Consider the following 57,671-nt stretch of genomic DNA (forward strand, 5'->3'; position numbering starts at 1 on the left):
GGCCTACCCTGGGGTGGGCCGTCACTTTATCGGGATGGCCTGCGCGCCGCCGCCGCCGGCGGGGGCCGGCGACGTATCCGCCGCGCCATTCCCGGTCTCGATGGGCGCCCGTGGCGTCCCCGTCGTATTCGCCGGCGCCGACGCCGCGCCGCTGGAGCCGCCCGACAACCGGACCGCTTCCTCGCGGCTGATGATGTCGAACAGTTTAACCACCTTGGCCACCCCGCTGACGCCGGCGGCGGCGTTGGCCGCATATTCTCCTTCGGCCTGGGTTACTTTCCCCTGAAGATAGACCACGCCCTTGTCGACCGTGATCGAAATCGACCCCGACGGCACGTACTTGGTATTGATCAGCTCGGTCCGGACCTTGGACGCCAGCCAGGTGTCATTGGACCGCACGCTGAAGCTGGCGGCCGGACCGACGGTCAGCTGGTTGACCACCTTCTTGACCTTCTCCACCCGCGCCAGCTGGCTGGCCTCCGCCTTGATGGCATCGTTGGGCACTTCGCCGGTCAACAGCACCACGCCTTCGTAAGTGCTGGCATTCACCCGGGCCGCATCTCCCGCTTTCTCGGAAATATTGTGCTCGGCCTTGAGGCTGATGCTTTGGTCGTCCAGCTGCGTGCCCGACGTGCGGCGGTCCGTCGCCACCACGGCGCCGCCGGCGGCGGCGGCGCCCACCACCACCGGCGCGCAGGCCGACAGGGTCAGGACCGACGCGGTCAGCGCGGCGGCCAGGACGATGGCGGGAAATCGGGTCTTGAATGTCATTCGCTGTCTCCCAGCAGTAAGGCGTCGATACCGTCGCACAGGGCGTGCAGCAGCACGATGTGCGCTTCCTGGATACGCATGGTGCGATCGTTCGGCACGCACAGATGGACGTCGTGTGCCGTCATGAGTTCCCCGGTGACGCCGCCTTCCTTGCCGGTCAGCGCGATCACGTGCATGTCGCGTTGCTGCGCGGCCTGTACGGCCCGCACCACGTTGGGCGAATTGCCGCTGGTGGAAATCGCCACCAGCACGTCGCCCGGCTGGCCCAGGGCGTTGACCTGGCGCTCGAAGACGTCGTCGAAGCCGTAGTCGTTCCCCACGGCCGTCAGGATGGATGTGTCGGTATTCAAGGCCAGCGCCGCCAGCGGGAGCCGTTCGCGTTCGAAGCGGCCGACCAGTTCGGCGACAAAGTGCTGCGCGTCGGCGGCCGAACCGCCATTGCCGCAGGCCAGCACCTTGCCATTATTCGTGAGCGCGTGGAACAGCACGTCCACTGCCACGCCTAGCGTATCGGCCAGCGCGTCGCGGCTGGCCTGGAGTGTGGCGATCGCATTATTGAAGTGCGACACCATGCGAGTCGTCATATCGATCATGGCGCGGATTATCTCATGGCGACATCGAAGGCGTGACGCAGCCAGAGTGGCGTTTCGCCTTCAAACGCGATTACGTCGAAACGCACCGCCGGCTGGCGGCCGCTCCAGCCGCGGGTCGCCAGCGTGGGCAGCAGGGTCCAGGCGGCGCGGACCAGCCGCGCCTGCTTGTCCGGCCCCACGCTGGCCGCCGCGCCGCCGTAGCGGCCGTCGCCGCGGGCTCGCACTTCGACCAGCACCAGCGTATTGCCGTCGCGCAGCGCCAGGTCGATTTCGCCCGCGCGGCAACGCAGGTTGCGCGCCAGCGGTTGCAGGCCGGCGCGCCGGAGCAATGCCAGCGCCTGATCTTCATAATCACCGCCGATGTGCTGCGTGGGCGACAGGCGCCCGGCCATACCGCCGGACATGCCCGATATGCCCGATGCATCGGATTCATCGGGTGCGCCGTCGTCTATCCACGTAATGGCGATGGCGTCATGGTTCCGGTCGACGTTTCGCGCCTGCTCCCGCCGCCGGCGGCGCAGGCGCAGGCCCTGGGCGCGGCGGGCCGATTCGAACCGCGGCTCTGTGTGGTCATCGGACATGGTGCGCGTCGGGCATGCGATTCCCGCGTGATTCGATGGCGAAGGATTAAGCCACTACACTGGCACGGTTTGCCCGGTATTCCTCCCGCAATGAACGAAAACCTCCCTCCGCCGGCAGGCGCCGACGCCTGGCGCCGCGTCGCCGAACGCGTGGCCGCCCAGCAGTGGCCCGGCGGCACCCTGTACGTGGTGGCCACCCCCATCGGCAATCTGGGCGACCTCGGCCTGCGGGCCTGGGAAGCCCTGGTGCGCGCCGACGTCATCGCCGCCGAGGACACGCGCGAAAGCCGCACATTGATGGATGCCTGGGGCATCGCCACGCCGCTGATGGCCGCGCATCGCCACAACGAGGCGGCCGCCGCCCAAGCCATCTGCGAGCGCCTGGCGCAGGGCCAGCGCGTGGCGCTGGTGTCCGATGCCGGCGCGCCCGCCGTCAGCGATCCGGGCGCGCGCATCGTACGCGCCGTGCGGCAGGCCGGCCATGCCGTTGTGCCGATACCGGGGCCCAGCGCCGTCATCGCGGCCTTGATGGCCAGCGGCGTGACCTCCGATGAAAATCCCGCCTTTGTCTTCGCCGGCTTTCCGCCCGCCAAATCGGCCGCCCGCCAGCGCTGGCTTGCACTATGGTGCGGCGTGCCCGCGCCGGTCGTGATGTTCGAATCGCCGCACCGCGTGGCCGCCACGCTCGCGGATATGCTTGCAACCCTGGGCCCAGGCCGCGAAGTCACCGTCGCGCGCGAGCTGACCAAGCGCTTCGAAGAAGTCGCCACCATGGCGCTGGACCAGGCCGGCGACTGGCTGCGGGCGCAGCCGCACCGCGGCCAGGGTGAATTCGTGCTGATCGCGCATGCCGCGCCGGCGCCGGACCCGGCCGCCGCCGCCGTCGATCCCTCCACGGATACGCTGCTCGACGCCCTGCTGGAATCCCTATCCGTCCGCGACGCCGCCCGCATCGCCGCCCGCGTCAGCGGCCTCCCCCGCGACGTACTCTACGCCCGGGCGCTGGCCCGCAAGCCGGCATGAGCGCGCCGGGCCGTCCCAAGCGCGAATCCTCCCCTGGGGAGGAAGTCGCGCAGCGACAGGAGGGCCCATCCTCCGCGCCGGGCCGTCCCGGGCGCGCATCCTCCCCTGGGGAGGAAGTCGCGCAGCGACGCATCGTCGATACTCCGCTGGGCGCGATGCTGCTGCAGGCGGAAGGCGGTGCGCTGACCGGCGCCTGGTTCGTTGGCCAGCGCGACTGCCCGCCTGCCGCCGGCACCACGCTGACCGTTCCCGCGCATGCCGCGCATTCCATGCTCGATCATGCCGAACGCGAGCTGGCCGACTATTTCGCCGGCCGCAGGCGGGAATTCTCGCTGCCGCTGGCGCCGCGCGGCACGCCGTTCCAGCGACGCGTCTGGGACGCGCTGCGGGACATTCCGTTCGGCGGCCTGGAAAGCTATGGCGCCTTATCGACCCGCTGCGCCCAGGCCGCCGCGGTACGCGCCGTCGCGCAGGCAGTCGGACGCAATCCGATATCGATCTTCATCCCGTGCCATCGCATCATCGGCGGCGACGGCACATTGACCGGCTTCGGCGGCGGCCTGCCTCGCAAGCAGGCGCTGCTGAAACTGGAAGGGCACCGCTACGCCAGCGCTTCCCGCGACTCGAAGCGCATAGCCGAAGACCCCCGCCAGGGCCGTCTCTGGTGACCGCCCGCCAGTGGCCAGCCCCATCCGGCCAGCCCCATCCGGCCANCCCCATCCGGCCAGCCNCATCCNGTATGACTACCGCGTCGCGATCGTCGGCAGGATTCCCGTACTGCTGGACACTGTCTCCACCACCGACATCGCCGCATTGCGGTCGGCATACGGGCCGACGCGCACGCGGTACAGCTGTCCGGCCTGTTCCACCGTCGCGGGCGGCAGGCCCGCGGCCGTCAGCGGCCCATTCACCCGCGCCGCCAGCGACTGCGCATTGGCGGGCTGGCTGAACGCCCCCAACTGCAGATAAACCGAACCCGAGCCAGCCGGCGCCTGCGCCGCGGCCGGCGCCGCGATCGCCGGCGCGGCAGCCGTGGCCGCGGGAGGCAAGGGCGTAGGTCCGGACGCCACCCCGCCGCGTGCCGGCGGCAGGCTACTCATCGCCGTACCGCCGATCGGCGCGGAAGGCGCCGGTGTCAAAGGCATCGCGGCAGGTGTTTCGCCGGCCGACAGCACCACCGGAACCGGCTCGGACACGTCGGATGCCGCCAAGCCTCCAGACTCCGAACCCGCCCCGCCGACCGCCACGGCCGCCGCCGCGCCCGCGCGCCGGCCGCTTTCGCGTTCCGCCACCATGCGCCGCACTTCATCCGGCAGGATCCGCTGCACCGTGACCTCGCCGCTGCCTGGCCCGATGATGCCCAGCTTGTAAGCCGCCACGTAGGAAAGATCCATGATCCGATTGTCATGGAACGGCCCCCTATCGTTGACGCGCACGATAATGGTTTTCCCATTGATCGCACTGGTGACGCGCGCATAGCTGGGGAGCGGCAGCGTCGGATGGGCCGCCGTCATGGCATACATATCGTAGGGCTCGCCTATCGACGTCGAATTGCCATGGAATTTCTTGCCGTACCACGACGCGATGCCACGCTGCGTGTACGGCTGATCGCCCGTCATCGGCACATAGCGCTTGCCGAACACCACGTAAGGCCGGTTGGCGCCGCCCGCCAGCGGCTCGATGCGCGGCTCGGCGTCCGGCACGGCGGCCAGATTGGCGGGCGGATTGGCGTCGGGACCATCGTTCTGGTAATAGCCGCCGCGCTTGCGGCCTCCGGTACTGGAACAACCCGCCACCACCGCAGCCAGCAAAGCGATGACGAATAGATTGCGCAGGTGCCGGAAACTCATGCGTGTTCTTCGGGAAGTTGTGTGCGGTGTCGAACCAGCAAGGGACGGTGATCGGCGAAACGCTGCGCCAGCTGTTCGACGACATAAACGGAGCGGTGCTGCCCGCCGGTGCAACCGATCGCCACCGTCAGATAGCTGCGCGTGTCTTCCATATAGCGCGGCAGCCATTTGCGGATGAAATCCGTGATGTCGTCGGTCATCTGCCGCACCGTATCGAAGCTCGCCAGATAGGCGGCCACCGCGGCATCGCGCCCCGTCAGCGGACGCAGCGCGGGATCGTAGTAGGGATTGGGCAGGCAGCGCACGTCGAATACCAGGTCGGCATCGCGCGGCACCCCGCGCTTGAACGCGAAGGATTCGAAGGTCAGCACCACCGCCTGGCGGTCGGCCTGCACCAGGTCGCGGATCCACGCGCGCAGTTGGCCCGGCGTCAGTTCGGATGTGTCGATCACGTGTTCCTGGTCGCGCAACGGCGCCAGCATCTCGCGCTCCACACGTATGCAATCGAGCAGCGAAGCCGCCTTGCCGCCGCGCTGCAGCCGGTCCGTCAAGGGATGGCGGCGGCGCGATTCCGAGTAGCGCTGCACCAGCGTACTGGTGTCTGCGTCCAGGAACACGACGCGGATGCGCGTGCCCACGGCGCGCAGCGCGGCGATGGTGGTCGGCAGTTCCGCCAGCTCGCCCGGCGACCGCACATCGATCGCGACGGCGACGCGCGCCATGGCGTCATCGCGCGCGCTGGCGATGAAGTCCGACAGAAACCGCACGGGCAAATTGTCGACGCAGGTGTACCCAGAGTCCTCCAGCAGCCGCAGGGCGACCGATTTGCCGGAGCCGGATATCCCGGTGATAAGGACGACGCTGAACATGGGCATGATTGTGGCACGATTTGTGTTGCCGGACGTGCGGCGGCATCCGTGTCGCGGCGGCCGCGTTGCGGGATCGCGCGTGCGCGGCGGCGGCCGCTTGCCCACGGGTGGGGCGGTATCGCGGCGGGCCGGACGCATCTGTAACTGATATGGCCGTAAACTGCGCGACTTGCCCCTGTTCCATTTCTCCGCATGCCGGCCTAATTCGCTATCCATACAACAAGGCGCGATCGATGGGAGTTTCCAGGCTTTGCCGTGCCGCCTCGCAGGTGGCGTCATCCTTGGCGCGCGCCATCGTGGCGGGCCAGGTTTTCCGGTCGGCGGCTCATGCCACGGCCCGCCGGATAGCGGTCGTTTCAGGGGCATGCGGTATTGTGCTGGCATCGGCCGCCCATGCCCAGGCATCCGACAAAGCGCCGCTGGAACCCGGCAGCATGCGCGCCCGCGTGGCGGCCTGTACCGCCTGCCACGGCGAACAGGGCCGGGCCGGCCCGGACGGCTATTACCCCCGCCTGGCCGGCAAGCCGCGCGATTATCTTTATCACCAGCTGCAGAATTTCCGCGATGGCCGGCGCCAATATGCCCCGATGGCGCACCTGCTGCGCAATCTGCCCGACGACTACCTGCGCGACATCGCCGCCTATTTCGCCGACCAGCACGTCGCCTATCCCGCGCCGGTGCCGGCCGACGTCGGTCCCGCCATGTTGGAGCGCGGCCGCGTGTTGACGACGGCCGGCGACAAGGGCCGCGGCGTGCCTGCCTGCACGGCTTGCCATGGCGCCAGCCTGGGCGGCGCGGCGCCGGCCATCCCGGGCCTGCTCGGCCTGCCGCGCGATTACCTGCTGGCCCAGATCGGCAGTTGGCGCAGCGGCACCCGCCGCGCCGCCGCGCCGGATTGCATGGCCCACGTGGCCCGCCAAATGAATCCCGAAGACATCGCCGCCGTTGCGGCGTGGCTGTCGTCGCAGCCGGTGCCGGCCACGTATCAGCCCGAGCCGGCGGGGACCATTACGCTGCCGGTGTCGTGCGGCAGCCAGGAATAGCGTTTTCGTCATGACTTCACATCAGCCAGATTCCAAGCGCGGCACGGCGGGTGCCGCGCCTCGTCCCTCCGGCCGCGGCATCGCGCGTCGTGCCGGTCGTATCGCCGTGGCGCTATTGCTGCTCGTGGTGGCGGGCGTGGCGGTGCTTGCGTGGCGCGGCTATCGCGACGATAGCTCCACGGGACCGGCCCAGGCCATCGCGGATCCCGCCCAACGCGTCGCCTATGGCGCCTACCTGGCCAGGGTAGGCGACTGCATGGCCTGCCATACGGTGCCTGGCGGCCAACCGTACGCCGGCGGAGCCGCCATCCCGACGGCCTTCGGCACGTTCTACGGGCCGAACATCACGCCGGATTCCGCGAATGGCATCGGCGCCTGGACGGCGGACGATTTCTGGCGCGCCCTGCACCAGGGCAAGTCGCCCTCCGGACACCTGCTCTACCCAGCCTTCCCGTACACCGAGTACACGCGCATCAGCCGCGCGGACGCAGACGCGATCTATGCCTACCTGCGCACCGTCCCGCCCGCCGCGCAGCCCAGCCGGCCGCACCAACTGGATTTTCCCTATGGCTGGCGCCCCTTGCTGGCGCTGTGGCGGGGCCTGTATTTCCGGCCGGGCGTGCATGCCGACGCAGATGCCGGTCCCGGTCCCAGCGCCGCCCTCGCGCGCGGCCGCTACCTGGTGGACGGCCTGGGACATTGCATCGCCTGCCATGCCCCTCGCAACGCGCTGGGCGCCATCAGCGGCAGCCGATTGTCGGGTGGCGTCATCGACGGCCTGGGCTGGTACGCGCCCGCGCTGGACGGAGATCCCGTCAACGGCATGGGCCGCTGGTCGCAAGACGATATTGCCGCTCTGCTGCAAACCGGGCTTAGTCCTCATGGCACCGCGTCCGGCCCCATGGGCGAGGTCGTCAGCGGCAGCACACAGTTCCTGACGGACCCCGATGCGCGCGCCATCGCGGCATATCTCAAGTCCTTGCCATCCGGCCCCGCGACGGCGCAAGCCAGCGTTCGGGAGGCGGTCGGCCTGCGGCGCGGCGGCGCGATCTATGAGCAGCACTGCGTCCAATGCCACGCCGCCGATGGCCGCGGCAAGGGAAAAGACTGGCCGGCGCTGGCGGGCAACATCAGCGTCACCGCGCCGTATCCCGGCAACGTCGTCCATATGGTGCTTGAAGGGGGCTTCGCCCCCGCGACGGGCGCCAATCCACGGCCGCACGGCATGCCGCCCTTCGGCCAGACGCTCAGCGACGATGACGTCGCGGCGGTCGTGACCTATGTGCGCAACAGCTGGGGTAATGCGGCGGGCGGCGTCACGTCGCTACAGGTCAAGCAGGCGCGCGCCGCCGGCGGATAAAAGAAGCGCGCTTGCTATTTGCTGTTCTGCAGGATCGCCATGGCCTGGCGCTCCATGAACTCGCCCAGCGTATCGATGCCGCGCAGTTTCAGGATGGTATTGCGCACCGCCGCCTCCACCAGCACCGCCAGGTTGCGCCCGGCGGCAACCTGCAGCATCACCTTGCGGATCGGCAAGCCCAGCATGTCCTGCGTGATGTCCTGCAAAGGCAGCCGCTCGAACTTGTCCTGCGCCGTCGCGCGTACCAGATGCACGATCAGCTTCAGCCGCATCTTGCGGCGCACCGAGGTCTCGCCGAAGATGGTGCGGATATCCAGCAAGCCCAACCCCCGCACCTCCAGCAGGTTCTGCAGCAGCGAAGGGCAATGTCCTTCGATCATGTTCGGCGCGGTGCGTGACAATTCCACCGCATCGTCGGCCACCAGCCCGTGCCCGCGCGAAATCAGCTCCAGCGCCAGTTCGCTCTTGCCCAGGCCGGACTCGCCCGTAATCAGCACGCCCAGACCCAGTACGTCGAGGAATACCCCATGTACGGTGGTGGTGGGCGCCAGTTTTTTGCCCAGATAAATGCGCAGCAGATCGATCAGCTGTGCCGCGGCCACCGGCGTGCTCAGCAGCGGCACCTGGTGCTGTTCGCATTGATCGATCAGATCCTGCGGCGCCGTCAACCCATCGGCCAGCAGTATCGCCGGCACCCCGCCGATCAGCAGCTCATCCATGTGGTGCATGCGGCGGCGCAGGTCGAAACGGGTGTAGTACGCCAATTCTTCCTGCCCGAACACCTGTATGCGCGACGGGTGGATCAGGTTGAGGTGGCCGACCAGATCAGCGGCGGCCATGCCGTCGTCCGGAATCACCCGGTCCGCCGCGCCTTGTCCCGCGATCCAGTTGAAGGGGATTTTGTCGGCGTTATCGTCGACCAGTTCCTGGACGGTAAGCATGGCGATGGAAAGATCAAAGGGTGCCGGTTGTCAGCATGCGGTGGACGGCCACTGGATCGGTTTCGGTGGCCAGGGCTTCACGCAGCGGCTTATTGGACATCAATTGCGCAAGCTCGGCGAGTATATCCAGGTGCTGCTGGGTCGCGTTCTCCGGTACCAGCAGGAACAACAGCATACTGACCGGCTGGTTGTCCGGGGCGTCGAAAGGCACGGGGCGGGACAGGCGGAAGAAGGCGGCGACCGCCTCGGTCAGGCTCTTGACGCGGCCATGTGGAACCGCCACGCCCTGGCCCAATCCTGTGGAACCCAGCCGCTCCCGGGCAAAAAGGCTGTCGAACACGGTGGAGCGCGCAAGGCCGTGATGATTTTCGAAGAGCAGGCCGGCCTGTTCGAATGCCCGCTTTTTACTGGTGGCCAGCAGGTCAAGCACGACATTCCCTGCAGGCAGGATGCGGGGCAAGTGATTCATGATTGGATTATATGTTCATAGGCCGCAACGCAAAAAAACAGTTGTGGCGGCGAGGTGACGTTTCATGCAGGGCGGACCGCCCGAATGCACGGGAGCGGCGGCCGACAAGGCTGGTATTCGCTATGGGGACAGATGGTGGGCGCCTGGGCGGCTAGCCCTGGCTGGTCCGATACGACCTAGCGGGGGGCGGGAGTGCGCGGGGGGAGGACTGCGGAATTCAGCATGACCGATGCCCCGGAACATTCGCGGATCTGCGGGACATCGGTGCCTGGAGGTAGTTGCGCGTGTGGCGCGAACTTATCGCCCGTCAACGAGCGTTCGTGAGGCGCGGTGCGGCGTCAGGCCGCTGCGGGTAGTCGCTTCACGGACTCGGTAGCGTGGCTCTGGACCTTATCCTTGTGCTTGATGACCTGACGGTCGATCTTATCGGCAAGCAAGTCGATGGCGGCGTATAGGTTCTCATCCTGCGCTTCGCAGTGGATATCCTTGCCTCGTAATCTCATGGTGACCTCGGCGGCATGCCGCAGCGGTTCCACCGATAGCATGACTTGCACATCGATGATGTGATCGAAATGCCGTAAAGCTCGCGCCAGTTTATTCACTACGTACTCCCGGATCGCCGGGGTGACGTCGAGATGACGACCGCAGATGCTTAGATTCATAGTGCAATCTCCTTCTGCCAAGAAAAGGGTGGGTGCGCACAACGCGCAAGAATTAAAGTTATCGATCTCCTTTCCAGCGTTGAGGGGCGGCCAAGGCCGGCCCGGGACAGGCATTCTTGCGTCCGCAGATGGAAGCGGGTGGAATCCGAAGCCTGTAATCCTAGTGTAAAGACTCCGCCGGGCAATTCAATCCGTCCCTGAAAGAAGTCCTGACTTGGATCAACGGTCGAACACTACCGTTACATCCGGAAGTGCTCGCCCAGATAGACGCGCCGCACCGCGGGATTGCCGACGATGTCTTCCGGATGACCGTCGGTCAGCACCTTGCCTTCGCTGATGATGTACGCCCGGTCGCAGATGCCCAACGTCTCGCGCACGTTGTGGTCGGTGATCAGCACGCCGATGCCCCGGCTCTTCAGGAAACGCACGATGCGCTGGATCTCGATCACCGCGATGGGATCCACGCCGGCGAAAGGCTCGTCCAACAGGATGAAGCGGGGGCTGGTGGCCAGCGCGCGGGCGATTTCCACGCGGCGGCGCTCGCCGCCCGACAGCGATATCGCCGTATTGCCGCGGATATGGCCGATCTGCAGTTCTTCCAGCAGCAGTTCCAGGTTTTCGTTGATCGCCGTCGCGGAGATCGGCCGCCCACGCTGGTCCACCTGTAGCTCAAGAACGGCGCGGATGTTCTGCTCCACCGTCAGGCGGCGGAAGACCGAGGCATCCTGTGGCAGGTACGAAACGCCCAGGCGAGCCCGTTTATGGATGGGCAGGCCGGTGATGTTCTGATCGTCGATCTCGATACGGCCCGCTTCGGCCGGCACCAGCCCGACGATCATGTAGAAACTGGTCGTCTTGCCGGCGCCGTTGGGTCCCAGCAGGCCAACGACTTCCCCGCTGTCGACCGAGAGCGACACGTCCTGCACGACGGTGCGGCCATGGTAGGTCTTGCGCAGGCCGACCGCCCGCAGGCTGCTGGTGCGCGCGGTGGCCGGGCTCTGGGTTTCTGGTGTCGCTTGCGTGATCATTGAGGGTGGTCGATTCGGGTAACAGGATGACGGCGGCGCGTGCCAGCCGCGCCAGGGGGCGCCGCGGCGCCATGGGTAATCGAGCGGATCAGGGCTGCTTGACGGTGGACTTGCCGGACGACCCGCTGCCGCCATTGGCCTGGCCATTGCGGCTGGCGCCCGACGTACCGGCGCCCGTCGTGGACGACGTGGGGCTCTTGCCCGTGGCCGCCTTGCCGCCCTGTTGCGCCCGGCATTCGGCAATGGCCGCGTCCGTGCGCGCGCGCGGTTCCATGACGGATCGCACCCGGCCGGCGGGCGCCGCCGATTCGGGGCCGCCTATGGCTTCGTAGGTACCCGCCTTGTCGTTGTACCGGACTTTCTGCCCGCGGATGGTGTCGAAGGGCTTGCCGCAGATGTAGCGCGTGACGACGGCCTGGCCGATCAGATCGAAGGTGCTTTTGGTGCCGTCGTATTCAGCCCGGCGTCCCACCCCTTCGATGACTTCGAAGTTCTCCGGCCGCTCCTGGCGCACGGTTACCATCTTGCCCGGGTTCGCCAGCGCGGTGCCGTACTGATTGCCCTGTGCGTCTTCGTGCATCTGCAGCTCGTCCGAATGCAGCGTCATCAGGCCGCGCGTCATGATCACGTTGCCCGTGAATACGCTGGTCTTCTTGACGTCGTCGTAGTGCAGCTGTTCCGACAGAATGACCGTATTGGGTTCTTCCTCCGGCGTTTGGGCCTTGCCCTTGGCGGGCGCGCCGCCGGATGTTCCGGGGGTCTTGCCGGCCGGCGCCGCGGCGGCTGGCGCGGCGGGCGCAGCCTGCGCATGTGCGCCAGCGCCGGCGACGGTACCGGCCACGGCCAGGATGACACCTGTCAGCCAGGCGGACGGCAGGCATTTGCGAAGTTCGATCATCATTGTTTTTTTACGGATGCGTGAGCGGATGCCTGCGCGGGCGCGGCGGCGCCGGCAGGCGGTTGTGAATCGGACCGCGGCGCGGGCGAGCCATCCGCGGGTGTGGGTTTATCGCCGGATTGTCCCTTGGGCGTTGCTTCCTTCGGCTTGCCCTTGGCGTCATCCTTGCCGCCGGCACGCTGCGTATCCGCCGGCGCGATTTCCACGTTGGTGGACGAGAATACTTCCAACTGGCGGGTCTTGTTGTTGTACTTCATCCCCGTGCCATTCATGCGCGACTGGCCACGCGTGACCAGGGCCGGCAGATTGGTGCTGATGGTGTCTTCGTCCGGCAGGATGACCAGCTGTTCGCTGCGCACATCCAGGGGCGGGGTGTCCGCGTCGGGCTGCCGGTGCATATGCGCGTCCTTGTCCATGACGATGCGCTTGCCACCCTGATACATGGTGGCCGTCTGCGACGTGGCGACGGTGATGGGCGTGTTCGGCCGCAGGCCCACGGCGCGCGGGTTCGTCACGACATAGGAGTCGTCGTCGGGATAGTGTTCGCCGTAATCGCCTTCCATGCGATTGATGGGCTTGCCGTCTTCGCCGGTGCGAACCATGATGAAGTTGCGCGACCAGGCATCCATTTCGTGCGTCAGGCGGCGCGGAGGATCGGTGGGCACGGCGCGCTGGGTATAGTCGGCTGCCCACCATGTCCCGACGACCAGGACGAGCAGTAGAAACAGCGCGATGAGCGACGGAAAGCGTTCTTTCATTCGATACGGTGGAAGGTTCGGTGCGCCGCGGCGTCGTGCCCGCTGATGGCTGGCGGAAGGGCTGGAGAAGTGGCTGGCGGCATGTCGGCGAGTCTACTGGGCGGGTCTACTGTATGGCGCCAGGCCCCAGCAAGCCCGGGGAGGCCAGCAGGGAACCCAGGCGGCCCTGGCAGGCGAGCAGTACGTCGCAGCATTCACGCACCGCGCCGCTGCCGCCGGGATGGCTGGCCACCCAGTGCGCGCCCTGCGCGACATAGGCCGGCGCGTTGGGCACGGATGCCGCGAAACCCGCGCGCTGCATGGCCGGCAGGTCGATGATGTCATCGCCCATATAGCCCGTCTGGTCCAGGGTGACGCCCACGCGCTGGGCCAGCGCCGCCAGCGCCGCGCCCTTGTCGCGCACGCCTTGCATGACTTCCGCGATGCCCAGTTCCGCCGCGCGCCGGTCCACGATGGGGCCGGACCGGCCGGTAATGAGTGCGACGTTGATGCCGCCTTCGGCCAGCAAACGCAAGCCATGGCCGTCCAGTGCGTTGAAGCGTTTGAAGAGTTCCCCGTGCTCGCCGTAATACAGGCTGCCGTCGGTCAACACCCCATCCACGTCAAAGACCATCAGGCGCACGGCGGCGGCCCGTTCTTTCACGATGGGCTGCAGGCGCGCGAGGATCAGCGCTTCTGCGGGATGCGTCGCGGAATGGGCGGGTGCGATCATATTCATACTACCTTGGCGGCCATCAGGTCGTGCATATGCAGCGCGCCGATCAGCGCGCCCTGGCCATCCAGGACGAGCATTTGGCTGACGCGCAGTTCGTCCATCTGCTGCGCGGCGACCACGGCCAGTGCATCGGCCGGCACGGTATGCGGGGAACGGGTCATGCCGTCGGTTATCTTGAGACCGCGGATATCGCCGTGGCGTTCAATCAGGCGGCGCAGATCGCCGTCGGTGAAGATGCCCAGCGGCCGCCGCTCCGCATCCACGATGACCGTCATGCCCATGCGTTTGGCGGACATTTCTTCCAGGGCCCGGGATAGCGAGGCGTCCGCGGGCACCATGGGCAAGTCGTCGCCCTGGCGCATGACGTCGCGCACATGCGTCAGCAGGCGCCGCCCCAGGGTCCCGCCGGGGTGCGAGCGGGCGAAGTCTTCCGGACCGAAGCCGCGCGCTTCCAGGCAGGCCACCGCCAGCGCATCCCCCAGGGCCAGCGCCGCGGTGGTGCTGGCGGTCGGCGCCAGGTTCATGGGGCATGCTTCCTGCGCCACGCTGACGTCCAGATGGATATCGGCCTGGCGCGCCAGTTCGGAAGAGGGATTGCCCGTCATCGCCACGACGCCGGTGCCCAGGCGGCGCACGGCCGGCAGGATGGTGAGCAGCTCGCCGCCCGATCCGGAATAGGAAATGGCGATCAGCACGTCGTCCTGGGTGATCATGCCGAGGTCGCCGTGCACCGCTTCCGCCGCGTGCAGGAAGAACGACGGCGTGCCGGTCGACGCCAGGGTCGCGGCGACCTTGCGGGCGATGTGGCCGGTCTTGCCGATGCCGCTCACGACCACGCGGCCGCGGCAGTTCAGCAGCATGTCCACGACGCGGGCGAAGGTGTCGTCCAGGCGGCCTTCCAGTTCGAGCAGGGCTTGTGCTTCGATGCGCAGCGTGCGCCGGGCCGAGGCCAGCGCCGTGTCCGGGGAGGTGACGGGAAGTGCATTCATGGACCGATTTTAATCGCAGCGCGGGAATTGCCGCCGTGTACCGTGATGTTCTGGTCACGTTATAGCCGGTTGCCCGGCCACGGGGCCTATGGCATGCTGGCGGGCTCCCATCGTACGGGCCGCGGCCCGATCATCGAACAGGTTTTCCCATGTCCACCGTTTCCACAATCGCCGCTCCCCGCTTCGGCACGCCGCTTTCCCCCGCCGCCACCCGCGTCATGCTGCTGGGCGCCGGCGAACTGGGCAAGGAAGTCGTCATCGCGCTGCAGCGGCTGGGCGTGGAAGTGATCGCGGTGGACAGGTATGCCGACGCGCCGGGGCAGCAGGTCGCCCATCGCGCCCATGTGGTGTCCATGACCGATGCGGATGCGCTGCGCGCCATCATCGAGCGGGAACAGCCGCACGTGGTCGTCCCCGAAATCGAGGCCATCGCCACGGATCTGCTGGTGGACCTGGAGGCGGCCGGCACCGTGCGTGTCACGCCGACCGCGCGGGCGGCGCGCCTGACCATGAACCGCGAAGGTATCCGCCGCCTGGCCGCCGAAACACTGGGCCTGCAGACTTCGCCGTACAAGTTCGTCGATACCGAAGCCCAACTGCGCGAGGCCATCGACGGCGGCATCGGCTATCCCTGCGTCATCAAGCCCGTGATGTCCTCGTCGGGCAAGGGCCAGTCCGTCATCAAAGGACCCGATGACGTGGCCGCCGCCTGGCGCTACGCCCAGGAAGGCGGCCGTACGGGGGCGGGACGCGCCATTGTGGAAGGTTTTATCCGCTTCGATTACGAGATCACGCTGTTGACCGTGCGCGCCCGCGGCGCTTCGGGCGAAATCGAAACCCGCTTCTGCGCGCCCATCGGCCACAAGCAGGTCGACGGCGATTACGTGGAAAGCTGGCAGCCGCATCCCATGTCCGCCACCGCGCTACAGCGCGCCCGTGACATTGCCCTGGCGGTCACCGGCAATCTGGGCGGACTTGGCCTGTTCGGCGTGGAGCTGTTCGTGGCGGGCGACCAGGTGTGGTTTTCGGAAGTCAGCCCGCGCCCGCACGACACGGGCATGGTGACGATGATTACGCAGGCGCAGAACGAGTTCGAACTGCATGCCCGCGCCCTGCTCGGCCTGCCGGTGGACGTCACGCTGCGCCAGCCGGGCGCCAGTGCCGTAATCTATGGCGGCGTGGATGCGCGCGCCGTTACGTTCGACGGCGTGGCGCAGGCGCTGGCCGAACCCGGGACCGATATCCGCCTGTTCGGCAAGCCCGAATCCTTCGTCAAGCGCCGCATGGGCGTCGGCCTGGCCACCGCCGATACCGTGGAGGCCGCCCGCCAAAAGGCCCTGCGCGTTTCCGGCGCCGTTACCGTCAAGGCCGCACCCGGCGTGTAACGCGAAAGCGGGTCCGTGAGGGCGCGGGGCTATCGGGCGACCGCCCCCTGGGCGGGTGATCGCACCTGGGCAAGCAGGGGCGGCCCGTCAGCGCCCGGCCCGTCGGTGCCCAGCCTCGCCCGGCCCCGCCTGGCCCAAATGAAAACACCCCCGTACGGCGCTACCGCCCGGGGGTGCCTGGCCGCTGGGGAACGGCCGTCCGCGGCTTACTTGCCGTTGTTCGGCCTGGCCGACATCGCCAGCGTGTACTGGTCGCGCCGCCCTTCATACGTGATGCCCTTCCGGTAGGCCCACAGCGTGCTTTCGAAGTGCAGGGGGATCAGCGGTACGTCCGCCAGCGCGATTTTGGTCGACTCTTCCAGCAGCTTGCGCCGCTGGCCGGCGTCCACCGTTACCGCGGCCTGGCGATAAACCTTGTCGAAGGCCGGATTGGAATAACCGCCGTAATTGCTCGTGCCCAGCGAGTTGGCGGCATCCAGCGACGTTACCCACAGCTGGAACAGCGCGGACGCCTCACCCGTTTCGGAAGGCCAGCCGCCCATCGCGAAGCTGAACTCCCGCTTGGCGCGCTTGGGGAAATAAATCGACGCCGTCATGACATCCACGTTGGTCTTGATGCCGATGCGCGACAGATACTGCGCCACCGCCTGGGTCACCTGGCCGTCGTTGATATAGCGGTCGTTGGTCGACGAGATGGTCAGTTCGAAGCCGTCGGGATAGCCGGCCTCCGCCAGCAGTTTCTTGGCCGCCGCGGGGTCGTACTTGATTTCCGGCGCGTGCGCCAGGCCGCCGAACATGCCGTCCGGCATGTACTGATAGGCCGGCGTCGCCATGCCGTCCATGATGCGCTGCGTGATCGCCTTGCGGTCGATCGCCATATTGATGGCCTGGCGCACGCGCAGATCCTGCAGCGGGTTCTTGCCATTGGCCGCTTTCACCAGCGGGCTGGGATTGCGGCCCACGTCGGGCTGGAAGAACACCAGGCGGGTGGACGGCGTCGCCACGTAGGCGAACTTGGGATTGTCCTTCACGCGCTGGACGTCGCGGGCAGCCGGGTTTTCGATCAAGTCGAAATCGCCGGACAGCAGACCGGTCATGCGCGGGCCGGCATTCGGCACCGGCACCATCTTGACTTCCTTCCAGTACGGCTTCGGGCCCCAGTAGTGCTCGTTGCGCACGAGCTCGATACCGGTGCCTTTCACATAGGACTTCAGGACGTAGGGGCCGGTGCCGATGGCGTCCTTGCCATTGTTGAAGTCCACTACCGTGGGCCACGGGCCAGTCACGCCGCAGCCTTCCTTGGGCGTGAAGCTGAGCTTGCCGTGCGGCAGGATGCCGTTCCAGATAATAGGCAGCGAGCGCGCGACCTCGGCCGGCATCACGGGCAGCGGCTGCCGCGTCTTGATGATGACGGTGTAGTCATCCGGCGTCTGCACGTCGGTGAACATCTGGGTCAGGGTTGCGTACGAGCTGGAGATATTCGTCTCGTTGTTGAGCGTGCGGCAAATCGTGAACAGCACGTCCTGGGACGTGAAAGGCTTGCCGTTGGAGAACGTGACGTCATGGCGCAGCTTGAATTCCCAGGTCAGGTCGTCCAGGTTCTTCCAGGACGTCGCCAGGGCCGGCACCAGATTCATATCGGCGTCGCGCGCGATCAGGGAACTGTAGACGTGGGCGGAGAAAGCATCGTTCGCCGACATCTTGTGATAGTGGGGGTCGGCGGATGTCGGCTCGGCCGACAAGGCGATTTTCAGGGTCTGCGCCTGGGCCGGGATGGCGGCGGCGATACCGGCGCTGGCGCAAAGCAGCGCCAGGGCGTGACGGGTGAACAGCATGGAAGTACTCCGCGAAGAGGCGCGCGATAACGGCGGGCTCACCGCCAGGGCGGCCTTGCGGGTCCCGGGCCGCTGTCCCCGCGACGGGGCGGCCCAGGGCGCAACACCACCGGCTCGTTATCAGACTATCGCCGAAGCGGGCGATTATCGGGACGGGGCCGAAACGCTGTCAATGCGCGTTAGCCAGAAGATGCGGCCGGCGCGCAAAAAACAATGGCCGGCATCGCGCGTACAACATACTGCCTGATGCGCGATGCCGGCCATTACGGAGCGGCGGTACTGCGTTTGCTCTACTACGTCACTGCTCTATTGCTCTATTGCTCTACTGCTCTACTGCGCACTGCGATGCTGCTGACTGCGACTGCTTGTACAACTTGCTGCTGTCACTGCTTCGGAGACTTCTCTACGCTGCGCTTGCTGCCGCGAGGTCCCAGGAAAACATCGATGGAACCCGCGGGTACTACGGTGGCCAGGTGTAGCGGGCGCCAACCGGGGCGGCTTCCGTGTCCAGGCGCATATCGACCGGATGGCTCGACGGCGATACCTGCTGCGGACGCGGGCGCTTCCTGCGGTGGACGGCTGCCGGATGGCAGGCGAGCGATTCAGTCGCTCAGCCCGGTATCCGGACGCCACACCGGCCGTGGCCGATTACCACTGCATGCCGGTGTAGCGGCCGGTCTGCTCTTGCGCACGGCTCATGGTGTCCTGCACTTCTTCGATGAAGTTGAAGAAGGCGCCAACGCCATGGGCCACGGCGCGAACGGCGCGCTTGACGGCGTTAACGGGATGGGCGGCGGGTTGCGTGTTCAAGGTGGTCTCCAGGATGTCGCGTTCGAGGGCGTCGGTAAGACGAAGATTCTGGTTCAGGGCGATATGGGTCATGGCGTTCTCCGTACTGCTGTCATCTACTGCTGTTTGCCTGCTTGGTGAAAACCATTATAGGGAAAACCCGTAGTGCGGCGCAACAAAAATTAGGGGTTTACCCTAGGTTTGTTGTAAAAAGACAAGACACGAATTGCCGTTCTTGAAAAACCTCTTGGATTTCAATGGGTTGGGCGGTTCCTCCCGGCTGCCGGCATGGCGCGTCCATGCCATGGAATACGCCCCGATCCCGGGCCGGTTCGCGCCGGTATGTAGGGCACAATAGCCACCTCCCCCGAACCAACCCGCCACGCTCCGACCTGGCCCCAAATACGCTCCGGCCTCCATGTCCACTCGTCCCGCTCCGCTTACCGGTATCCGTGTTCTAGATCTGACGCGCGTCCTCGCCGGGCCTTGGTGTACCCAGAACCTTGCCGACCTGGGCGCCGAAGTCATCAAGATCGAACGGCCGGGCAGTGGTGACGATACGCGGGGCTGGGGGCCGCCCTATCTGCGGGACGCCGATGGCAACGACACGACGGAAGCGGCCTATTACCTGTCCGCCAACCGCAACAAGCTGTCGGTGGCCCTGGACATCGCCTCGCCCCGCGGGGCGGAGCTGGTGCGCCAGCTGGCCATGCAGAGCGACATCCTGGTGGAGAACTTCAAGGTAGGCGGGTTGCGCAAATACGGGTTGGACTACGAGAGCCTGAGCCAGGCCAATCCGCGGCTGATCTATTGCTCGATCACCGGCTTCGGCCAGACCGGCCCCTATGCCAGCCGGCCCGGCTACGACTTCATGATCCAGGGCATGGGCGGACTGATGAGCATCACCGGCGAGCGCGATGACCTGCCCGGCGGCGGTCCGCAGAAAGCCGGCGTGGCGGTGGCCGACCTGATGACGGGGATGTACTCCACCACCGGCATCCTGGCCGCGCTTTTCGAACGCGAGCGCAGCGGCCTGGGGCAGCATCTGGATATGGCGCTGCTGGACTGCCAGGTGGCCATGCTGGCCAACCAGAATCTGAACTACATGACCTCCGGCGTGGCGCCGCGCCGCGCGGGCAATGCCCACCAGAACCTGGTGCCGTACCAGGTATTCGCCGTCAGCGACGGGCACATGATCGTCGCGGTCGGCAACGACAGCCAGTTCCGTGCGTATTGCGGCGTGATCGGCCTGCCGGAACTGGCCGACGATCCCCGCTTCGCCACCAATCCCAAGCGGGTTGTGAACCGGGACGTGCTGGTTCCCATCCTGACCGAACGGATGGCGCTGGGCGAGCGCGATCGCTGGCTGGCCGACCTGGAGGCCGTTGGCGTGCCGGCGGGGCCGATCAATACGCTGGACCAGGTCTATGAAGATCCTCAGGTGCGGTTCCGGCAGATGCGGCGTGAATTGCCCCATCCGGTCGCCGGGAGCGTACCGTTCGGCGCCAGCCCCTTGCGTTTCTCCGGCAGCCCGGTCGAATACCGCCGGCCGCCGCCGATGCTGGGCGAGCATACCGAACAGGTGCTGCGCGATCGGCTGGGGCTGTCGGATGATGATATCCAGGCGCTGGCGGCCGGCTCGCAATAAGCCGGCGCACCGCAACCTTCTATAGAACGACCGGCGGCCGCCGCGCATCCAGGCTGGCACGGCGCGGGCGGCGCATGAATCACGAACGGGAGACCAACATCATGGCAGGGACCATCAACATCATCGGCCTCGTGGGGGCCGGCGCCATGGGGCGCGGCATCGCGCAGATCGCGGCGCAGGCCGGCCTGACCGTGCGCCTGTACGACACCAGCGCCGACGCGGTGGCGGCGGCGCGCGCCAGTCTGCAGCAGACCTGGGCCAAGCTGGCCGAAAAAGGCAAGCTGACGGCGGAGGCCGCGCAACAAGCCCTGGACCGCATCGTGCCCTGCGCCGCATTGGCGGACCTGAAGGACTGCCAACTGGTGGTCGAAGCCATCATCGAGCGGCTGGATATCAAGCGCGATGTCTTCAAGCAGCTGGAAGAGGTCGTCGCGGACGATTGCATCCTGGCATCCAATACGTCTTCGCTGTTGATCACCGCGATCGCGGCGGCCTGCCGCGTGCCGGCTCGGGTGGTCGGCTATCACTTCTTCAACCCCGTCCCGCTGATGAAGGTGGTCGAAGTCATCGACGGCTTGCGCAGCGATCCCGCGGCCGGGGATGCCTTGATGGATCTGGCCCGCCGCATGGGGCATACGCCGGTGCGGGCGCGCGATATGCCGGGCTTCATCGTCAACAACGCGGGACGCGGCATGAGTACCGAAGGCCTGCGGGTAGCGCAGGAGTCGGTCGCCACCTACGCCCAGATCGACGCCATCATGCGCGAGCAGGCGGGGTTTCGCATGGGCCCGTTCGAGCTGATGGACCTGACGGCGCTGGACGTTTCGCATCCGGCGATGGAGTCGATCTATCGCCAGTTTTTCGACGAACCGCGCTTCCGGCCGTCGCCCATCACCACGGTGCGGCTGGCGGGTGGCCTGCTCGGACGCAAGGTGGGCGAGGGCTTCTACCGCTATCCGGACGGCCAGAAGCAGGTGCCGGCCGAAGCGGCCGCGCCGGCGTTGCCCGCCGGCCTGAAGGTATGGGTGAGCGGGATACACCCGCAGGGGCATGACGCCGTGGCGACCCTGCTGGACCAGATGGGCGTGCAGCGCGCCTCGGACAGCCGTGCTCCGGATGATGCCCTGATCGTCGTCACGCCGTATGGGGAGGACATCTCCACCGCGGTGTTCACGCAGGACCTGGATCCGGCTCGCACCGTGGGCGTGGATGCCCTGCATGGCTTCGATCCCAAGCGGCGGCGCACGGTGATGGCGTCGCCGGCCACGCTGCCGCGCTGGCGCGAGGCGGCGCATGCGCTGTTCGCGTCCGACGGCGCGCCCGTCAGCCTGATCGAGGATTCGCCCGGCTTCGTCGCCCAGCGCATCGTCGCGACCATCATCAATACGGCCTGCGACATCGCGCAGCAGCGCATCGCCACGGCGCAGGATATCGATAAGGCGGTGACGCTGGGTCTCGGTTATCCGCTGGGGCCGCTGGCCATGGGCGATATGCTGGGAGCGGGGCGGATCCTGGAGGTCCTGCGCAATATGCAGCGCGTCACGGGCGACCCGCGCTATCGCCCCAGCCTGTGGCTGCAGCGGCGCGTGCAGTTGAAGATGTCGCTGTTGGAAGGCTAGCGGCGCGTGCTCAAAGCACGACCAGGTTATCCCGGTGCACCAGTTCCGGCTCGGTCATGCTGCCCAGCAGCGCCTCGATGCGCGATGAGGGCTGGCGCATGATGCGCCGCGTGTCGGCGGACGAATAGTTCACCAGGCCGCGGGCGCATTCGCGGCCCTCCGCATCCACGCAGGCGACGACGTCGCCGCGCTCGAAATCGCCCTGCACGTCGACCACGCCTATGGGCAGCAGGCTCTTGCCTTCCTGCCGCAGCGCGCGCACCGCGCCTTCGTCCAGCACCACGCGGCCGCGCAGGCGCAGATGGTCCGCCAGCCATTGCTTGCGGGCCGACCACACCGGCAGCACGGCGCGCAGCTCGCTGCCTATGCACTCGCCTTGCGACAAGCGCACCAGGACGTCCCGTTCGCGGCCCGACGCTATGACGGTATGCGCGCCGCTGTGCGCCGCGCGCTTGGCCGCGAGCACCTTGGTCAGCATGCCACCGGTGCCGATGCCGCTGCCGGCGCCGCCGGCCATGGCCTCCAGCGCCAGATCGCCGGCCTGCGCATGCGACACGAAGCGCGCGTCGGGATGCTTGCGCGGGTCCGCTTCATACAGGCCGCGCTGGTCCGTCAGGATGATCAAGGCATCCGCTTCGATCAGGTTCGTCACCAGCGCGCCCAGCGTGTCGTTGTCGCCGAAGCGGATCTCGTCGGTGACCACCGTGTCGTTTTCATTGACGATGGGAACCACGCCCAGGCGCAGCAGGGCGAACAGCGTGGACCGCGCATTCAGGTAGCGGCGGCGATCGGCCAGGTCTTCGTGGGTGAGCAGGATCTGCGCCGTGCGCAGGCCATGTTCGGCGAAGGCGGCTTCGTAGGCTTGCGCCAATCCCATCTGGCCGACCGCGGCGGCGGCCTGCAGTTCGTGCATGACCGACGGCCGTTTGCGCCAGCCCAGCCGCGCCATGCCTTCCGCGATGGCGCCGCTGGAGACAAGCACCAGCTGCTTGCCCTGCTTGCGCAGCGCGGCGATCTGCTGGGCCCAATGGGCGACGGCGGCGCGGTCCAGCCCGCGGCCCTCGTTGGTGACCAGGGTGGATCCTACTTTGGCGACCAGCCGGCTGGCGGCGGCGATGACGGATACGGCAGTAGTGTCGGCGGACATGACGAAAGCCGGAACGTAAGCGGGTGGGGCGGTGAGCCGTCCGTGCCTGGGCGGCACGGCGGAGGATTGCGATTATGGCTTATTCGTCACCGCCGCGCGGATCGGCGTCCGAGCGCGTATTGTCGAAGCGCGGGTCTTCGGCCACATAGGTGCCGTCCGCCTGGTCCTGCGCGATCTGGTCCTTGCGGTTTTCCGCGTCCAGGTAGTCCTGCAGCGCCCAGATCAGATCCTGCGTGCCGTCACCGGTCAGCGCGGACACCGTGTATACCGGCCCCGTCCAGCCGAATTCCTGGCAGAAGCGGGATTTCAGCGCGTCGGCGTCTTCCGTCGCGACCATGTCCAGCTTGTTCAAGACCAGCCAACGCGGCTTGGCGGCCAGATCGGCGTCATAGCGGCGCAGTTCCTCGACGATGGCGCGGGCATTGGCCACGGCCTGCGGGATGGGATCGGCTTCGGGATCGGGCGACGAGACGTCCACCAGATGCAGCAGCACGCGCGTGCGCGCCAGATGGCGCAGGAACAGATGGCCCAGGCCCGCGCCTTCCGAGGCGCCCTCGATCAGCCCGGGAATGTCCGCCACGACGAAGCTGCGCGCCGCCGACGTGCGCACCACGCCCAGGTTGGGATGCAGGGTCGTGAACGGATAATCGGCGATCTTGGGGCGAGCGTTCGAAATCTTGCTGATCAGCGTGGACTTGCCGGCGTTCGGCATGCCCAGCAGGCCGACGTCGGCCAGCACTTTCAATTCCAGGCGCAGGCGGCGCTGTTCGCCTTCCTTGCCCGGCGTCCATTGGCGGGGCGCCCGGTTGGTGCTCGACTTGAAATGCAGATTGCCCATGCCGCCCTGGCCGCCCGCGGCCAATACGACTTCCTGGCCGTGGCGGCTCAGGTCGAACAGCTGCTCGCCGGTATCGGCGTCGTGCACGATGGTGCCCACCGGCACGCGCAGGATGATGTCGGGCGCGGCGGCGCCGTACTGGTCCGAGCCGCGGCCGTTTTCGCCATTGCGGGCGCGATGCAGGCGCGCGTAGCGGAAGTCGATCAGCGTATTGATGTTGCGGTCGGCGATCGCCAGGATGCTGCCGCCGCGGCCGCCGTCGCCGCCATCGGGACCGCCCTTGGGGATGAATTTTTCGCGGCGAAAGCTCGCCACGCCGTTGCCGCCTTTGCCGGCAATGACTTCAATGGTGGCTTCGTCGACGAATTTCATGATGGTGATGCGCGCGATACCGCGCGTTTCCTAAGTTAGACCACTAACAAAAAAGCCCTGCCGCACGCGACAGGGCTTTCTCGTGGTGCGGATCGGAATGCGCGCGCTTATTCGGCGGCGACGATCGATACCGTCTTCTTGTTCAGCGCGCCTTTGGTGCCGAACTGCACCTTGCCGTCGATCAGCGCATACAGCGTGTGGTCCTTGCCCATGCCGACGTTCACGCCGGCGTGGACACGGGTACCGCGCTGGCGCACGATGATCGAGCCGGCCGGGATCAGTTGACCGCCGTAGGCCTTGACGCCCAGTCGCTTCGATTCTGAATCGCGACCGTTCCGCGTAGAGCCGCCGCCCTTTTTCTGTGCCATGTTTTAGCTCCTGCTATGGATACCGATGCGCGTCAGGCCGTGATGGCCTCGATGCGGATTTCGGTGTAGTTCTGACGGTGGCCCTGATGCTTCTGATAGTGCTTGCGACGGCGCATCTTGAAGATCTTGACCTTGTCGTGCCTGCCATGCGCAAGAACGGTCGCCTTGACCACGGCGCCGGAGACGATGGGCGTACCAATCTTCAGCTGGTCGCCTTCGCCCACGGACAGAACCTGGTCCAGGGTGATTTCTTGCCCAATGTCAGCAGGTATCTGTTCTACCTTGAGTTTTTCGCCGGCTGCGACACGATACTGCTTGCCGCCGGTTTTTATGACCGCGTACATGGGTAAATTCCTATATGGGTAATTTCAGCGCAAAACGCCGAACTCAGGATTCTAGCCCGCCATAACCGCGATGTCAAAAAGTCCCACCAGGGCAACGAGTTACGTGTTGCATGGCTGCCCACGCGGGGGCAGGGGCGGGCGTTCGGCCCGGCCGTGTCGCCTGGGGGCCATGGACCATAGGCGAGGTGGCGCACCGCGGCGCCATCCCCTGGGACGCCGCCGCCCGCCTGGGCGCGGCGGCGTCTAGGTGACACCGTATAATTCGCACGACCCCGGCCGGCTTGCATGGCGGGCGCGGGCCCGCGACATGAGCTTTGGCGCTCGTCTTTCTACCACCCGGACACGTCTTGAATCTCCCCGAGCTTATTGCCCCCGTTGCCGACGACATGAAGGCGGTGGATGCCGTCATCCGCGCCCGGCTGAATTCCGACGTTGTGCTCATCCGCACCATAGGCGACTACATCGTCGGCGCCGGCGGCAAGCGCATGCGTCCGGCGCTGCTGCTGATGATGGCCCGCGCCCTGGGGTATGCCGGCACGGACCACCATACTTTGGCGGCGGTGGTGGAGTTCATCCACACCGCGACACTGCTGCACGATGACGTGGTGGATGAATCCGACCTGCGCCGCGGCCGCCAGACGGCCAATGCGGTGTTCGGCAACGCGGCCAGCGTGCTGGTGGGCGACTATCTGTATTCGCGTTCGTTCGAGATGATGGTCGATGTGGACTCGATGCGCGTCATGGCCATCCTGTCGCAGGCCACCACCGTCATCGCGGAAGGCGAAGTCCTGCAGCTGTTGAACGTGCACGATCCCGACGTTTCGCAAGAGCGCTACCTGCAGGTCGTCCGCTACAAGACGGCCAAGCTGTTCGAGGCCGCCGCGCAGGTCGGCGCCGTGCTGGCCGGCGCGACCCCGGAACAGGAACAGGCCGCGGCGGCCTACGGCCGCCACATCGGCACGGCTTTCCAACTGGTGGACGATGTGCTGGACTACGGCGGCGATGCCGCCGCCCTGGGCAAGAACGTCGGCGACGACCTGCGCGAAGGCAAGCCCACCTTGCCCTTGATCCGCGTCATGGAAGTCGGCACGCCCGCGCAGCAGGAACTGGTGCGCACCGCCATCGAAACCGGCCACGCCGATTTCGAAGCCGTCGCCGCGGCCATCCATGCCACCGACGCCCTCGATCACGCCATGGAAGCCGCGCACGCGGAGGCGGAACTGGCCAGGCAGGCCCTGGCGGGCTTCCCGATTTCCGTTTATCAGCAATCCCTGCTAGAATTCTGCGCTTTCGCGGTTAACCGCGATCGTTAGTGTTTGATGTCAGTGTTGTTGGTGTCTTTGATTGCAGTATTGCCGTCGATGACGCAAAGCCGATAACACTAAGAGCGGGGCGTAGCTCAGCCTGGTAGAGTACTGCGTTCGGGACGCAGGAGTCGGAGGTTCGAATCCTCTCGCCCCGACCACTCAAGTGGTCAAATTCCGGAGCCAGGTCAGTGATTGCTGACCTGGCTCTTTTCCATTGTGCGAGCGATTCTCAGCCGCGAGGTTCCTCGGCGATTCGCTGCGTGCCGCCCGGCTTCGGCGGTATGCGCACGGACAAGATCATTGCCGCGGCCAGGGTGAGCACCGTAAAGCCCAACGACCAGGAAATCGGTATCTTGTAGAGGTCAATGAGCAGCATCTTGGTCCCGATGAACACCAGGATGACGGCCAGCCCATATGAGAGCAGATGGAAGCGCTCGTGCATGCCCGCGAGCAGGAAGTACATCGCCCGCAGGCCCAGGATCGCAAATACATTGGACGTGAGCACGATGAACGGGTCGGTCGTGATGGCGAAAATCGCCGGAATCGAATCCACGGCGAACACGACGTCGACCACACCGATGATAAGGATGACCACGAGCAGCGGCGTTGCGGCCCTGACGCCATCGACCCTCGTGAAAAACTTCTCGCCGTCGTAATCGGGGGCGATCTTCATGTGCCGCTTGATCCAGCGCAGCGCCGGATTTTCCGCCAGGTCGGACTCCTCGCCCGCGGCGCGCCACATCTTGATCCCGGTAAACAGCAGGAAAGCGCCAAACACGTACATCAGCCAGTGGAACCTGACGATCAGCCAGGCGCCGATAAGGATCATGATGGCGCGCAGGACCAACGCAGCAAGAATGCCGATCATCAACGCCCGCTTCTGAAACGCCGCCGGCACGGCGAAGTAGCTGAAGATCATCAGGAAGACGAAAATATTGTCTACCGCGAGCGCCTTCTCCACCAGGTAGCCGGTGACGAACTCCAGCACCTTGGCGTTGGCCAGTTCCCGTGCGACGGGGTCGGGCCCGGCGCCGCCGAGATACCACCACAGCCAGCCGACGAAGACAAAGGAAACGGCCACCCATATCAGCGACCAGATGGTGGCCTCGCGCATGCCGACGGCATGCGAGCCCTGACGGTTGAGTGCAAAGAAATCGATCGCGAGCGCGACGAGTACGAAGACCGTGAACAGTGTCCACAGCAAAGGGGTTCCGATGGAGATCATCGTAACGAGCCTCTCAGCCCAACCGGCAACGTATGGGCGACAAATTGTCTGGGATCCTCGCCAGTCTTGCCGCCCGGAATGCCTGGATTCCGAGTCACGGCACCGAACACTGGTGGCTGCCAGCCCACCAGTGCCGTAATGACGGCACCGTGTCACAACGCGCGTGCCGCGTCGTGTCAGCTACTCCCTTTGAGAGGCATTTGGATTTAATCAAACATCGCTCATGTCGTCAACGCGGTGTCACCCCGCGGGCGACGTTCCCGCGCCTCGGTAATCCGGGCTGCATACGACGCCGCCATCGCGCGGCCGCCGCGGCCGAGTCAAGCGCTTGCAAGCAAGCCGGAGGTATCATCGAAATCCTTCCGGCAACCCCTGGAGCAAGCGCGATGGCACAGGACAAATGGTCTTCCAAGCAGTACCTGATGTTCGAGAACGAACGAACCCGCCCGGTACGCGATCTATTGTCCGCCGTGCCATCGGACGATGCGCGGGAAGTCATCGATCTGGGGTGCGGGCCAGGCAATTCCACGGAAGTCCTGGCGCGGCGCTTTCCGACGGCCAGGGTCTCCGGCCTGGATAGTTCGGCCGACATGATCGCGGCGGCGCGCAAGCGCATGCCGCAGGTTCAATTCGAAGTCGCGGACATCCATACCTGGCAGCCGGCCACTGCTTACGACGTCATCCTCGCGAACGCGGTATTCCAGTGGGTGCCGAATCATGAAACCGTATTCCCCGCGCTGGTCTCCAGGCTGTCGGAAGGCGGCAGCCTGGCCATCCAGATGCCGGACACGATGGACGAGCGCCCGCATCGCATGATGCGCGAGCTGGCGGTGGACGGCCCCTGGGCGGACAAGTTGAAGGACGCCAGCCAGGCGCGGACGGCCTTGCGCTCCGCCGAGTGGTACTACGAGCTGCTGCAGCAGCACTGCGCCACGGCGAACATCTGGCGCACCACCTACTACCACGTGCTGAAGGATGGGCCTGACGCCATCGTCGAATGGTTCAAGGGTAGCGCGCTGCGGCCCTTCCTCGATCCGCTGGACGAAGACGAAAAGCGCTCCTACCTTGCGCGCTATACGGACTTGGTCAGGCAGACGCATCCGCCGCTGGCGGATGGTTCCGTGCTCCTGCCCTTCCCGCGCCTTTTTATGGTCGCGACGCGCTGATCGGCCGGGTCGCCCCGCTGCCGCGCCTGGCTGCCGTAGCGCTCGTACCGACGCATGAGCGGCAAATGGGCTAGGGCGTACGGCCGACGCCGCCGCCACGCTTGCCTTTGCCGCCCACGCAGCGGGCGCCGCGGCCGCTGGACCGCTACGCCGGACATTGCTGCGCGGAGCGCTCCTTGATGGACGGCGCCAGCCGTTCGAAGGCGATCAGATAGATCGCCCCTTCCGATGAGGCGGTGGACCCGTGTACCGTGCCGGCCGGCAGGTCGATGACGTCCCCCTTCCGGCATACGTAATTGACGCCATCCGCATACACCGTCAATGCGCCATCGACGATGATCAGCGTTTCGTCGGTGGGATGGCTATGGGTCCGATGCTCCTTCCCGGGCGCGTCGCGCTGCACTTCTATGCAGCCCTGCTTCGGCAGCAGGACCCGCAGGTTCTCGGCCAGTTCGGTATCGCCCAGCAAACCCTTGATGATTTCCATGTCAGCCCCCTTGCCTCAGATTTCCGTCTCGGACGCCAGGTCCGCCGCGCGCATGGCGTGGAAAGGACATCCGGTGGTCGGCCGGTTGTCGTCCCCCAGGAAGTACTGCTTGTACTCGCGATTGGACGGATCGCCGTAGGCGCCCAGTTCTTTGGAGGGCGGGATCATGTCGTAGGTCGCCAGGCGCTGGCGCACCTTGGATACGCTGGCCTCGCGCGCCCGGGGGCTGCCCAGGATGTTGTCGAAGACCCAGCGCGGCTGGAAGGTCATCATGAAGGAGCTGGCGCGCCGGCTTTGCCGCTGTACGTGGGCCGGCGTATTGCAGACGACGAAGATCGGTTCGCCCGCGAAGCAGAATTCCCAATGCGGGCTGTCCAGTTCCGCTGGAATATCGGCCGGCCATTCGCTGTCGTCCAGCGAGGCCAGGCGGCCCAGCATGGCCCAGAATTTGGCGCGATAGGCTTCCAGCGGCAGCAGCGGGCGCGGACGGAAAAACGCCAGCAGCGACGTGTTGGGGCCGCAGGACCGCGACTCGGCGACATATGCGCGCAGATTGCGCGCCAGTCCCTCCACGTCGTCGTCTTCCAGGAAAAGATAGCGCAACTGATCGGCGCGGTATCCCGCGACGCCGAAGACGCATGGAAACGCGCGCGTATCGCTGTTCAGGGTGCTGGCCAGCTCCTGGAACAGGATCGCCTGCCATGAGCCAGGCGCGTGGCGTTGTTCGACTTGAGTTCGGCTTAGATAGTCTTTCACGGCTTTGTCTACCCATCAGGTGGAGGGAAAAATCGACTTGCCATGACGTGCGCGCGGCATGATGCCGCATCGGCACGATGAAGAGGGCTAAGCTTGATGTGCGAAGCGCATCGCCGCCGCGCCGATACAGCCCAGGGCCGAGACGGCCGCCATGAGGAGAACGAATCCGGTATAGCCCTGCGCGGTGTAAGACAAGTGGCCGGGACTGCCCGTGGCCGAAGTGGCCAGCAGGGATCCGATAAGCGGCTGCACCACGGCGGCCGTAATGCCGGCCAGCGTGGTGTTGAACGAGGCTCCAATACCGATCATCTCGGTGGAGTACAACTTTCGTACCGCCTTCAATACCAGCGGGACGGTACCGCCGGCCACGAAGCCAAGGACGCAGAAGCATGCGATGGCGTATGCATACCCCATCGATGCCAGCAGTGCCGGAAGCAAGGCGAGCAGGATAGCCGCGCGCAACAGGCAGTTCCACAGCAGCGCGCGTCGCACGTTCATCACGCGATCCGACAAATGGCCGAGCAGGATGGAGCCGGCCACATTGCTTACCAGGAATGCCAGGATGCAGGTGCTCGCCTGATCCTTGCTGATCGACAGCGTATCCCGGACCATGGGCAATCCCCATACTCCAGATAGCGTAGTGACGGAGGCGAAGTGCGAGGCGAAAACGACGGCGCAGCCCCAGCTGCTGGCGCTGCGCAGCCTGCCGCGGAACATCCGCAGGGTGCGGCCCAGTTTGGGTGCTAGTTCTTTCAGCGCCATCGGAGATTGGTCCGTACGGGCGAATACCAGGATTGCCGCCACCAGGTTGAAGGCGATCAGGCCCGCCACCATGGCGAAGCACTCGCGCCATCCCAGTTCCGACACCGCATAGGCCAGCGGCGTGGTCGCCATCGCGCCGCCTATGTAGCCCGACACCTGCGACAAGCCCGACATCAGGCCGAAGCGGCTTTGCCGGAACTTCAGCGCCACCAGCTTCAGCATGGACGTGAAGACCAAGGCATCGCCGCAGGCGATCACCAGGCGCGCGGCGAAGGCGGCCGGCACGCTATGGGCCATGGCGAAGCAGGTGGTGCCGGTCAGCGATACCAGCAGGCTGCCGATCAGGACCCGCCGCACGCCCAGCGTGTCGACCAGGATGCCGGCGGGAATCTGCATGGCCAGATAACCGTAGAAATAGCCCGAGGCCAGCACGCCCAGGCCTGCCGCCTCGATCGAGAACGACGCGGATAGTTCGTTCAGCATCGATTGCGGCGCCAGGCGCTGCATGAAGGCCACGGCGTAGGCCAGCGCGATCAGGATCCAGGACGCGTACGCGCGCGCGCCGGGCCGGTCGGCTTCCAGCGCGATATGCGGCGGCAGCGAAGCGGCCTTGCTCATGACAGGGTGGGTCGGCGGACGATGCCCAGCGAAAACAGCGCGTCGGTGGAGTTGGGCGCCAATGTGGAGATACGCTTGCCCACATGTACCGCCGCGCCGCGGTATGAAGGCTTGCGGTGCTTGATGTGCCCGTAGGCGCCGCGCATGACCAGCGCCGGCAGTTCCAGCACGTGGTCGGGGTAGATCCGCTTGGCCGCGAGGACGGCCAGGGCAAGCAAGCCGGCCCGCCCGCCGTTTTCTTTGGGCGGGTCGGCCTGCAGGTCGGGCACGACCTCGGCGCAACGGCGCGCGTTGGTCAGTGCCACGATGGCATTGCGGGTCCGCCAGCAATACAGCAACCGCGATTGGTGCGGCCGCTGGCGGAAGGCCTCGGCGAATATCAGATCCGTGACATCGCTGTATACCCCCAGGCCTTGGTAGGGTGGCGCCAGTTCCGTACCGGATCGGTACAGGCAAAGGTCGCCGTTCATATCGAAGTACTGGTAAATCGAGAACCCGACGAGCTCCTTGTCGGCATGGATCAGGATCAGTCCGTAACCGCTCCGGAATGGACTATGGGTCGGGGTCCAGTGCGGTTCGGTGACATCCCAATTCATGCCGATAAGGCGATTGAAGGCATCCATGGTGGAGGCGCGCTCGTCGACCGGAAAATCTTCGGCCCGGGGAAACGACCTGAGGGAGATGGTCTTTCCGTTCGAGAGAAGCCTGATCGGCATCGCGCAGCCCTGCCTTCTATTTTTTGAATATGCTGATAACCGTTCCGTTCTCCTGACGCGATTCGCATATGGGTCACGGGCGGCTAATTCCCCATGGCATAGGAATTCTGGAGCAGCGCCACGGATTGGTTCGCCGGTTTTCGGTCAATTTTCGCTAGAATTGGGCCAATACCGCAGCATCCCGGGCATCATCGCCGTGTCTATTCCCGCGCCAGTCATCGCCGTAGTCGCTTTCGACAGGATCAGCGCATTCCACCTGTCAGTGCCCTGCGCCGTGTTCGGCAGCTACGGCGGGGTGGCCGGCGCGCCTAGATTTTCGCTGAAAGTATGTTCCGCGGAAGGCGCGACCCTGGCCACCACGACCTCCGGCTTCTCGGTCGTGACGACGCCATCTCTCGAAATCACCGAAACCGCCGACGTGATCGTGATCCCCAGTTGGCGCGATCCGAAGGAAGCCCCGCCCGCCGCCCTCGTGGAGGCGGTCGCCGCCGCCAGCGCCCGGGGCGCCCGCATCGTCGGCCTTTGCCTGGGCGCCTACGTGCTGGCCGCCGCCGGCATCCTGGACGGCCGCCGCGCCACCACGCATTTCGCCTGGGCGGATCAATTCGCCGCTCAATTCCCCCGCGTCAAGGTCGAGCCGTCGGTGCTGTACGTCGACGACGGCAACATCACGACATCCGCCGGGACGGCGTCCGGCATAGACTGCTGCCTGCACATCGTGCGCAGCCTGTATGGCGCCAAGGTGGCGGATTTCGCGGCGCGCCGGCTGGTCGTGCCGCCGCATCGCCATGGCGCCCAGGCGCAGCTGCCGCCGCAGGCGGCGTCCTCCGAGGGCGCCGGCTTCCGCCTGGCAGAGCTGCTGGACTGGCTGCGCGGGTCCATCGTCGACAAGCATACGGCCGACAGCCTGGCCGAACGCCTGGCCATGAGCCGCCGTACCTTCAATCGCCGCTTCCTGTCCCTGACCGGGTGCAGCCTGAGCGAATGGCTGCTGGCCGAACGGCTGCGGCTCGCGCAGAAAATGCTCGAGACCACCGATCTGCCGCTGGAGGTCATCGCCGCCCGCGCCGGCCTGGGCAGCGCGTCGTCGCTGCGCCAGCATTTTTCCCGCATGTTGCAGACTTCTCCGTCCGCGTACCGCAAGCAGTTCAAGCGCCGGGCATGAGGGCGCCTAGGTCACGCGACGGCGCAGGTCGGTGAACCAGCGCGGCTGGCGGTCCTGTTCGATGGCCTGCTGTAGCTTCAGCCGGTGGGTCGCCATGAATTCCCTTACCGTGGTCCTGTGGATCATCGTCTCGATGTTCTCGCTGACCGCGCTGCAGACCGGCATCAGTACGTCGGGCATATCGCGGCGCAGGTGTTGCCGCGCCAGATAATTCTGGACCTCCATTTCGTAGCGGGTCCAGAACATGCGCGGTCCCACCTTGAAGACTTCCATATCCGACTTGCGGGACGCGGCGAACACGCGCTCGGCGTCCATTATGCGGTTGAGGAAGGCAAAGACGCGGCCGCGGTCGTTGTAAATGCGGTCACGCCATTTCTCGGCGCGCCGGATCAGCGCCGGCGAGACGCGCCGTATGACGGTGTGCAAGGGCGTCCACGTCGCCAGGAAATCGAAGAATCCGGAATTCCTTGCGTCGGCGATCTTTTCGCGCGCCGCGTCGGCATCGGCTTGCTCCACGACCGACAGGTACTGGAAATGCATCTTGAACTGCATGGGGGGGATATGCGTCGTACCCTGCAGACGGGTCAGCAGGTTCAGCCACTGTTCCACTTCGTCGAACTCGATGTTTTTCCGCTGGGCGCGCAATTTCAGTTCGGGCCGCAGTTCGGCGAAATACTGCGCCAGCGTATGCATGTTCAGCATGTCTTCGCCCTGGTGCAGCAGCTCCACCAGCCTGTCGTCGTATTCGCCGTCTTCGATGTCGGAGTTCAAGGATGCGATCTGCAGACTGTTCAGCGTATACAGCATCTGATCCTGGCAGGAGCCGGGACCATAGCGGGCGATGGTCAGGCATTCCTCCAGGAATTTTTCCTTGCCGGGTTGCCGCATTTTCGTCAGCAGGGCGGCGATGCGATCATGGAAGTCGGGGTCGGGCTGCTTGAGCCAGACTTCATGCAAGCGGTTGAGCAGGCCGTTCAGTGCGGCGACGGCGTTCGCGTTGATGTCCTGCGCCTTTTGCCAGTCATCGCTGGCGGGGGGCAGGGCGGCCGGGGCGGACGACGTGCCGGCGCCGGATGACGGAGCGAGCCATTTTTCGGCGGCCTTGTCGAGCATGCCTTCGGGGTATAGCGGCGCCATGACCTCGCTGGTGTAGCCGCGGCGTTCCATGTCATCGATGGGAAGGACGTTCGCCAGGGTTTCCGGGAACTCGGACAGGAACCGCGTCGCGATGTGGATGTTGACCACGTAGTCCGCGCTGGCCTCGGTCAGCTCCACGCCCGCCGGCAATATGTCGCGCAAACGCAGCCGTTCGCACATGGCGGCGTCCGCGGTGACTTGCCGCAGTTGCGGCGCATAGCTGCTGGCGGGCGTTTCCATGGGGTTGCCCGCGACATCCAGCCTGATCAGCGTCGGTGGCAGCCGGTCGGTGGACGGGAACTCGGTGAGCCGGTTGTCCGCCAGGATCAACCACTGTAGCGATGTCAGGTTCTTCAGCGGCGGCGCCTCGCCCAATCCCAAGGAAATCAGGCGCAGCGGTTGAGTGGGGTCGCCGGCGTAGTCCCACATGCTGACCAGTTCCCACGCCAGGGCTCGTTTGTCGTCCGGATCGGTGGCCGCGTGGACATAGGCTTCCATATCCCGCTGCCATTGCGGCACGGGATCGCCGAGTTGGTCGCGGAAGGTCAGCGCCGAATACTCGGCAAAGCCCAGGCTGGGCGCCGTGCGGTATTGCCCGAGGCAAGTGGCGTAGTACGCAGCCAGGTCGGCGAACAGGTCGACGGCCTGTTGCAGTAGCAAGGCGGCGGCTTGCCGGGCGGGAGGCGATTCGCCCACGGCGTCTTCCAGGGCGGTGATGGCGGGTTCCACATCGAAATGGATGGTGCGTTCGCGGCGCAGCTCCGCGTCTTCATCGCCTTCGGCGACGGTGGACAGGTCCTCGGTGTAGTCGAAGACGATGCAGGGCGTCTCGTCGGCGGGCATGTCGCAGGCACGGATCGCGCGCAGCAGCGCGGCGCCGATCTCCGTGCTGTCGACGGTGCGCAGCGCGGCCTCCAGCTGCATGAGTCGCTGCGCATCGAGTTCGCCGGGGTCCTGCACGGTCAGCAGGCCGCAAAGATCGCGCAGGGCGGGCGTGTCCGATACGGCGTATGCGTCCAGCGACGGAATGGTACTGAGGGTGCTGCATGATCCGATGCTAGTCATGTCGGGCTAGCCTCCCCGCGCATCGAGACGGCGTCTGGCCATGGCCGCGCCGGGCAGCGGTGTAGAAGTTGCGTCATGGTGTTCTCCCTTCGAGGCGCGTTGAGTGCCGGTCCCCCGCGAGCCTGTTCCCAGCCATGGCGCAAAGGCCGGGCGGCGAAATGGGATGGATTGAGCGCCGCTGTCGGAGCTTGCCGCGGCGCGGGGCCGATTTCCTCGTCGCGGCGCGCGAACTCTTCTGCCGCCAGGGTGGACGCGTCATGGAGCGGCTGTTAAAACACGGCGCATGCGATTGAAGAACAGGAAGCGCCGATGGGGGCGCGTGCTGGCGCTGCTCTGCACGGGCGTCCTGGCGCTTGCCGCCGTAGCCGGCGCGGCGGCCTGGCTGGCCATGCGCGCCAGCCTGCCGCGATTGGACGGGCAACTGCGCGGCGAGGGCCTATCGGCGAATGCCACGATAGAGCGGGACACGCAGGGCAGCGTCACGGTGACGGCCGACAACCGGCTGGACCTGGCCTATGCCACGGGCTATGCGCACGGCCAGGACCGCTATTTCCAGATGGATCTGCTGCGCCGGGTCGCGGCCGGCGAGGTCGCCGCCCTGGTGGGCGCGGACGCCATCCCTCTGGACCAGCGCAATCGCATGCATCGCTTCCGCGCTCGCGCCCAGGCCGCCTATGCCGCCTTGCCGCCCGCCCAGCGCGAGCTGTTGCAGCGCTATGCGGACGGGGTCAACGCCGCCCAGGCGGCGCTGCCGGTGTGGCCCTTCGAATATGGGGTGCTGGGCGTGCGTCCGCAGCCCTGGCGGCCGGAAGATACGCTGCTGGCCATCGACGCGATGTATCTGGATCTGCAGTCGGCCGAGTTGATTCGCGTGCTGTCGCGGGGACTTTTGCGCGACGCGGTACCCGCTGACATGCTGGCATTCCTGACGCCGCGGGCCAGCGCGATGGACGCGCCGCTGGATGGCGTCGACATCGCCGCGCCACCCTTGCGAGTGCCACGGACGCGTCCCGATTGGCTGGATGGCCCCGGGCTGGACGGCCCCGGGCGGGACAACGCCGGACGCCGCGCGCAATCCGAGGCGGCGGCCGCCGAGGTCGGCAGCAATGCCTTTGCGGTGGCCGGCACGCGTGCCGCCGATGGCGCGGCGCGCGTGGCCAACGATATGCATCTCGGGCTGCGGCTGCCCAATATCTGGTATCGCCTGACGCTGGTGCTGCGGGGCCCCGAGCCGCGCCGCATCAGCGGGGTCAGCCTGCCCGGCGCGCCGGTGGTGGTGGCGGGAAGCAATGGCGACGTCGCCTGGGCCTTCACCAACAGCTACGGACACTTCATCGATCTGATAAGGCTGGAACGCGATCCCCAGGATCCCCGGCGCTATCGCGGGCCGTCCGGCGAGTGGGAAACCGCCACGGAACACGACGAGTGGATACAGGTGAAGGGCGGCGCGCCGGTGCGCCGTCCGGTGCTGGAGACGCGCTGGGGGCCGGAAATGGCCGTGGGCGACCAGACCTATGCCGTGGAATGGATCGCCCACCAGCCGTATGCGGCCGACCTGGGCCTGCTGGGCATGGAGACGGCGCGCAACGTGGACCAGGCCCTGGGCGTGGCGCAGGCTTCCGGGGTGCCGACGCAGAACATCCTGGTGGCGGATAGCGCCGGCCATATCGGCTGGACCCTGGCCGGCCCGCTGCCGCGGGCCACGCGGGATCCCGACGGCTATCCCGTCGAGGCGGCCAGGGCCGCCGCGCCCGCCGAACGGCTGCCGCCGCGGCGGTATCCCCGCGTGGTCGACCCGCCCTCCGGACGGCTGTGGACGGCCAACAGCACGCAGCTGGGGGACGCCGGGCGCCAGCGCGCGATAGGCGACGGCGGCGCCGATGTGGGATTGCGCGGCACGCAGATCCGCGATGGCCTGTTCGCGCGCGATACGTACGACGAGCAGGCCCTGCTGGCCATCCAGCTGGACGATCGCGGCCTGTGGCTGGAGTTCTGGCGCCAGCTGGCGCTGGATATCCTGGACCAGCCCGCGCTCGCCGGGCATCCGGACCGTGCCGCCCTGCGGCGCATCCTGCTGCAATGGAATGGGCGCGCCGACGTCGACCAGGCCGGCTACACCCTGGTTCGGGATTTCCGTGAAACGCTGTATGGCGCCTGGTTCGCCGGGCTGGACGAGCGGCTGTCGGCGCGCGCGCCGGAGCTTGCGCCGGCGATATCCGTGGGCCGGGCCTCATCCCGGCTGGAGCCGGTCATGCGCGCCCTGGTGCGGGAACAGGCCTGGGTACCCGCGCGCTACGCCAATTGGCGGGCCTTCATGCTGGGCGCCATCGACGAAACCATCGTCCGCAACCGGCCGCGCGGCGCATCGCTGGACCAGGCGGATTGGGGCGAGCGCAATACCCTGGCCATCGGCCACCCGTTCGCGGGCTTGCTGCCCGGACCGCTGCGAGCATGGTTTTCGGCGCCGGCGCAGGCCGTGCCCGGCGACACCAATATGCCGCGCGTCCAGCGGCCGGCCTTCGGCGCATCCGAGCGTTTCGTGGTCGCGCCCGGCAAGGAAACACAGGGAATACTGGAAATGCCCGGCGGCGCGTCCGGGCATCCCATGTCGCCGTTCTTCCTGGCCGGGCACCAGGACTGGGTGGAGGGCGCCGCGTCGCCCTTCATGCCGGGCACGGCCGCGCACACGCTTGTGCTGCGGCCGTGAGTTCGTAAGCCCGAATCATCGCGCGGGCCCCGCGCGGCCATCCGGTTCGCGCTATTCAGTTGCCTTGATCGCGAGCCCGGATGACGTCCGTTATTCCGCCTTGATCTCGTAGGCGGTGAACCGCGCGAAGGGCAGCGGCGTCGTCGCCATCAGATCCCAGGTTTGCTTGTCCGGCAGATTGAAGGTCTGCGCCGACGTCGTGCCGATGACGTTGCCCTGCGCGTCCTGCAGTTGGAACAGCACCGTTACGCGGTTCAGTTCCTTGCCCGTGTCGTTGTGCACCGTGCCTCGAATCACCGTGGCGCCGGAGGCGATGTCCTTGACGGCCTGCAGGCTATCGATGGTGACGCCTTGCGTCATCGATTGCGCCCCGGCGTTCAGGGCGGCGGCGGACAGGATGGCGGCGGCAAGCAGGCGTTTCATGGTTGTTCTCCCGCGATGAGCGTCCCCCGCCGGATATCAGCGGGCGACCGGTATCTCGAATCGTAGCGGAAGTCCGGTGACGCGTTCGAGCGCCGCCGGGTCGGTATCGCCGAAGGTCTCGACGACATAGACGCCGTCCGCGCGGATATCGAAGACCGCGACGTCGGTATAGACGCGCGATACGCAGCGCACGCCCGTCAACGGGTAAGTGCATTGCGGCACCAGCTTGCTGAGGCCTTCGCGCGTGGTCAGCTCCATCATGACGAAAACCTGTTTGGCGCCGCTGGCCAGGTCCATCGCACCGCCGACCGCCGGGATCGCATCGGCGCCGCCGGTATGCCAGTTCGCCAGGTCGCCATCGACGGATACCTGGAAGGCGCCCAGCACGCAGATGTCCAGATGGCCGCCGCGCATCATGGCGAAGGAATCGGCGTGATGAAAGAAGGACGTGCCGGGCACTTGCGTAACGGGTTGCTTGCCGGCATTGATCAGGTCGTAGTCTTCCTGGCCCTTGGCGGGCGCCGGTCCCATGCCCAGCATGCCGTTTTCGGTATGCAGCACGATCTCGCGGTCGGCCGGCAGATGATTGGCGACCAGGGTGGGCAGGCCGATGCCCAGGTTGACGTAGGCGCCTTCCGGGATGTCGCGGGCGACGCGGGCGGCCATTTGGTCGCGGGTCAGTTTGTCGGTCATGCTCACTCCTTGCCCGCGGCGGCGTCGACGCGCACGACACGCTTGACGAAAATGCCGGGGGTGACGATGGCTTCCGGGTCCAGTTCGCCCAGTTCGACGATCTCACGTACCTGGGCCACGGCGACCTTGGCGGCGCTGGCCATGATGGGGCCGAAATTGCGCGCGGTCTTGCGATAGGTCAGGTTGCCCCAGCGGTCGGCGCGGTCGGCCTTGATCAGCGCGTAATCGGCATGCAGCGGCAGTTCGAAAACATAGTGCTTGCCATTCAGTTCGCGCGTTTCCTTGCCTTCGGCCAGCGGCGTGCCGTAGGCCGTGGGGGTGTAGAAGCCGCCGATGCCGGCGCCGGCGGCGCGGATGCGCTCGGCCAGCGTGCCTTGCGGCACCAGCTCCAATTCGATCTTGCCCGAGCGGTACAGGCCGTCGAAGATCTGCGAATCCGCCTGGCGCGGAAAGGAACAGATGATCTTGCGTACGCGCCCGGCGCCCAGCAGGGCCGCCAGGCCGGTGGTGCCGTTGCCGGCGTTGTTGTTGACGATCACCAGATCTTTCGCGCCCTGGGCCAGCAGCCCATCGATCAATTCGACCGGTTGGCCGGCGGGCCCGAAGCCGCCGATCAGAATGGTGGCCCCATCGGGGATATCCGCCAGCGCCTGCGCGGTGCTTTCTACGAGTTTTGAGATCATCGGCGATCCGGAAACAGGGGAAGTTCTACAATCCCTCGATGCTTTCACGGCGCGCCGGCCACCGTCAAGGCAAGCTGTCCTCAGCGTGAACACTTCCATGACAAGAAAACCCTACGACTCCAATCTGCTGCTGGGCGACGTCGCGTACGAGTCGGTACGCGAAGCTATCCTGGCCAATGATCTCAAGCCGGGCGATCGCGTGTCCGAATACAAGGTGGCGGAATGGCTGGGCATCAGCCGCACGCCTGCCCGCGAGGGCCTGCGCCGTCTGGAAAACGAAGGCCTGCTGACACAGCATCCACGGCGCGGGCTGGTGGTCGCGTCCATCGACGACGAGGCGGTGCAAGAGCTTTATGCCGTGCGGGAACTGCTGGAAGGCGCGGCCGCCGCGTCCGCCGCCAAGCGCGCGACGGAGGCGGAGATCGCCACGCTGAAGCATCTGGTCGATCACGAGGCGCGGATACGTGACGAGCCGGAGCAGATGTACGAACACAATCGCACTTTCCACGACGTGGTCTATCGCGCCGCGCACAACCAGTTCCTGCTGAAGTTCCTGCTGATCACCGCCGATACCCTGTCGGCCTATCGGAACGTATCCACGCTGGTGATCGAGGAGCGGCGTGCCGAGGTCATCGCGGAACATCGCGAACTTTACGAAGCCATCGCGGCGCGTGACGAGGCCGCGGCGCGCGCTGTTGCAGTGCGGCATGTGCAGAACGCGTTGCACGCGCGTACGCGCGTGCGGCACAGCAAGCTGGTCGGGGAGGTGCGCCGGCCGGCGTTTCCCGAGGCCATGAAGAAGCGCGGGTAAAGGCCGCGATCAAGCCCGCGGCATGGGTAGCGCGGCTTGCGCCGGTAATTGCATCAAGCGGTCGTACCAGTCGGCGGCCGCGCGCCGGCCCAGCGTTTCTTCCGTCAGCAGCAGGAAGCGCCGCCGCATTTCCGCCTGCGTCATCGGTGTCTGGGGCATGCCCTTGTAGTCCCGCGCCAGCGCGTCGTAGCGCCGCCCGTCACGCAAGGTCAGCGCGATGCGCGCGCTCCAGGCGGAGGGCAGGCCGGGCTCCGCGGCCAGCGCGATACGCCGGCACAGCGCGGCGATCCTGGCATCCTGCAGCGCGGATGGGTCGAAGGCGCGCGGATCCTCGGGGTCGCGGTACAGCGATAGGGCCACGCAGAAAGGCGCGCTGTATTGCGCCGTCATGATGTCGCCGGGATCACGGATGTCGTGATGACTGGCGACCTTTTCCGACATGCCGAGCGCCAGTTCGGCGACGTCGTCGCCGCCGAAGCCATGCGCGGCCATTAATCCGCGCAGCGTCTGCATGGCGGCTTGCGGCGTGACATGGCAGGCGTAGCGCTTCATGCAGATGCGCAGGGTTTCCCAGTTGCCGCCCAGGTCCGCGGTGAGGCGGCCGGCATCGGGCTCGCGGCAATAGGTTTCGAGGAAGCCGAAGCGGCCTTCCAATATGGTCTCCGGTCCGCTGTAGCCGTCCGCCGCCAGGCGTGCGGCCAGGACGCCGGCCTCGCAGGCGCGGCCCATGTGCAGGCGCTTGACCATGGCGCCCTCGCGCGATTTGGTGAATGCCAGCAATCCGGCGGAGAGCGAGCCGGCGATGCCCAGCGCCCGTGCGATGCCGGTCGCGTCCAGGCCGATCAGGACGCCGGCCACCACCGCCGCGCCGTAGGGGCCGGTCAGGCCGGGCGCGTGGAAGCCCAGCTTTTCGCTGCTGTGGCGGGATGCCGCGCCTATGCGGAATAGCACTTCGCAGCCGGCTACGAAGGCGGTCAGGGCCTGCCGCCCATGGGCGCCGGTTTCCTGCGCGACGGCCGCCATCACGGGGACCAGGGTGGCGCCCGGATGCACGCCGGCGCCGGGGTAGCGCAGGCTGTCCTGTTCGAAGGCGTGCGCCGCCGCGCCGTTGGCCAGCGCCGCCAGCGGCGCCGCGATACCGGGCGTCCCTATACCGGGCGTGTCCAACACCGTGCAGGGGCCCTGGCCGCCGTAGCGTCGCGCGTAGGCGGCGGTTGCCGCGCTCCAGGGGAAGCGGCAGCCGTAGACGATGCATCCCAGCGTGTCGGCGATGCAAGCCGCTGCCCGCTCCCGCACGTCTTCCGGGATGTCCTCGAACCGCAGATCGGCGGCGAAGCGGGCCAGCGCCTGCGCCGCGGTGGCGGCTGAAGCCGCGGTTTGCATCATGTCTCGGTCCATCCCCGTGACCTGCCGGAAAAATGGTATACCGTAGTATTCTATAACCGAACGCGATGCAAAAAACCGGGCTCGAAAAAGGGAATACCGGCCAAATGAGCGATACAGACGAACCCGGCGCCGCCGATGGCGCGGATACCGTCGCGGGCCTCGCCCGCGAACTGGGCCGGCGCGTCGCGGCGCTGCGCTACGACGACCTCCCCGACGCCGCCATCCATTGGGCGCGCGTCGGCCTGCTCGACACCATCGGCGTGACGCTGGCCGGCGCGCGCGAAGACGCCGCGCGGCTGGCGGCCCGGGCCCTGGATACGCAGGACGGGCCGGCGCTGGTACTGGGTACGCGCCGCCACGTGGGCGTGCTCGACGCCGCCTTGATAAACGGCACCGCGTCCCACGCGCTGGACTTCGACGATTGCAACAACACCATGGGCGGCCATCCCTCCGCCCCGGTGCTGTCGGCTTTGCTGCCCCTGGCCCAGCAACTGAATAGCAACGGCCGCGATGTCGTGCTGGCCTACGTCGCGGGCTTCGAGGTCGAGTGCAAGCTGGGGCTGGCGGTCAACCTTCATCACTACACCAAGGGCTGGCATCCCACCGCCACGCTGGGCACCTTCGGCGCCGCCGCGGCCTGCGCCAGGCTGCTGGGGCTGGACGGCGACGCCACCGCGACCGCGCTGGCCCTGGCGGCGTCCTTCGCCTCCGGCCTCAAGGCCAACTTCGGCACCATGGCCAAGCCGCTGCACGTCGGCCATTGCGCGCGCAATGGCATGTACGCGGCGCGCCTGGCGCGGCTGGGCTGCACCGCCAATCGCGCGGCGGTGTTCGAACACAAACAGGGTTTCCTCGACGTGTTCAACGGTCCGGGGACCTACGACGCGCGGCGTGCGCTGGATGCCTGGGCCCGTCCGCTGGACATCGTCGAGCCCGGCATTGCCATCAAGCAGTATCCCTGCTGCGGCAGTACCCACCCGGCGCTGGACGCCATGCTGCAGCTCGCGCGCCGCCATCATCCGCGGCCGGACGACGTGACGCGCGTCGACGCCTGGATCCATACGCGGCGGCTGGCGCACACCAACCGGCCCCGTCCGGACAGCCCGCTGGCGGCGAAATTCAGCCTGCAATACGTGCTGGCCCGCGCGCTGCTGGACGGCCAGGTGGGCGTGGCGGACTTCGAAGCGGACTCCTACACGCAGCCCGCCGTGCGCGCGCTGCTGGATCGCATCCACGTGGCCGCCTATGACCAGGCCGAACCGGCGATCTTCCCGGCCGCCAATCATTTCGGCGGGCGCGTGCGCGTCACGCTGCGCGACGGCAGGGTGCTGGAATCCCAGGTCGACCAGCCCCTGGGACGCACGTCCGACTATCCGCTGCCGCCCGACCTGCTGCGCGCCAAATTCGCGCTGTGCGCCGGACGCGCGCTGCGCGAGGACGCCGTGGAGGCCATCGCCGACACCATCGAATGCATCGAAACCCTGCCTCGCATGGAGGCGTTGATGGCGCTGATCGCCGGCGCCGCCCAAGAGTGAGGACAGCGAAGTGGAAGAACACATACATCGTTACGACGTGGTGGTGGTCGGCAAAGGCAACGCGGCCTTGTGCGCGGCGCTGTCCGCCCGCGAGCATGGCGTCAGCGTCGCCATGCTGGAGGCGGCGCCGGAAGACGAGTCCGGCGGCAACAGCCGTTTTGCCGGCGGCGTGATGCGCTTTGCCTACGACTCGGTGGAAGACCTGAAAAAGGTCACCGACCTGACCGAAGAAGAAATCGCCACCAGCGACTACTTCACCAACACGGCCGACGAGTACTTCGACGATCTGTTCCGCCTGACCAGCTATCGCACGGACCCCGCGCTGTCGGAGATCCTGGTCACGCAAAGCCTGGACGTCATGGTGTGGCTGCGCGCCAAGGGCGCCAGGTTCGTACCCAACTACGGCAGGCAATCGTCCCTGGTCAACGGCCGCCGCAAGTTCTTCGGGCGCTTGCCGATAGAGGTATCCGGCGGCGGCGCGGGCCTGGTGCAGTTCCTGGACAAAGCGGCCAGGAATGCCGGCATCGACGTGCACTACAACACGCGCGCCAGATCCCTGATCGCCGACGGCGACCGCATCCGCGGCATCCATGCCGTACAGGACGGCCACCCGGTGATCTACGAGGCCAGGTCGGTGGTCCTGGCCTGCGGCGGTTTCGAGGGCAATCCGGAAATGCGCGCGCGCTATCTGGGCCCCGGCTGGGAATTGGCCAAGGTGCGCGGATCGCGCTTCAACCAGGGCGATGGCTTGCGCATGGCGCTGGATGCCGGCGCCGCCCCCTACGGCAACTGGTCGGGCTGCCACGCCACCGGCTGGGACCTGAACGCGCCGGAGTTCGGCGACGTTCATGTCGGCGATCAATTCCAGAAGCACAGCTATATCTTCGGCCTGTTGATCAACGCCAACGGCAAGCGCTTCGTCGATGAAGGGCTGGACTTCCATTCCTTCACCTACGCGAAGTACGGCGGCGAGGTCCTGAAGCAGCCGGGCCAGTTCGCCTGGCAGGTCTTCGATTCCAAGGTCACCCATCTGCTGCGCTCCGAATACCGCATCAAGATGATGACCAAGGCCACCGCGGATACGCTGGAGGACCTGGCGCACAAGCTTGAAGGCGTGGATCCGGCCGCCTTCCTGCAGACCGTGCGCGCGTATAACGCTTCGATCCGCAAGGATGTGCCATTCGATCCCACGATCAAAGATGGCCTGTGCACGCAAGGCATCGAGCCGGCCAAGTCGAACTGGGCGCAGCCGCTGGATACACCGCCCTACCATGCCTATGCGACGACTTGCGGCATCACCTTTACCTTCGGCGGCTTGCGCGTGGATCCGGAAAACGGGCAGGTGCTCAACGTGCACCTGCGGCCGATGCCGGGCTTGTACTGCGCCGGGGAAATGGTGGGCGGGCTGTTCTACTTCAACTATCCCAGCGGCACCGGGCTGGTGTCCGGCGCGATATTCGGCCGCATCGCGGGTCGCGGCGCGGCGCGGGCGGCCGCGCGCTGAGCCCGTATCGGCGGGCGCGGCCCAGGGGCGGGCGGCAGGGCGGGCCGAGAGGGAGGCGGACGGGCGGGACCGGGGACGGCGGTTATCCTAACGGTCTTGATCTGGAGTTCCCATGCAAAATCACGACCGCCGCGCCCTGGTGCTGTTTTCCGGCGGGCAGGATTCGACCACCTGCCTGGCCTGGGCGCTGGAACGCTACGCCCACGTCGAAACGGTAGGCTTCGATTACGGACAGCGCCATCGGATCGAACTGGACGCCCGGCAGAACGTGCTGCGCGAGCTGCGCGCCCGCCTGCCTGGCTGGGCCGGCCGCCTGGGCGACGATCACATGCTGGATCTGTCCGTACTGGGCCAGGTCGGCGACACCGCCCTGACCAGCGACCGGCGCATCGAAATGCAGGCCAACGGCCTGCCCAACACCTTCGTGCCCGGCCGCAACCTGCTATTCCTGACGCTGGCGGCCGCCCTGGGCTATCGCCGCCAGCTGGACGTCCTGGTCGGTGGCATGTGTGAAACGGATTTTTCGGGCTATCCCGACTGCCGCGACGACACGATGAAGGCGCAGCAAGTGACGCTGGCCCTGGGCCTGGGAACCCGGGTCACCATAGAAACGCCCTTGATGTGGCTGGACAAGGCGCAGACCTGGGCGCTGGCCCAGCGCCTGGGCGGGCAGGAACTGGTGGACATCATCCTGGAAGACAGCCACACCTGTTATCTGGGCGAACGCGGCGCGCGCCATGACTGGGGCTACGGCTGCGGCACCTGCCCGGCCTGCGCGCTGCGCAAGACCGGCTGGGAACGCTGGACCAGCGGCCAGGCGGCTCCCTTGCCGGCGGCATAGGGATACCTGCTATCGCGGTTCGGGCGCGGTCGCGTCGCCGTCGCCCAGCGCCCGCTGCATCAGCACGGTATCCCGCCACTCGCCGAACTTGTGTCCCACCGAGCGCAGCGTGCCCACGGGATGGAAGCCGCAGCGCGCGTGCAGCGCCAGCGAGGCCGCGTTGCCGCTGTCGCCGACGATGGCCAGCATCTGGCGCCATCCCAGCGCCGTGCAGCGCTGGATCAGTTCCTGCAACAGGCGCCCGCCGATACCGTGGCCCGCCATGCCCGGCTTGACGTACACCGAGTCCTCGCAGGTGAACCGGTACGCGGGACGAGGGCGGTACAGCGTAGCGTACGCATAGCCGGCTATCTCGCCGTCCAGCTCGGCGGCAAGATAAGGCAGCTTGTGCGCCAGCACGGCGGCGCGCCGCTGGAGCATTTCCTCCAGATTCGGTGGCGCCAGTTCGAAGGAGGCCGTGCCGTGCAGCACGTGATGGCTGTAGATCGCCTGTATGGCCGCCATATCGTCGGCGGTGGCGTCGCGGATGAGCAGGGTGGGAGCGGGCGAGGCGGACATGTTGCGGCAGTCGTGGTTGAAAGGGGTGGGCCGGCCGCGGCATTATGCCGCCCGGCGGCGTATTCCGGGGCGCGGGCGCGTCTCCGGACTATCCCTGCCCAGGCTGCCGTGCCCTGCCAGGCGTTATGATGGGGACCTTTTTCCCCGGTCCGCCCCGGCAAGCCGCGCCCTGGACGCGGCGCGGGCCGTCCCGATAAAACCCGCGCTTTCCGAGACAACGCCATGCCGCAATACCGTTCCCGCACCTCCACCCACGGCCGCAACATGGCCGGCGCCCGCGCCCTGTGGCGCGCCACCGGCATGAAGGACGGCGACTTCGGCAAACCCATCGTCGCGGTGGTGAACTCCTTCACGCAGTTCGTCCCCGGCCATGTGCATCTGCGCGACCTGGGGGCGCTGGTCGCCAGCCAGATCGAGGCCGCCGGCGCGATCGCCAAGGAATTCAACACGATCGCGGTGGACGACGGTATCGCCATGGGCCACGACGGCATGCTGTATTCGCTGCCCTCGCGCGAGCTGATCGCCGATTCGGTGGAGTACATGGTCAACGCCCATTGCGCGGACGCCATGGTGTGCATCTCGAACTGCGACAAAATCACCCCGGGCATGCTGATGGCCGCCATGCGCCTGAACATCCCGGTGGTGTTCGTGTCCGGCGGCCCGATGGAAGCGGGCAAGATCAAATCGCCCACCGACGGCAAGGTCGTCGCCAAGATCGACCTGGTCGACGCCATGGTCAAAGCCGCCGATCCCAAGATGTCCGACGCCGACGTCGCCGAATACGAACGCAGCGCGTGCCCGACCTGCGGCTCCTGTTCCGGCATGTTCACCGCCAACTCGATGAACTGCCTGACCGAAGCGCTGGGCCTCTCCCTGCCCGGCAACGGCACCATCGTCGCCACGCATGCCTGGCGCAAGGGGCTGTTCGAGGAAGCCGGCCGCCTGGTGGTCGACCTGTGCCGCCGTTACTACGAGCAGGACGACGCATCGGTGCTGCCGCGCAATATCGCCACTCGCGCCGCCTTCGAAAACGCCATGACGCTGGACGTCGCCATGGGTGGATCGACCAACACCGTGCTGCATCTCCTGGCCGCGGTGCATGAGGCCGGTGTGGATTTCACCATGGTCGACATCGACCGTATTTCGCGTCGCACGCCCTGCCTGTGCAAGGCCGCGCCGGCCACGGACAAGTACCACATCGAGGACGTGCATCGCGCCGGCGGCGTGATCGGCATCCTGGGTGAATTGGCCCGCGCCAAGCTGCTGGATCTGTCGGTGGGCAATGTCCACAGCGGCACGCTCGGCAAGGCCCTGGAAAAGTGGGACATCGCCGGCGGCAGCGCCAGCGAAGAGGCCAAAAAGTTCTACCGCGCCGCTCCCGGCGGCGTGCCGACCCAGGTCGCCTTCAGCCAGGAAGCCACCTTTCTGACGCTGGACCTGGACCGCAGCAACGGCGGCATCCGCGACCTGGCGCATGCCTATTCCAAGGACGGCGGCCTGGCCGTGCTGTACGGCAACCTGGCCGAGAAGGGCTGCATCGTGAAGACGGCGGGCGTGGACGAAAGCCAACTGGTGTTCCAGGGCCGCGCGCGTGTCTTCGAAAGCCAGGACGCGGCGGTCGAAGCCATCCTGGGCGACAAGGTGGTGGCCGGCGACGTGGTGGTTATCCGCTACGAAGGCCCCAAGGGTGGCCCGGGCATGCAGGAAATGCTGTATCCCACGTCCTATTTGAAGTCCAAGGGACTGGGCAAGACCTGCGCCCTGTTCACCGATGGCCGCTTCTCCGGCGGGTCGTCGGGCCTGGTGATCGGCCACGCGTCGCCGGAGGCCGCCGAAGGCGGCACCATCGGCCTGGTGCGCGACGGCGATGCGATCCAGATCGACATCCCCAACCGCCGCATCAACCTGGAAGTCAGCGATGCCGAACTGGCGGCGCGCCGCCAGGAAATGGAAAGCCGCGGCGACAAGGCCTGGAAGCCGGGGGATCGCCAGCGCGTCGTCTCCACGGCGTTGCAGGCCTATGCCGCGCTGGCCACTTCCGCCGACCGCGGCGCGGTGCGCGACCTCAGCCAGTTGACGCGTCGTTGATCGCGGGGTCGCCCGGCAGCAACCGAGGCGTGTAGGACACGCCGGCGGATTGCAGGTATTCGACGGTCAAGGGCTGGAGCACGGCGTACTGCAGTTCGCCGGCCAGCGCGGTTTCCGTCGCCCGGCGGGCATCTTCGTCGTCCTTGGGCATGTCGTTCGCCGCCATCCGGGCGGCGACCGCATCCCTGAATTCCGGGCTTATGACCTGTACGGCAATCGACGCCCGGGCCTGTTCGTAGCGCTCACCGTACCGGCGCTCAAGCATGCGCTGCCAAGGTTCGTATTGCGTGACGAAGAACGGATCGAACGCCGCGCGCAGATGTTCCTGCACGGCGCGCAGCGTGTCCGCCAGGTAACGATCGTCCAGCTTGACCATGGCGCCATGGTCCATCTCCGGCAGCATGATGGACAGGTCCAGCTTGTCGCGCGGTCGCAGCTTTACCGCCAGGTATAGATAGACCTCCAGCTCTTCTCCCTCCATGCTCATTCCGGCGGCCTTGGTTCGGGCGATGCCGATCAAGGCGTCCATGCAGAACATCTGCCTGCTGATTTCGATCACCTCGCCTACGCGATCGTCGTAGCGGCCGAGCAGGATATCGTCGGTCAGACGGGCTTTGCGTATCTGGGTCATCGCCCATGCGGCGCGGTCGCGGCAGATACGGCGCACGCCTTCGCAGACGTGCAGTACGGCGTCGCGCAGCGACTGCCTGTCCGGCTTCGATAGTTCGATCACCAGGTCTCGTATGTCTTCGCGGAAGGCTGGGTTGCGGTAGGCGCTGGCTAGACGGACTTGATCCAGATAGCGCGCGAACTCGGCCAGGTTCGAAGCCGTGTCGGAGCCCGGCGCCGCGCCGCGTTCGATTTCCTGCCACCGGCCGATGGCGTCCGCGTGTTCTTCCCCAAGGACGGATCGAAGCGCGTACGCCAGCGGCGTGCCTTGCCTCGGACGAGGCAGGTCGTACAAGAGCTGGAAGCTCGATCCCACCAGGGCGTCCAGACGCCGGAGGCGAGCGAGGTCTATGGGGTTGTCGTGGATGTGGACAATGGCGGCGTTGATCAGCGCGAAGTAATCAGGCACTTCGGTAATCAGGTTCGAACTGAAGTCGAGCTGCACGGCGCTATCCGGTATGGGCCATGGCAGGCGCGTCATGCGATTGCGCGCCACGTTCACGCTGCGTATCGTTCCCGGCAGCGGTGGCAGGGAAACCAGCTGATTGTCCAGCACTTCCAGGATTTCCAGGCCTGCCGGCAGTGGCGCGGGCAGTTCCGTCAGGCGATTGCTGGGCGCGACCAAGGCCGTGAGTGTGGTCGACAGCGCGGGCAGCCGGACCCAGTCGCAGCCATAGAGTCCGAGCTCGCGCAGTTCGCTGGGCAGGCGTCGCGGCACCTCCGTGACTTTCTGCCAGAAGATCGCCACGCTGTGCAGCGTGTCGGGGAACGCCGGCAGGGCGATCGCGGGCGCGGCCGGTGCGGACCCCTTGATGACCAAGGTCCGCAGCCCGGCTGGAAATCGGTCCAATATCGAATCGCTCCCCATTGCGAGCTCCAGTCCCAGCAGGTCGGCCGGCAGCGGCGGCACGCCGGCGCCCAGGTGCTGCGGCCGGAGCGTAATGTGCGAGCCGTTCGATGGGTATGGGGTACGGCGGTGGACGGCCTCGTTGAAGGTGTCCTCATCGACGCCACCGTAGAAGCGTGCTTGCTGCACCCGCGCACGCAATCGTTCGACGACCCTCGCGCGCGTCGCGCGTCTTTGTCGCAGATATTGCGCTCGCTCGCCGGCGCATTCCTCCGGCACTTGGTCGTCCTGCGCCACCCATTGTGTCCAGGCGGCTTCCAGTTCGGGGTCGACAGGGATCCTGTTTTCGCGGATCGCACGCGTGGCGTCGTTTTCGACGCCCATGCCGCGCATGTTGGCCAGGTCCATGTAGATGGTCTCGAAGCATTGCGCGGCCAGCTTGATGTCCGATTGACCGAAGAGGTCGGCGCGCACGCGCCATTCCGTGTGGTGCCGCCACCAGTTCGGCCGCTTCATCACGGTTTGGGACACGTCGCGCCGCAGCGCCAGCCGCGGTGTTTTGCCTTTGATCTCCCGATAGGCGGCCAGCGCCCGCAGGATCATCCCGCCCCGGTCATCGCCTTCCATGCGGCGCAGGAAGTCCTTGATGGACGCGGCGTGTCCCGGCGACGAAACGCCGTCCATGCGTTGCACCAGTTCGTCCATGAACCGTGTCATCTGCGCCGCGTCAGGGCTCAGCCGGATAGGGGCGGCCGTGATGATGCGAGCCTCGTTTCCGTCGGTCGCGCCGGCTTTGCCGGTGGGCGGCACGTCAGCCGCGGGGCGGCGACTTGCCCGGCGAGTCGGTGCGGTCATGCCGCCCCGCAGCCCTACCGGGCCGTGGAACAGGGTGCCCAGGGCTCGGAGCCTGAGGATGCGCCGGTGATGATTGCCCGCCCTTGGGATACCGGTACGGGCACCCACGAGCGTCGAGGAACCCGCCGCCGCGGCCGGTAGCCTCCCGTCGCCCGCCGGTGCGGCATTCCTGTTATTGGCCGCGGCTGAGGTAGCAGCGGGGGTGTATATCGCGCTGCCTATTCGCACGACGATGGACTCCAGAATGCCTATTGCCGGAAAAGAATGCGGCATCTGAGGCACGATCGCCGTAGGCGGGTTCCGCGCGATATGTCCGAAAAAACTGGCGATTGGTCCTAGGCGCGCCGCGGCGGCTTGGGCCGGTACGACGCACCGGTCGATTCCAGGTACTCCGTCGTCATCGGCGCCAGCGCGGCGTATTCCATTTCGCTGGCCAGCGCGTCCCCGGCGTCGCGGCGGGCCGCCAGATCGTCCAGCGGCAGCCCGTACTCCTCCAGCCTGGCATTGACCCGCGCATCGAATTCCGCCCCCACCAACTGCTCGGCCAACTGCGACTTGGTGTCCTTGTAGCGGTCGCCGAACTTGCGCTCCAGCATCTTCTGCCAGGGCTCGTAGCGGGTGACGAAGAACTTGTCGAAGTCCGTGTGCAGGCGGTCCAGCACCACGCGTCTGGCAGTCGCCAGATCGGCCTCCGACAGATCGACCATCCCCATATAGTCCATCTCCGGCACCATGATGCCCAGGTCCAGCTGGTCCTTGGGACGCAGTTGGATGCCATACGCCATATGCACTTCCAGCGCTTCGTCCCGCATGCCCATCTCGATGGCTTTCTCACCCGCGAGTTCGGTCAGGATGTCCATGGCCAGCATCTGCCTGCCGACGTCGATCACTTCGGCGACACGGTTGTCGTAAAGCCCGCGCAGGATATCGTCGGTCAGGCGGGCCTTGCGCAGTTCGCCCATGGCCCAGGCGGCGCGGTCGCGGCAGACACGCTGCACTCTTTCACATATATGCATCGCCGCGTCGCGTAGCGTTTGCCGTTCCGGCTTCGACAGTTCCGCTATGAGTTCCTGTACCTCTTTCCGGAAGGCGGCCTGCTGATAGCTGCTGGTGCCGGTGACCTCGGCCAGGTAGCGTCCGAATTCGACCAGGTTGGCGGCTTCGTCCGAGCCGGGCGCGGCGGCCTTTTCGATGGCTTGCCAGCGTGCCAGCGCTTCGGGGTGGGTGCCTCCCAGTATGCCTTTGACCGCGCTGGACAGGTCGTTGGCCGGCCGTGGCGCCCGTGCGCCCGATAGAACCGTGGATCGGCTGCGACCGTCGGGTTGAAGGATAAGCTGTTCCAGGCGCTCGATTTGTCCCTCGAGCAGGGGATTGTCGCGAAGGTCGATAAGGCGCGCGCGCAGCAGGGCCAGCGTGCGTGGCAATTCGGTCAATTGATTGTTCGATGCGTCCAGCTCCCTGACGGTATCCGGGATGACGCGGGGCAGGGCTGTCAATTGATTCATCGAAACGTCGATATGTTGGATGCGGGGTGGCAGGTCGGGCAGTGTCCGCAACTGGTTGTAGTTTGCCTCCAGCACTTCCATCGCGTCCGGCAGAGGCGACGGCAATTCCGTCAATCGGTTGTACGGCACCTTCACGACCTTGACGCCGGATCCCAGGATCGGCAACCGGTCCAGGCCGCAATTGCTCAGCTCCACCGTGTGGAGTTTGCCGCCGGCCAACCGCGCGGGAAGGCCGGTCATGTTTTGATTGCGGACGATCAGGTGCCGGACAGTGTCGGGAATGGCGGGAAAGGTGATGGCCGGTGATTCGGTCCCACCATCGCCGAAGATGGTCAGGCGCTCCACCTTGGAAGGGATTTTGTCCAGGATGGAGTGCTGGTCCGTCATCAGCCGCAAGGACTGTATATCGTCGGGCAAGGGCGGCATGCCGGTGCTCAGGTGGTTGCGCTCCAGGTCCAGGTGGGATCGTTCCGCGGGATACTTGCCGCGGCTATCCAGGGCCCAGCGGAACGTGTCTTCGTCAATGCCGCCGTAGAAGCGCGCCTTCTGCAGCTTGGTGCGCACTTCCTTGACGATCTGGGCGCGCTTTGCGCGCCGCGTCGCCAGGTGCTCGTCGCGCGCATGCGCGAACGCCGCCGGTACCGTGTCGTCGTCGATCCACGCCTGCCACGATTTCTCCAGGGCCGGATCCAGCCGTATCTTGCCTTTGCTGATCGCCTTGCTGCACACGCCCTCGAACCAGGGGCCGTGCATCTTGGCCATGTCTTTGTAGATGCCACGCAAGGCATAGGTGGCCATGAACAAGTCCTCGTCCTGGAATATCGTTGAGTCCACGCGCCATCGGGTATGACGCCGCCACCACGTCGGTTGCTTGACCTCGACCTCGGTCAGGCCGGGGCGCAAGCTGATACGTGGCACGTCGCCCATGATGTCGTAATAGGCCGCCATGGCGCGCAGGATCGCGCCGCCCTCGGCATCGGCTTCCATCCGGCGCAGGTAGGCCTTGATCGAAGCCGCCTGCTCGCGTGTGCCGACGCCCTTCATGTGGCTGACCAGTTCGTCATAGAAGCGCGTCATCAGATCCGCATCGGGGCTGAGCGCGATCGTGGGGCGAGCCGGCGCCGGTATCGGTACGGGCGCCGGTACCGGATCGGTACGATCCACGTCGCCGTTTCGCGTCCGGTCCGGCGGTGTAACGACGGCGTCCTGGTTGCGTGGCGGCGTGTCCACGCGGCTCGGGGGGAAGACGCCGTCCAGGTATTCATCCTGCAGGCGGACGTAATCTTCCAGCCTGGAGACCCCGCCGGCATCCTGGATGGCCTGCGTCAGCCCTGGTGAAGGCTGGAAATCGACGATGCCGGCATCCCGCCCGTGCGCCAGGACGGGGGTGGCGCCGGTCGCGCCATGCGATGCATGAAAGGGCAGATGCGAGAGCAGCGGCGGCAGCGGCGAGCCGGTTTCGCGCATGATCCGTTCAACCAGTGCATCGATCGCGCCTCTTTCACCCAGGCCGAGGGTCGGCAGGGCGCCTACGTCCACCGTGCCGTTGCGCAGCCAGGGGCCCTGAACTGGCGGCCTCTCGTTCGTCAGCATTTGCACAAGGTGGCGCGTCATGGCGCGTTGCGGCGTCACGGCCTGGAACCGGCCACCTTTGGACAGATAAACCGGGGTGGTGGGATAGTTGCCTACCAGGTAGGGGACGCTGATGCTCATCTCGTCGTGATTCACGCCGAGGTGGCCGGCGCCGGTCCCGCCATGTTCCATCGCGGCGGGGAACAAGGCAGTGAGCGTCCATTTTTTTTCCGGCTGGGTGCCGATTTTTCCATCGGCGATCGCTCGATTGAGCAGGCCCACGAACGTCTCGGATTCCGTCAGCTTCACGAAGAAATCCTTGATGTAGTCGTAGTACTCCTCTTCCCGGCTGAGGTCGTTATAGAGATCACGTACCGTAGGTATGACCTTCTTCGGACCCGCACCCATGTCCAGCGCGATGTCGAAGTACTCGGCGAAGGCGTCGTTCCATGCGACATGCGGCGTGACGTCCGTGGTCGACTCCAATACGTGCGCGGCGCGCGCCACCGTTTCCGATTGCGAGATCCGGCCTTGCGCATAATGCGCGACGCCTGCGCTGTCGAAATACATGCCGGGTCCGGAGACCAGGCCGTCGGGCGTATCGGCATCCAGCGCGCGCGCCGCCTCCCAGTCGATTTCCCTGTGGACGGTGGGTGCTCCGCCGGGCATGCCGACGTTATGCTGCACCTCCCAGCCCTTGTCTCCGCGACGGATCGCAATGCCCTGGGCCGTCGGCTTGTCGCGCTGGATGATGCGCCACGTGGCGTTGTCCGCGTCCCAACGGACCTGGAACCAGTCGCCGCCCTGCATGATGTAGATGCCGCTGCCCTCGGCCTGGCGGTACAAGGGCAGGTCGCCGGCAAGCAGGACGGTATCGTGCGGTCGCTGCACGCGGTATGTCGAGGCCTCGTCCCTTCCCAGGCCTTGCAGTGGGGTATCGGCCGACGGATAGTGCCTTCCCGGCTTTGCCGGCGTGCCGCGGCGCGCATAGATACGAGCCGCCACATCGTCCGCGGCGATGGCGTATTTGCCTGCGAACGCGGCCGGGGACTTGCCGTTGACCGATAGCGTTTTGTCTTCCAGCAGCGCGCGGTACAGCAAGCGCGCTTCCTCCGAGCTGGCGGGTTGCAGCTTGGTAATCGATACGCCCAGGCGCGTGAGCGCCGCTGCGCGGCCCGCCTCGTATAGGGTCGCAAGTTCCGCGGCGCCGGGTTTGCCGCCCGCCTTGGTCGTGGCGTCCTGCACGGCCTTGTCGAATGCGGCGTCCACCTTCTGCAGCTCCGACGCCAGTTCGGTTACCGTGGCGGGCGGGATGGCTTTGGGTACGAGGCCCAGGGGTTCCAGGACGCGCCGTTCGTCGGAGGTCAGCGTCACGGCGGCGCGGGCGATGGCATCGTCGATGGCGCCGTCGCCTCTACGTATCGACAGTTTTTGCTGGAGAACCGCCAGCACATCGGCAATTTCGTCCGCGCGCTGGCGCTGGGCGGCGTTCCCCGTACCGGCATGCCGCATCAGCGCGGCGGCGCGCTCGCCATACGCTGCGATCGTATCGTGCAGTTCCTGAGTGTCTTTCTTGCCCAGCTGCTGCAATACCGTGTCGAAGTAATGGCTGATGTTTGCCCGGCGCTCGGCCGAGCCGGCCAGCCGGTTGCCCATGGGCAGCGCGCCGGACCGCAGCATGTCCAGCACATCGACGATGCGTGCCGCTTCCGCCACATCCGCCGTCGTGATCATGGCGTGCATGAAGCGGCCATCCCCCAACAGGATGCGACTCGCCTCCATGGCATCGTCGGTGGTCAGCAGTCCCCGCAGCACCGCGGGTCCCTGGCTTTCCAGGTATTCGGCGTACTTCTGTCCATAGGCTTTCAATGCGTCGGCGCGCAAGCGATCGATGGCGACGGCTTTGTTGAGCGCCCCGGGACGATTGGGGATGGTCCAGCGGTCCAGAATGGCGGCGAGCGCGTGCGTTTCCTCCGCGTGGTGGGCGGCCGCGACCCAGACGCCTTGGGCAGCGTCGTGGATCAGCGGCGTAGCGTTGATGGCCGCCGAGTCCGCTTGCACGCCGCCCGCCGCATGCCATCTGGCCGGCTGCCCGGCAGCCGCCGCTTCGACCTGCACGATTTCGACATACGAACCCGATATGGAGGCGTAGCGTTTACCGTCCAGCGCGATCGTGCCGTCGCCGGCCGCCTGCGCCCGCCGCAGTTTTTCCAGCATGGCGCTATCCGTGACGGCGTGCCGTGTCAGCTCGTCGACCGACAGCGACGGCAGCAGCCGGCCGTCCTTGGCGCGTATCAGCACGGGGCCGGTGGGCTGCAGGCGGATGGGATCGAAGCGTGCATAGTTTCCGCCGAAACGACGCAGCCATTGGCTGCCGCCGTCTTGGTCCAGTACCTTCAGGAACCGGGCTTGCGCCGCGTTCTGGCCGGCTGTGCCGTGCAGCGGACCGGTTTGCCAGGGGTACAGGCTGAATTGCGTATAGAAGGAATTCCTGGGCTGGGTGCGGGCGCGCAGCTGTAGGCTGAGGCGGGGGAATCTGGCGCGCAGGTTTTTGACTATCTTCCGCAGATTGCCGGATCGCAGGAATCCATAAGCGCCGGTGAGCATCTCGGCGAAAGAGTGCGTGCCGATGGGAATCGGCACGATGCTGTCCAGCATGGTGCCCATGGTATGCACGGCCTGCACGCCGATATGGGGCAGCTCCTCGACGGTCTTGCCCAGGCCGTACAGCAGGCCCTTGACGATGCCGCGCTCGCGGGACATGGCGATCGCGGAGGTCACGCCGCGCATCAGCGCGCCTTCGCTGACGGCGACCAGTTTGACGCTCTCGCCGAGGATGGGGATCACGGCGAAGACATCGAAAATCCCGGACAGGCCCGCGCTGAAGTATTCACCGCGTTTCCAGCTGGCATAGGTTCCATAGACCGGGATGAAGCTTTCCACCAGCCGGTCCGCCCGGCTGGCGCCATCCTGGGCGGGTTTGCTCTGCTCCTTGTATTTCACCAACCTGGGACGCAGGTCCGCATCGATGGCGTCGTAGATGCCGCTGGCCTTGGGCGCGTACAGGTGCCGCTCGGTGGACCATAGGAAGTCGTCGCGGAGCGCCTGCTCCGTGCCGATCTTCTTGAGGTCGTCGGCCGCGAAGACGGCGTGCCGATTGAGCGTGACCCATGCCGTATGGCTGATCGAATTCGGGATGCGCTCGATCACGCCGCTGAACGACACGAAATAGCGATAGACCTCGCCGTCGTCCATGCAATTCACGAAAAAACCGTGCGCATGAATGTCCTTGTGCGACCTGACGACAATGCGTTCGGTGTTGATCGACGCGCTGCCGGCGTTCTGGTCGAAGCCGTCTTTCTTCGCGGCTTCCAGCACTACCCGCATGGTGGTTTTATGAGCACCTATGTAGTCGGATATGTAGGTGTCCAGGGTGCGGTCGTAAAGGTCGGAATAGCGCGGTGTATCCTTCCCCACCTTGGCGATCAGTTCATTGTTGAACTGGTTGGGCTCGATCTTGGCCAGGTCGTTGAATTTGACGTAGAAGTCGAGCAGCTTGTAGCTGATGCGCTTGCCCTTGAAATGAATCGGTTCTTCGATCACCCGGGCCGCGGGGTCCAGGCCTTTCGCTTTCAGGACGCCCTCGGCAATGCTACGGCCGGTGGGGGCATTCTGGAGCGCGACCAGGCGGCTGG

General features: G+C 66.5%; 47 protein-coding genes, 1 tRNA gene and 1 pseudogene (1 of these 49 running past the window's edge). 17 read left to right on the forward strand and 32 right to left on the reverse strand.

The features are described 5' to 3' along the window. Positions 1-21: 21 nt before the first annotated feature. From ACNA0R_RS19875 to ACNA0R_RS19885, 3 genes are read right to left on the reverse strand one after another with little or no spacing between them, the layout of a single operon-like run. Positions 22-771, reverse strand: coding sequence for a BON domain-containing protein (locus ACNA0R_RS19875; protein ID WP_415827786.1), 750 nt, complete (start codon positions 769-771; stop codon positions 22-24). Continuing rightward, complete coding sequence (locus tag ACNA0R_RS19880) at positions 768-1,361, reverse strand: phosphoheptose isomerase (RefSeq protein ID WP_415827960.1); 594 nt, start codon at positions 1,359-1,361, stop codon at positions 768-770. The genes ACNA0R_RS19875 and ACNA0R_RS19880 overlap by 4 nt, the downstream gene beginning before the upstream one ends. An 11-nt stretch (positions 1,362-1,372) precedes the next feature. Continuing rightward, entirely contained in the window at positions 1,373-1,945 is a 573-nt protein-coding gene (locus ACNA0R_RS19885; protein WP_415827787.1) for a YraN family protein, read from the reverse strand. 90 nt (positions 1,946-2,035) lie between these two features. Between ACNA0R_RS19885 and rsmI the strand changes: the two genes are divergently transcribed. Further along, positions 2,036-2,968, forward strand: a complete 933-nt coding sequence (rsmI, locus tag ACNA0R_RS19890; protein ID WP_415827788.1) for a 16S rRNA (cytidine(1402)-2'-O)-methyltransferase — start codon at positions 2,036-2,038, stop codon at positions 2,966-2,968. Beyond that, entirely contained in the window at positions 2,965-3,636 is a 672-nt protein-coding gene (locus ACNA0R_RS19895; RefSeq protein ID WP_415827789.1) for a methylated-DNA--[protein]-cysteine S-methyltransferase, read from the forward strand. Before rsmI ends, ACNA0R_RS19895 begins: the two co-directional genes overlap by 4 nt. Before the next feature lie 75 nt (positions 3,637-3,711). On the opposite strand, the gene ACNA0R_RS19900 is transcribed toward ACNA0R_RS19895, so the two are convergent. Both ACNA0R_RS19900 and rapZ read right to left on the reverse strand, forming a co-directional pair. Then, positions 3,712-4,818, reverse strand: a complete 1,107-nt coding sequence (locus ACNA0R_RS19900) for a septal ring lytic transglycosylase RlpA family protein (protein WP_415827790.1) — start codon at positions 4,816-4,818, stop codon at positions 3,712-3,714. After that, positions 4,815-5,687: an RNase adapter RapZ gene (gene rapZ / locus ACNA0R_RS19905; RefSeq protein ID WP_415827962.1), complete on the reverse strand. Its 873-nt coding sequence runs from the start codon at positions 5,685-5,687 to the stop codon at positions 4,815-4,817. Before rapZ ends, ACNA0R_RS19900 begins: the two co-directional genes overlap by 4 nt. 233 nt (positions 5,688-5,920) lie before the next feature. Here rapZ and ACNA0R_RS19910 point away from each other — a divergent pair, with 233 nt between their 5' ends. Continuing rightward, positions 5,921-6,730 carry a c-type cytochrome gene (locus ACNA0R_RS19910; RefSeq protein ID WP_415827791.1) on the forward strand — a complete coding sequence of 270 codons (810 nt, stop codon included), beginning with the start codon at positions 5,921-5,923 and terminating at the stop codon, positions 6,728-6,730. 10 nt (positions 6,731-6,740) lie between these two features. Beyond that, on the forward strand, positions 6,741-8,090 hold the full coding sequence (locus ACNA0R_RS19915) for a c-type cytochrome (protein WP_415827792.1): 1,350 nt from the start codon (positions 6,741-6,743) through the stop codon (positions 8,088-8,090). Positions 8,091-8,104: 14 nt separating this feature from the next. Here ACNA0R_RS19915 and hprK read toward each other — a convergent pair whose 3' ends face one another. The 8 genes and pseudogenes from hprK to ACNA0R_RS19955 all read right to left on the reverse strand — a co-directional run bounded on the left by hprK (position 8,105) and on the right by ACNA0R_RS19955 (position 14,550). Further along, complete coding sequence (gene hprK / locus ACNA0R_RS19920; protein WP_415827793.1) at positions 8,105-9,031, reverse strand: HPr(Ser) kinase/phosphatase; 927 nt, start codon at positions 9,029-9,031, stop codon at positions 8,105-8,107. Positions 9,032-9,044: 13 nt separating this feature from the next. After that, a complete protein-coding gene (locus ACNA0R_RS19925; protein WP_415827794.1) occupies positions 9,045-9,500 on the reverse strand; it encodes a PTS sugar transporter subunit IIA in 456 nt (151 codons plus the stop codon). Between the two features lie 338 nt (positions 9,501-9,838). Continuing rightward, a complete protein-coding gene (gene hpf, locus ACNA0R_RS19930; RefSeq protein ID WP_415827795.1) occupies positions 9,839-10,162 on the reverse strand; it encodes a ribosome hibernation-promoting factor, HPF/YfiA family in 324 nt (107 codons plus the stop codon). Positions 10,163-10,401: 239 nt separating this feature from the next. Then, positions 10,402-11,190, reverse strand: coding sequence for an LPS export ABC transporter ATP-binding protein (lptB, locus tag ACNA0R_RS19935; RefSeq protein ID WP_415827796.1), 789 nt, complete (start codon positions 11,188-11,190; stop codon positions 10,402-10,404). 88 nt (positions 11,191-11,278) lie between these two features. Further along, positions 11,279-12,088: a lipopolysaccharide transport periplasmic protein LptA gene (gene lptA, locus ACNA0R_RS19940; RefSeq protein WP_415827963.1), complete on the reverse strand. Its 810-nt coding sequence runs from the start codon at positions 12,086-12,088 to the stop codon at positions 11,279-11,281. 104 nt (positions 12,089-12,192) lie between these two features. Further along, positions 12,193-12,846: pseudogene (gene lptC / locus ACNA0R_RS19945) on the reverse strand (LPS export ABC transporter periplasmic protein LptC); the annotation flags it as partial. Between the two features lie 106 nt (positions 12,847-12,952). Then, positions 12,953-13,564 carry a KdsC family phosphatase gene (locus ACNA0R_RS19950; RefSeq protein WP_415827797.1) on the reverse strand — a complete coding sequence of 204 codons (612 nt, stop codon included), beginning with the start codon at positions 13,562-13,564 and terminating at the stop codon, positions 12,953-12,955. Then, entirely contained in the window at positions 13,561-14,550 is a 990-nt protein-coding gene (locus ACNA0R_RS19955; RefSeq protein ID WP_415827798.1) for a KpsF/GutQ family sugar-phosphate isomerase, read from the reverse strand. The genes ACNA0R_RS19950 and ACNA0R_RS19955 overlap by 4 nt, the downstream gene beginning before the upstream one ends. Positions 14,551-14,699: 149 nt before the next feature. Between ACNA0R_RS19955 and purT the strand changes: the two genes are divergently transcribed. Then, on the forward strand, positions 14,700-15,935 hold the full coding sequence (gene purT / locus ACNA0R_RS19960; protein ID WP_415827799.1) for a formate-dependent phosphoribosylglycinamide formyltransferase: 1,236 nt from the start codon (positions 14,700-14,702) through the stop codon (positions 15,933-15,935). A gap of 206 nt (positions 15,936-16,141) precedes the next feature. On the opposite strand, the gene ACNA0R_RS19965 is transcribed toward purT, so the two are convergent. After that, positions 16,142-17,770: an ABC transporter substrate-binding protein gene (locus ACNA0R_RS19965; protein ID WP_415827800.1), complete on the reverse strand. Its 1,629-nt coding sequence runs from the start codon at positions 17,768-17,770 to the stop codon at positions 16,142-16,144. 648 nt (positions 17,771-18,418) lie between these two features. After that, entirely contained in the window at positions 18,419-18,652 is a 234-nt protein-coding gene (locus tag ACNA0R_RS19970) for a hypothetical protein (protein ID WP_415827801.1), read from the reverse strand. Between the two features lie 325 nt (positions 18,653-18,977). Between ACNA0R_RS19970 and ACNA0R_RS19975 the strand changes: the two genes are divergently transcribed. Both ACNA0R_RS19975 and ACNA0R_RS19980 read left to right on the forward strand, forming a co-directional pair. Beyond that, the gene (locus ACNA0R_RS19975) at positions 18,978-20,207 is read left to right on the forward strand and encodes a CaiB/BaiF CoA transferase family protein (protein WP_415827802.1); all 1,230 of its coding nucleotides are present in this window, start codon (positions 18,978-18,980) and stop codon (positions 20,205-20,207) included. Between the two features lie 74 nt (positions 20,208-20,281). Next, positions 20,282-21,826: a 3-hydroxyacyl-CoA dehydrogenase gene (locus ACNA0R_RS19980; RefSeq protein WP_415827803.1), complete on the forward strand. Its 1,545-nt coding sequence runs from the start codon at positions 20,282-20,284 to the stop codon at positions 21,824-21,826. A gap of 10 nt (positions 21,827-21,836) precedes the next feature. Here the strand turns inward: ACNA0R_RS19980 and proB are convergent, their stop codons facing one another. The 4 genes from proB to rplU form a co-directional block, all read right to left on the reverse strand. After that, positions 21,837-22,973, reverse strand: coding sequence for a glutamate 5-kinase (gene proB, locus ACNA0R_RS19985; RefSeq protein WP_415827804.1), 1,137 nt, complete (start codon positions 22,971-22,973; stop codon positions 21,837-21,839). Positions 22,974-23,052: 79 nt separating this feature from the next. Continuing rightward, positions 23,053-24,183, reverse strand: coding sequence for a GTPase ObgE (obgE, locus tag ACNA0R_RS19990; RefSeq protein ID WP_415827806.1), 1,131 nt, complete (start codon positions 24,181-24,183; stop codon positions 23,053-23,055). 107 nt (positions 24,184-24,290) lie between these two features. Further along, a complete protein-coding gene (rpmA, locus tag ACNA0R_RS19995; RefSeq protein WP_415827807.1) occupies positions 24,291-24,551 on the reverse strand; it encodes a 50S ribosomal protein L27 in 261 nt (86 codons plus the stop codon). A 32-nt stretch (positions 24,552-24,583) separates the two neighbouring features. Then, positions 24,584-24,895, reverse strand: coding sequence for a 50S ribosomal protein L21 (gene rplU / locus ACNA0R_RS20000; protein ID WP_415827808.1), 312 nt, complete (start codon positions 24,893-24,895; stop codon positions 24,584-24,586). Between the two features lie 347 nt (positions 24,896-25,242). Here rplU and ispB point away from each other — a divergent pair, with 347 nt between their 5' ends. Next, a complete protein-coding gene (gene ispB, locus ACNA0R_RS20005; RefSeq protein ID WP_415827809.1) occupies positions 25,243-26,208 on the forward strand; it encodes an octaprenyl diphosphate synthase in 966 nt (321 codons plus the stop codon). 75 nt (positions 26,209-26,283) lie between these two features. Beyond that, positions 26,284-26,360 (forward strand) — tRNA-Pro (locus ACNA0R_RS20010). A gap of 71 nt (positions 26,361-26,431) precedes the next feature. Here the strand turns inward: ACNA0R_RS20010 and ACNA0R_RS20015 are convergent. Continuing rightward, on the reverse strand, positions 26,432-27,427 hold the full coding sequence (locus ACNA0R_RS20015; RefSeq protein WP_415827810.1) for a TerC family protein: 996 nt from the start codon (positions 27,425-27,427) through the stop codon (positions 26,432-26,434). Positions 27,428-27,813: 386 nt separating this feature from the next. Here ACNA0R_RS20015 and tam point away from each other — a divergent pair, with 386 nt between their 5' ends. Beyond that, positions 27,814-28,593, forward strand: coding sequence for a trans-aconitate 2-methyltransferase (tam, locus tag ACNA0R_RS20020; protein WP_415827811.1), 780 nt, complete (start codon positions 27,814-27,816; stop codon positions 28,591-28,593). Between the two features lie 145 nt (positions 28,594-28,738). Here the strand turns inward: tam and ACNA0R_RS20025 are convergent, their stop codons facing one another. The 4 genes from ACNA0R_RS20025 to ACNA0R_RS20040 all read right to left on the reverse strand — a co-directional run bounded on the left by ACNA0R_RS20025 (position 28,739) and on the right by ACNA0R_RS20040 (position 31,839). Next, positions 28,739-29,080 carry a cupin domain-containing protein gene (locus tag ACNA0R_RS20025; RefSeq protein ID WP_415827812.1) on the reverse strand — a complete coding sequence of 114 codons (342 nt, stop codon included), beginning with the start codon at positions 29,078-29,080 and terminating at the stop codon, positions 28,739-28,741. 15 nt (positions 29,081-29,095) lie between these two features. Beyond that, positions 29,096-29,836 carry a YqcI/YcgG family protein gene (locus tag ACNA0R_RS20030; RefSeq protein WP_415827813.1) on the reverse strand — a complete coding sequence of 247 codons (741 nt, stop codon included), beginning with the start codon at positions 29,834-29,836 and terminating at the stop codon, positions 29,096-29,098. An 87-nt stretch (positions 29,837-29,923) separates the two neighbouring features. Then, positions 29,924-31,216, reverse strand: a complete 1,293-nt coding sequence (locus ACNA0R_RS20035; protein ID WP_415827814.1) for an MFS transporter — start codon at positions 31,214-31,216, stop codon at positions 29,924-29,926. Next, positions 31,213-31,839: a hypothetical protein gene (locus ACNA0R_RS20040; protein ID WP_415827815.1), complete on the reverse strand. Its 627-nt coding sequence runs from the start codon at positions 31,837-31,839 to the stop codon at positions 31,213-31,215. Before ACNA0R_RS20040 ends, ACNA0R_RS20035 begins: the two co-directional genes overlap by 4 nt. Positions 31,840-32,119: 280 nt before the next feature. Here ACNA0R_RS20040 and ACNA0R_RS20045 point away from each other — a divergent pair, with 280 nt between their 5' ends. Beyond that, the gene (locus tag ACNA0R_RS20045; protein WP_415827965.1) at positions 32,120-33,097 is read left to right on the forward strand and encodes a helix-turn-helix domain-containing protein; all 978 of its coding nucleotides are present in this window, start codon (positions 32,120-32,122) and stop codon (positions 33,095-33,097) included. A 6-nt stretch (positions 33,098-33,103) separates the two neighbouring features. Here the strand turns inward: ACNA0R_RS20045 and ACNA0R_RS20050 are convergent, their stop codons facing one another. Then, positions 33,104-35,299 (reverse strand): NEL-type E3 ubiquitin ligase domain-containing protein, encoded by a 2,196-nt coding sequence (locus tag ACNA0R_RS20050; RefSeq protein ID WP_415827816.1) that lies wholly within the window; start codon positions 35,297-35,299, stop codon positions 33,104-33,106. Positions 35,300-35,582: 283 nt separating this feature from the next. On the opposite strand from ACNA0R_RS20050, the gene ACNA0R_RS20055 reads away from it, so the two are divergent. Further along, on the forward strand, positions 35,583-38,006 hold the full coding sequence (locus ACNA0R_RS20055) for a penicillin acylase family protein (RefSeq protein WP_415827817.1): 2,424 nt from the start codon (positions 35,583-35,585) through the stop codon (positions 38,004-38,006). Positions 38,007-38,096: 90 nt separating this feature from the next. Here the strand turns inward: ACNA0R_RS20055 and ACNA0R_RS20060 are convergent, their stop codons facing one another. The 3 genes from ACNA0R_RS20060 to ACNA0R_RS20070 are packed head-to-tail and all read right to left on the reverse strand — an operon-like array spanning position 38,097 to position 39,805. After that, positions 38,097-38,429, reverse strand: coding sequence for an FxLYD domain-containing protein (locus tag ACNA0R_RS20060; RefSeq protein ID WP_415827818.1), 333 nt, complete (start codon positions 38,427-38,429; stop codon positions 38,097-38,099). Positions 38,430-38,465: 36 nt separating this feature from the next. Then, positions 38,466-39,122, reverse strand: a complete 657-nt coding sequence (locus tag ACNA0R_RS20065; protein ID WP_415827819.1) for a 3-oxoacid CoA-transferase subunit B — start codon at positions 39,120-39,122, stop codon at positions 38,466-38,468. Between the two features lie 2 nt (positions 39,123-39,124). Next, positions 39,125-39,805 (reverse strand): 3-oxoacid CoA-transferase subunit A, encoded by a 681-nt coding sequence (locus ACNA0R_RS20070; RefSeq protein ID WP_415827820.1) that lies wholly within the window; start codon positions 39,803-39,805, stop codon positions 39,125-39,127. Between the two features lie 97 nt (positions 39,806-39,902). Here ACNA0R_RS20070 and ACNA0R_RS20075 point away from each other — a divergent pair, with 97 nt between their 5' ends. After that, complete coding sequence (locus ACNA0R_RS20075; protein WP_415827821.1) at positions 39,903-40,616, forward strand: GntR family transcriptional regulator; 714 nt, start codon at positions 39,903-39,905, stop codon at positions 40,614-40,616. Positions 40,617-40,625: 9 nt separating this feature from the next. Here the strand turns inward: ACNA0R_RS20075 and ACNA0R_RS20080 are convergent, their stop codons facing one another. After that, on the reverse strand, positions 40,626-42,002 hold the full coding sequence (locus tag ACNA0R_RS20080; RefSeq protein ID WP_415827822.1) for an MmgE/PrpD family protein: 1,377 nt from the start codon (positions 42,000-42,002) through the stop codon (positions 40,626-40,628). Positions 42,003-42,106: 104 nt separating this feature from the next. Here ACNA0R_RS20080 and ACNA0R_RS20085 point away from each other — a divergent pair, with 104 nt between their 5' ends. The 3 genes from ACNA0R_RS20085 (at position 42,107) to queC (ending at position 45,882) form a co-directional block, all read left to right on the forward strand. Continuing rightward, positions 42,107-43,537 carry an MmgE/PrpD family protein gene (locus ACNA0R_RS20085; protein WP_415827823.1) on the forward strand — a complete coding sequence of 477 codons (1,431 nt, stop codon included), beginning with the start codon at positions 42,107-42,109 and terminating at the stop codon, positions 43,535-43,537. Between the two features lie 10 nt (positions 43,538-43,547). Continuing rightward, a complete protein-coding gene (gene tcuA, locus ACNA0R_RS20090) occupies positions 43,548-45,041 on the forward strand; it encodes an FAD-dependent tricarballylate dehydrogenase TcuA (protein WP_415827824.1) in 1,494 nt (497 codons plus the stop codon). Between the two features lie 112 nt (positions 45,042-45,153). Further along, positions 45,154-45,882 (forward strand): 7-cyano-7-deazaguanine synthase QueC, encoded by a 729-nt coding sequence (gene queC / locus ACNA0R_RS20095; RefSeq protein ID WP_415827825.1) that lies wholly within the window; start codon positions 45,154-45,156, stop codon positions 45,880-45,882. A gap of 9 nt (positions 45,883-45,891) precedes the next feature. On the opposite strand, the gene ACNA0R_RS20100 is transcribed toward queC, so the two are convergent. Next, positions 45,892-46,440: a GNAT family N-acetyltransferase gene (locus tag ACNA0R_RS20100; protein ID WP_415827826.1), complete on the reverse strand. Its 549-nt coding sequence runs from the start codon at positions 46,438-46,440 to the stop codon at positions 45,892-45,894. A gap of 222 nt (positions 46,441-46,662) precedes the next feature. Here ACNA0R_RS20100 and ilvD point away from each other — a divergent pair, with 222 nt between their 5' ends. Further along, a complete protein-coding gene (gene ilvD / locus ACNA0R_RS20105) occupies positions 46,663-48,528 on the forward strand; it encodes a dihydroxy-acid dehydratase (protein WP_415827827.1) in 1,866 nt (621 codons plus the stop codon). Here the strand turns inward: ilvD and ACNA0R_RS20110 are convergent. Both ACNA0R_RS20110 and ACNA0R_RS20115 read right to left on the reverse strand, forming a co-directional pair. Beyond that, positions 48,506-50,899 (reverse strand): NEL-type E3 ubiquitin ligase domain-containing protein, encoded by a 2,394-nt coding sequence (locus ACNA0R_RS20110; RefSeq protein ID WP_415827828.1) that lies wholly within the window; start codon positions 50,897-50,899, stop codon positions 48,506-48,508. The two genes, ilvD and ACNA0R_RS20110, sit on opposite strands and share 23 nt — an antisense overlap. Positions 50,900-51,234: 335 nt before the next feature. Continuing rightward, a protein-coding gene (locus tag ACNA0R_RS20115) for an NEL-type E3 ubiquitin ligase domain-containing protein (RefSeq protein ID WP_415827829.1) crosses the window boundary here: on the reverse strand, positions 51,235-57,671 show its 3' portion. 943 nt of this gene lie beyond the right edge of the window; 6,437 of the gene's 7,380 nt are visible here — the last part of the coding sequence; the start codon falls outside the window, past its right edge — the gene reads right to left on this strand; it ends in the stop codon at positions 51,235-51,237.

Source organism: Bordetella sputigena (genome assembly GCF_965137885.1).
GTDB lineage: Bacteria > Pseudomonadota > Gammaproteobacteria > Burkholderiales > Burkholderiaceae_B > Bordetella_C > Bordetella_C sputigena.

Coding starts and splice junctions, on each gene's coding strand:
- ACNA0R_RS19875 (WP_415827786.1), bottom strand. CDS start 771: ATGACATTCAAGACCCGATTTCCCGCCATCGTCCTGGCCGCCGCGCTG.
- ACNA0R_RS19885 (WP_415827787.1), bottom strand. CDS start 1,945: ATGTCCGATGACCACACAGAGCCGCGGTTCGAATCGGCCCGCCGCGCC.
- rsmI (WP_415827788.1), top strand. CDS start 2,036: ATGAACGAAAACCTCCCTCCGCCGGCAGGCGCCGACGCCTGGCGCCGC.
- ACNA0R_RS19895 (WP_415827789.1), top strand. CDS start 2,965: ATGAGCGCGCCGGGCCGTCCCAAGCGCGAATCCTCCCCTGGGGAGGAA.
- ACNA0R_RS19900 (WP_415827790.1), bottom strand. CDS start 4,818: ATGAGTTTCCGGCACCTGCGCAATCTATTCGTCATCGCTTTGCTGGCT.
- rapZ (WP_415827962.1), bottom strand. CDS start 5,687: ATGTTCAGCGTCGTCCTTATCACCGGGATATCCGGCTCCGGCAAATCG.
- ACNA0R_RS19910 (WP_415827791.1), top strand. CDS start 5,921: ATGGGAGTTTCCAGGCTTTGCCGTGCCGCCTCGCAGGTGGCGTCATCC.
- ACNA0R_RS19915 (WP_415827792.1), top strand. CDS start 6,741: ATGACTTCACATCAGCCAGATTCCAAGCGCGGCACGGCGGGTGCCGCG.
- hprK (WP_415827793.1), bottom strand. CDS start 9,031: ATGCTTACCGTCCAGGAACTGGTCGACGATAACGCCGACAAAATCCCC.
- ACNA0R_RS19925 (WP_415827794.1), bottom strand. CDS start 9,500: ATGAATCACTTGCCCCGCATCCTGCCTGCAGGGAATGTCGTGCTTGAC.
- hpf (WP_415827795.1), bottom strand. CDS start 10,162: ATGAATCTAAGCATCTGCGGTCGTCATCTCGACGTCACCCCGGCGATC.
- lptB (WP_415827796.1), bottom strand. CDS start 11,190: ATGATCACGCAAGCGACACCAGAAACCCAGAGCCCGGCCACCGCGCGC.
- lptA (WP_415827963.1), bottom strand. CDS start 12,088: ATGATCGAACTTCGCAAATGCCTGCCGTCCGCCTGGCTGACAGGTGTC.
- ACNA0R_RS19950 (WP_415827797.1), bottom strand. CDS start 13,564: ATGAATATGATCGCACCCGCCCATTCCGCGACGCATCCCGCAGAAGCG.
- ACNA0R_RS19955 (WP_415827798.1), bottom strand. CDS start 14,550: ATGAATGCACTTCCCGTCACCTCCCCGGACACGGCGCTGGCCTCGGCC.
- purT (WP_415827799.1), top strand. CDS start 14,700: ATGTCCACCGTTTCCACAATCGCCGCTCCCCGCTTCGGCACGCCGCTT.
- ACNA0R_RS19965 (WP_415827800.1), bottom strand. CDS start 17,770: ATGCTGTTCACCCGTCACGCCCTGGCGCTGCTTTGCGCCAGCGCCGGT.
- ACNA0R_RS19970 (WP_415827801.1), bottom strand. CDS start 18,652: ATGACCCATATCGCCCTGAACCAGAATCTTCGTCTTACCGACGCCCTC.
- ACNA0R_RS19975 (WP_415827802.1), top strand. CDS start 18,978: ATGTCCACTCGTCCCGCTCCGCTTACCGGTATCCGTGTTCTAGATCTG.
- ACNA0R_RS19980 (WP_415827803.1), top strand. CDS start 20,282: ATGAATCACGAACGGGAGACCAACATCATGGCAGGGACCATCAACATC.
- proB (WP_415827804.1), bottom strand. CDS start 22,973: ATGTCCGCCGACACTACTGCCGTATCCGTCATCGCCGCCGCCAGCCGG.
- obgE (WP_415827806.1), bottom strand. CDS start 24,183: ATGAAATTCGTCGACGAAGCCACCATTGAAGTCATTGCCGGCAAAGGC.
- rpmA (WP_415827807.1), bottom strand. CDS start 24,551: ATGGCACAGAAAAAGGGCGGCGGCTCTACGCGGAACGGTCGCGATTCA.
- rplU (WP_415827808.1), bottom strand. CDS start 24,895: ATGTACGCGGTCATAAAAACCGGCGGCAAGCAGTATCGTGTCGCAGCC.
- ACNA0R_RS20015 (WP_415827810.1), bottom strand. CDS start 27,427: ATGATCTCCATCGGAACCCCTTTGCTGTGGACACTGTTCACGGTCTTC.
- tam (WP_415827811.1), top strand. CDS start 27,814: ATGGCACAGGACAAATGGTCTTCCAAGCAGTACCTGATGTTCGAGAAC.
- ACNA0R_RS20025 (WP_415827812.1), bottom strand. CDS start 29,080: ATGGAAATCATCAAGGGTTTGCTGGGCGATACCGAACTGGCCGAGAAC.
- ACNA0R_RS20035 (WP_415827814.1), bottom strand. CDS start 31,216: ATGAGCAAGGCCGCTTCGCTGCCGCCGCATATCGCGCTGGAAGCCGAC.
- ACNA0R_RS20040 (WP_415827815.1), bottom strand. CDS start 31,839: ATGGATGCCTTCAATCGCCTTATCGGCATGAATTGGGATGTCACCGAA.
- ACNA0R_RS20050 (WP_415827816.1), bottom strand. CDS start 35,299: ATGACTAGCATCGGATCATGCAGCACCCTCAGTACCATTCCGTCGCTG.
- ACNA0R_RS20055 (WP_415827817.1), top strand. CDS start 35,583: ATGCGATTGAAGAACAGGAAGCGCCGATGGGGGCGCGTGCTGGCGCTG.
- ACNA0R_RS20060 (WP_415827818.1), bottom strand. CDS start 38,429: ATGAAACGCCTGCTTGCCGCCGCCATCCTGTCCGCCGCCGCCCTGAAC.
- ACNA0R_RS20065 (WP_415827819.1), bottom strand. CDS start 39,122: ATGACCGACAAACTGACCCGCGACCAAATGGCCGCCCGCGTCGCCCGC.
- ACNA0R_RS20070 (WP_415827820.1), bottom strand. CDS start 39,805: ATGATCTCAAAACTCGTAGAAAGCACCGCGCAGGCGCTGGCGGATATC.
- ACNA0R_RS20075 (WP_415827821.1), top strand. CDS start 39,903: ATGACAAGAAAACCCTACGACTCCAATCTGCTGCTGGGCGACGTCGCG.
- ACNA0R_RS20080 (WP_415827822.1), bottom strand. CDS start 42,002: ATGATGCAAACCGCGGCTTCAGCCGCCACCGCGGCGCAGGCGCTGGCC.
- ACNA0R_RS20085 (WP_415827823.1), top strand. CDS start 42,107: ATGAGCGATACAGACGAACCCGGCGCCGCCGATGGCGCGGATACCGTC.
- queC (WP_415827825.1), top strand. CDS start 45,154: ATGCAAAATCACGACCGCCGCGCCCTGGTGCTGTTTTCCGGCGGGCAG.
- ACNA0R_RS20100 (WP_415827826.1), bottom strand. CDS start 46,440: ATGTCCGCCTCGCCCGCTCCCACCCTGCTCATCCGCGACGCCACCGCC.
- ilvD (WP_415827827.1), top strand. CDS start 46,663: ATGCCGCAATACCGTTCCCGCACCTCCACCCACGGCCGCAACATGGCC.
- ACNA0R_RS20110 (WP_415827828.1), bottom strand. CDS start 50,899: ATGACCGCACCGACTCGCCGGGCAAGTCGCCGCCCCGCGGCTGACGTG.